48 protein-coding genes and 1 pseudogene (1 of these 49 running past the window's edge) are annotated in these 57,671 nt (G+C 63.8%); 25 read left to right on the plus strand and 24 right to left on the minus strand.

The genetic code is table 11. The annotated features are described in order from the left end of the window. The coding region (locus B7Z66_02855; GenBank protein ID OYV77671.1) for a hypothetical protein at nucleotides 1-974 on the minus strand (974 nt) is incomplete at its 3' end. Between the two features lie 598 nt (nucleotides 975-1,572). Between B7Z66_02855 and B7Z66_02860 the strand changes: the two genes are divergently transcribed. Beyond that, nucleotides 1,573-2,433: a LysR family transcriptional regulator gene (locus tag B7Z66_02860; GenBank protein ID OYV77672.1), complete on the plus strand. Its 861-nt coding sequence runs from the start codon at nucleotides 1,573-1,575 to the stop codon at nucleotides 2,431-2,433. A gap of 382 nt (nucleotides 2,434-2,815) precedes the next feature. Beyond that, nucleotides 2,816-3,748, plus strand: a complete 933-nt coding sequence (locus tag B7Z66_02865) for a hypothetical protein (GenBank protein ID OYV77673.1) — start codon at nucleotides 2,816-2,818, stop codon at nucleotides 3,746-3,748. Nucleotides 3,749-3,825: 77 nt separating this feature from the next. On the opposite strand, the gene B7Z66_02870 is transcribed toward B7Z66_02865, so the two are convergent. Next, the gene (locus B7Z66_02870) at nucleotides 3,826-6,192 is read right to left on the minus strand and encodes a hypothetical protein (protein OYV77674.1); all 2,367 of its coding nucleotides are present in this window, start codon (nucleotides 6,190-6,192) and stop codon (nucleotides 3,826-3,828) included. Nucleotides 6,193-6,281: 89 nt separating this feature from the next. Continuing rightward, nucleotides 6,282-6,836, minus strand: a complete 555-nt coding sequence (locus tag B7Z66_02875) for a hypothetical protein (GenBank protein OYV77675.1) — start codon at nucleotides 6,834-6,836, stop codon at nucleotides 6,282-6,284. Nucleotides 6,837-7,055: 219 nt separating this feature from the next. Between B7Z66_02875 and B7Z66_02880 the strand changes: the two genes are divergently transcribed. From B7Z66_02880 to B7Z66_02890, 3 genes are all read left to right on the plus strand, one after another. Beyond that, entirely contained in the window at nucleotides 7,056-7,775 is a 720-nt protein-coding gene (locus B7Z66_02880; GenBank protein OYV77676.1) for a hypothetical protein, read from the plus strand. A 574-nt stretch (nucleotides 7,776-8,349) separates the two neighbouring features. Continuing rightward, nucleotides 8,350-8,718, plus strand: a complete 369-nt coding sequence (locus B7Z66_02885; protein OYV77677.1) for a hypothetical protein — start codon at nucleotides 8,350-8,352, stop codon at nucleotides 8,716-8,718. A gap of 179 nt (nucleotides 8,719-8,897) precedes the next feature. After that, the gene (locus B7Z66_02890; GenBank protein ID OYV77678.1) at nucleotides 8,898-9,680 is read left to right on the plus strand and encodes a hypothetical protein; all 783 of its coding nucleotides are present in this window, start codon (nucleotides 8,898-8,900) and stop codon (nucleotides 9,678-9,680) included. 20 nt (nucleotides 9,681-9,700) lie between these two features. Here the strand turns inward: B7Z66_02890 and B7Z66_02895 are convergent, their stop codons facing one another. The 3 genes from B7Z66_02895 to B7Z66_02905 all read right to left on the minus strand — a co-directional run bounded on the left by B7Z66_02895 (nucleotide 9,701) and on the right by B7Z66_02905 (nucleotide 13,127). Beyond that, complete coding sequence (locus B7Z66_02895) at nucleotides 9,701-9,904, minus strand: hypothetical protein (GenBank protein OYV77679.1); 204 nt, start codon at nucleotides 9,902-9,904, stop codon at nucleotides 9,701-9,703. 220 nt (nucleotides 9,905-10,124) lie between these two features. Further along, the gene (locus B7Z66_02900; protein ID OYV77680.1) at nucleotides 10,125-11,951 is read right to left on the minus strand and encodes a chloride channel protein; all 1,827 of its coding nucleotides are present in this window, start codon (nucleotides 11,949-11,951) and stop codon (nucleotides 10,125-10,127) included. A gap of 264 nt (nucleotides 11,952-12,215) precedes the next feature. Beyond that, a complete protein-coding gene (locus B7Z66_02905; protein OYV77681.1) occupies nucleotides 12,216-13,127 on the minus strand; it encodes a hypothetical protein in 912 nt (303 codons plus the stop codon). Nucleotides 13,128-13,430: 303 nt separating this feature from the next. Here B7Z66_02905 and B7Z66_02910 point away from each other — a divergent pair, with 303 nt between their 5' ends. Then, nucleotides 13,431-14,318 carry a hypothetical protein gene (locus B7Z66_02910; protein OYV77682.1) on the plus strand — a complete coding sequence of 296 codons (888 nt, stop codon included), beginning with the start codon at nucleotides 13,431-13,433 and terminating at the stop codon, nucleotides 14,316-14,318. Between the two features lie 62 nt (nucleotides 14,319-14,380). Here B7Z66_02910 and B7Z66_02915 read toward each other — a convergent pair whose 3' ends face one another. From B7Z66_02915 to B7Z66_02935, 5 genes are all read right to left on the minus strand, one after another. Continuing rightward, a complete protein-coding gene (locus B7Z66_02915; GenBank protein OYV77683.1) occupies nucleotides 14,381-15,100 on the minus strand; it encodes a hypothetical protein in 720 nt (239 codons plus the stop codon). A gap of 111 nt (nucleotides 15,101-15,211) precedes the next feature. After that, the gene (locus B7Z66_02920) at nucleotides 15,212-16,705 is read right to left on the minus strand and encodes a hypothetical protein (GenBank protein ID OYV77684.1); all 1,494 of its coding nucleotides are present in this window, start codon (nucleotides 16,703-16,705) and stop codon (nucleotides 15,212-15,214) included. A 167-nt stretch (nucleotides 16,706-16,872) separates the two neighbouring features. Further along, nucleotides 16,873-17,502 carry a hypothetical protein gene (locus B7Z66_02925; GenBank protein OYV77685.1) on the minus strand — a complete coding sequence of 210 codons (630 nt, stop codon included), beginning with the start codon at nucleotides 17,500-17,502 and terminating at the stop codon, nucleotides 16,873-16,875. Between the two features lie 84 nt (nucleotides 17,503-17,586). Then, entirely contained in the window at nucleotides 17,587-18,195 is a 609-nt protein-coding gene (locus tag B7Z66_02930; protein OYV77686.1) for a repressor LexA, read from the minus strand. Nucleotides 18,196-18,443: 248 nt separating this feature from the next. Further along, the gene (locus tag B7Z66_02935) at nucleotides 18,444-18,800 is read right to left on the minus strand and encodes a hypothetical protein (GenBank protein OYV77687.1); all 357 of its coding nucleotides are present in this window, start codon (nucleotides 18,798-18,800) and stop codon (nucleotides 18,444-18,446) included. 700 nt (nucleotides 18,801-19,500) lie between these two features. Between B7Z66_02935 and B7Z66_02940 the strand changes: the two genes are divergently transcribed. From B7Z66_02940 to B7Z66_02970, 7 genes are all read left to right on the plus strand, one after another. Beyond that, a complete protein-coding gene (locus tag B7Z66_02940; protein ID OYV77688.1) occupies nucleotides 19,501-21,273 on the plus strand; it encodes a hypothetical protein in 1,773 nt (590 codons plus the stop codon). Further along, a complete protein-coding gene (locus B7Z66_02945; GenBank protein ID OYV77689.1) occupies nucleotides 21,266-22,660 on the plus strand; it encodes a sigma-54-dependent Fis family transcriptional regulator in 1,395 nt (464 codons plus the stop codon). Before B7Z66_02940 ends, B7Z66_02945 begins: the two co-directional genes overlap by 8 nt. A gap of 386 nt (nucleotides 22,661-23,046) precedes the next feature. Next, nucleotides 23,047-24,474, plus strand: coding sequence for a hypothetical protein (locus B7Z66_02950; protein ID OYV77690.1), 1,428 nt, complete (start codon nucleotides 23,047-23,049; stop codon nucleotides 24,472-24,474). A gap of 219 nt (nucleotides 24,475-24,693) precedes the next feature. Next, the gene (locus tag B7Z66_02955) at nucleotides 24,694-25,836 is read left to right on the plus strand and encodes a transaldolase (GenBank protein ID OYV77691.1); all 1,143 of its coding nucleotides are present in this window, start codon (nucleotides 24,694-24,696) and stop codon (nucleotides 25,834-25,836) included. A gap of 60 nt (nucleotides 25,837-25,896) precedes the next feature. Further along, nucleotides 25,897-27,420 carry a glucose-6-phosphate dehydrogenase gene (locus B7Z66_02960; protein OYV77692.1) on the plus strand — a complete coding sequence of 508 codons (1,524 nt, stop codon included), beginning with the start codon at nucleotides 25,897-25,899 and terminating at the stop codon, nucleotides 27,418-27,420. A gap of 24 nt (nucleotides 27,421-27,444) precedes the next feature. Continuing rightward, nucleotides 27,445-28,080, plus strand: a complete 636-nt coding sequence (locus B7Z66_02965; protein ID OYV77693.1) for a hypothetical protein — start codon at nucleotides 27,445-27,447, stop codon at nucleotides 28,078-28,080. Beyond that, nucleotides 28,077-30,476 (plus strand): glycosyl hydrolase, encoded by a 2,400-nt coding sequence (locus B7Z66_02970; protein OYV77694.1) that lies wholly within the window; start codon nucleotides 28,077-28,079, stop codon nucleotides 30,474-30,476. The genes B7Z66_02965 and B7Z66_02970 overlap by 4 nt, the downstream gene beginning before the upstream one ends. 236 nt (nucleotides 30,477-30,712) lie before the next feature. Here the strand turns inward: B7Z66_02970 and B7Z66_02975 are convergent, their stop codons facing one another. Then, on the minus strand, nucleotides 30,713-31,351 hold the full coding sequence (locus B7Z66_02975; protein ID OYV77695.1) for a hypothetical protein: 639 nt from the start codon (nucleotides 31,349-31,351) through the stop codon (nucleotides 30,713-30,715). Between the two features lie 259 nt (nucleotides 31,352-31,610). On the opposite strand from B7Z66_02975, the gene B7Z66_02980 reads away from it, so the two are divergent. Continuing rightward, a complete protein-coding gene (locus tag B7Z66_02980; protein OYV77696.1) occupies nucleotides 31,611-32,717 on the plus strand; it encodes a hypothetical protein in 1,107 nt (368 codons plus the stop codon). A gap of 154 nt (nucleotides 32,718-32,871) precedes the next feature. Further along, nucleotides 32,872-33,648, plus strand: a complete 777-nt coding sequence (locus B7Z66_02985) for a hypothetical protein (GenBank protein ID OYV77697.1) — start codon at nucleotides 32,872-32,874, stop codon at nucleotides 33,646-33,648. Between the two features lie 75 nt (nucleotides 33,649-33,723). Here the strand turns inward: B7Z66_02985 and B7Z66_02990 are convergent, their stop codons facing one another. The 6 genes from B7Z66_02990 to B7Z66_03015 all read right to left on the minus strand — a co-directional run bounded on the left by B7Z66_02990 (nucleotide 33,724) and on the right by B7Z66_03015 (nucleotide 40,784). After that, nucleotides 33,724-35,139, minus strand: a complete 1,416-nt coding sequence (locus tag B7Z66_02990; GenBank protein ID OYV77783.1) for a hypothetical protein — start codon at nucleotides 35,137-35,139, stop codon at nucleotides 33,724-33,726. Between the two features lie 140 nt (nucleotides 35,140-35,279). Next, nucleotides 35,280-36,644, minus strand: coding sequence for a ribonuclease BN (locus tag B7Z66_02995; GenBank protein OYV77698.1), 1,365 nt, complete (start codon nucleotides 36,642-36,644; stop codon nucleotides 35,280-35,282). A 308-nt stretch (nucleotides 36,645-36,952) separates the two neighbouring features. After that, nucleotides 36,953-37,702, minus strand: coding sequence for a hypothetical protein (locus B7Z66_03000; GenBank protein ID OYV77784.1), 750 nt, complete (start codon nucleotides 37,700-37,702; stop codon nucleotides 36,953-36,955). Between the two features lie 8 nt (nucleotides 37,703-37,710). After that, nucleotides 37,711-39,105 carry a cytochrome b gene (locus B7Z66_03005; GenBank protein ID OYV77699.1) on the minus strand — a complete coding sequence of 465 codons (1,395 nt, stop codon included), beginning with the start codon at nucleotides 39,103-39,105 and terminating at the stop codon, nucleotides 37,711-37,713. Between the two features lie 26 nt (nucleotides 39,106-39,131). After that, complete coding sequence (locus B7Z66_03010; GenBank protein ID OYV77700.1) at nucleotides 39,132-39,770, minus strand: ubiquinol-cytochrome c reductase iron-sulfur subunit; 639 nt, start codon at nucleotides 39,768-39,770, stop codon at nucleotides 39,132-39,134. A gap of 375 nt (nucleotides 39,771-40,145) precedes the next feature. Further along, nucleotides 40,146-40,784, minus strand: coding sequence for an SAM-dependent methyltransferase (locus tag B7Z66_03015; GenBank protein ID OYV77785.1), 639 nt, complete (start codon nucleotides 40,782-40,784; stop codon nucleotides 40,146-40,148). A 477-nt stretch (nucleotides 40,785-41,261) separates the two neighbouring features. On the opposite strand from B7Z66_03015, the gene B7Z66_03020 reads away from it, so the two are divergent. Beyond that, nucleotides 41,262-41,777 (plus strand): 3-hydroxyacyl-[acyl-carrier-protein] dehydratase FabA, encoded by a 516-nt coding sequence (locus B7Z66_03020; GenBank protein ID OYV77786.1) that lies wholly within the window; start codon nucleotides 41,262-41,264, stop codon nucleotides 41,775-41,777. Nucleotides 41,778-41,787: 10 nt separating this feature from the next. Beyond that, nucleotides 41,788-43,005 (plus strand): beta-ketoacyl-[acyl-carrier-protein] synthase I, encoded by a 1,218-nt coding sequence (locus B7Z66_03025; protein OYV77701.1) that lies wholly within the window; start codon nucleotides 41,788-41,790, stop codon nucleotides 43,003-43,005. Nucleotides 43,006-43,036: 31 nt separating this feature from the next. Here B7Z66_03025 and B7Z66_03030 read toward each other — a convergent pair whose 3' ends face one another. After that, complete coding sequence (locus tag B7Z66_03030) at nucleotides 43,037-44,626, minus strand: peptide chain release factor 3 (GenBank protein ID OYV77702.1); 1,590 nt, start codon at nucleotides 44,624-44,626, stop codon at nucleotides 43,037-43,039. Nucleotides 44,627-44,795: 169 nt separating this feature from the next. Continuing rightward, complete coding sequence (locus B7Z66_03035) at nucleotides 44,796-45,002, minus strand: cold-shock protein (protein OYV77703.1); 207 nt, start codon at nucleotides 45,000-45,002, stop codon at nucleotides 44,796-44,798. A gap of 372 nt (nucleotides 45,003-45,374) precedes the next feature. Here B7Z66_03035 and B7Z66_03040 point away from each other — a divergent pair, with 372 nt between their 5' ends. The 4 genes from B7Z66_03040 (at nucleotide 45,375) to B7Z66_03055 (ending at nucleotide 50,185) form a co-directional block, all read left to right on the plus strand. Further along, complete coding sequence (locus tag B7Z66_03040; protein OYV77704.1) at nucleotides 45,375-46,280, plus strand: EamA family transporter; 906 nt, start codon at nucleotides 45,375-45,377, stop codon at nucleotides 46,278-46,280. A 148-nt stretch (nucleotides 46,281-46,428) separates the two neighbouring features. After that, nucleotides 46,429-47,979, plus strand: a complete 1,551-nt coding sequence (locus B7Z66_03045; GenBank protein OYV77705.1) for a dehydrogenase — start codon at nucleotides 46,429-46,431, stop codon at nucleotides 47,977-47,979. A gap of 268 nt (nucleotides 47,980-48,247) precedes the next feature. Beyond that, on the plus strand, nucleotides 48,248-49,420 hold the full coding sequence (locus B7Z66_03050; protein ID OYV77706.1) for a hypothetical protein: 1,173 nt from the start codon (nucleotides 48,248-48,250) through the stop codon (nucleotides 49,418-49,420). 57 nt (nucleotides 49,421-49,477) lie between these two features. Further along, nucleotides 49,478-50,185 carry a hypothetical protein gene (locus B7Z66_03055; GenBank protein ID OYV77707.1) on the plus strand — a complete coding sequence of 236 codons (708 nt, stop codon included), beginning with the start codon at nucleotides 49,478-49,480 and terminating at the stop codon, nucleotides 50,183-50,185. A 52-nt stretch (nucleotides 50,186-50,237) separates the two neighbouring features. On the opposite strand, the gene B7Z66_03060 is transcribed toward B7Z66_03055, so the two are convergent. Further along, complete coding sequence (locus tag B7Z66_03060; protein ID OYV77708.1) at nucleotides 50,238-50,582, minus strand: hypothetical protein; 345 nt, start codon at nucleotides 50,580-50,582, stop codon at nucleotides 50,238-50,240. A gap of 112 nt (nucleotides 50,583-50,694) precedes the next feature. Then, nucleotides 50,695-52,446 (minus strand): ABC transporter ATP-binding protein, encoded by a 1,752-nt coding sequence (locus B7Z66_03065; protein OYV77709.1) that lies wholly within the window; start codon nucleotides 52,444-52,446, stop codon nucleotides 50,695-50,697. A 267-nt stretch (nucleotides 52,447-52,713) separates the two neighbouring features. Here B7Z66_03065 and B7Z66_03070 point away from each other — a divergent pair, with 267 nt between their 5' ends. The 3 genes from B7Z66_03070 to B7Z66_03080 all read left to right on the plus strand — a co-directional run bounded on the left by B7Z66_03070 (nucleotide 52,714) and on the right by B7Z66_03080 (nucleotide 55,859). Further along, entirely contained in the window at nucleotides 52,714-53,166 is a 453-nt protein-coding gene (locus B7Z66_03070; GenBank protein ID OYV77710.1) for a hypothetical protein, read from the plus strand. Nucleotides 53,167-53,267: 101 nt separating this feature from the next. Further along, a complete protein-coding gene (locus B7Z66_03075) occupies nucleotides 53,268-53,846 on the plus strand; it encodes a hypothetical protein (protein OYV77711.1) in 579 nt (192 codons plus the stop codon). 195 nt (nucleotides 53,847-54,041) lie between these two features. Beyond that, nucleotides 54,042-55,859: a GTP-binding protein TypA gene (locus B7Z66_03080; GenBank protein OYV77787.1), complete on the plus strand. Its 1,818-nt coding sequence runs from the start codon at nucleotides 54,042-54,044 to the stop codon at nucleotides 55,857-55,859. A 113-nt stretch (nucleotides 55,860-55,972) separates the two neighbouring features. Here the strand turns inward: B7Z66_03080 and B7Z66_03085 are convergent. Both B7Z66_03085 and B7Z66_03090 read right to left on the minus strand, forming a co-directional pair. After that, a pseudogene (locus B7Z66_03085) lies at nucleotides 55,973-56,237 on the minus strand (IS3 family transposase). Nucleotides 56,238-56,367: 130 nt separating this feature from the next. Next, on the minus strand, nucleotides 56,368-57,093 hold the full coding sequence (locus tag B7Z66_03090; GenBank protein ID OYV77712.1) for an MBL fold metallo-hydrolase: 726 nt from the start codon (nucleotides 57,091-57,093) through the stop codon (nucleotides 56,368-56,370). 165 nt (nucleotides 57,094-57,258) lie between these two features. Here B7Z66_03090 and B7Z66_03095 point away from each other — a divergent pair, with 165 nt between their 5' ends. Continuing rightward, nucleotides 57,259-57,671, plus strand: partial view of a rod shape-determining protein MreD gene (locus tag B7Z66_03095; GenBank protein ID OYV77713.1) — the 5' portion only. The gene runs 268 nt beyond the window's last position; 413 of the gene's 681 nt are visible here — the first part of the coding sequence; it begins with the start codon at nucleotides 57,259-57,261; its stop codon lies beyond the right edge, outside the window.

Consider the following 57,671-nt stretch of genomic DNA (forward strand, 5'->3'; position numbering starts at 1 on the left):
AGAAATACCAGACCCGCATGCCACGGGGTGAATCCTTCGACCAGTTCCAGGCGCAGGACGTATTCCACTATTGAGCCCTGAAAGCACAAAAAAGCGAGACAAAGGATCAGCGTGCCAAATGCATAATTGGGATATTTAAAGAGGGACAAATCCACAAGCGGCGCCTTCGCTGCATTGTTCAGAACCCAGAACAACCATGCGAACCCCGAAAATGCCGCGAAAATCCACCAGTGGGTTGACCAGCGGTTACTGATATCACTTATTATCCCAATATTGAAAAACTGCTGGAATGTTAGGGCGGCAGCGCAGAACACAATAAAAAGCCATAAATGCCCCGAGACCGAATACGGCCTGTCCGGGACATCTTGCCGGTCTGCGAGTAGCGCCCAAAGAACGCCGGTGACAAAATACGATACTAACGTCGAGACGACGAACAGCAGGCGCCAGTCGTCTTCAATGTAGGCGAAAAAGCCGCCGACAATGGGGCCGACGGAGAAGGGAATAAATAGCGCCAAACTCCATAGCGTGATAGCTATTTGCTGTTTGCTTTCCTGGAAACTTTCACGCAATAAAATGAAAGAGGCAATAATACTCGTCCCTGCCGCGAACCCCTGCGCCATTCTCGCGATGGTGACGAGCTGGTAATAAGGTAGTGCGAGCAAAACGGCTGCGCTGGCGGTCCCAAAAGTAAAATAAGCAAAAAGCGCTATGTTTTTTACACCCCACTTCCTTATGAGCGGCCGTGTAATCAGCATGGCCGCCCCCATCATGACGAAATAGTTACTTTGGCCCCAAACCGCGTACGGAACACCCTCGCCTAGGGTGCCCGCAATATTGGGGAGCATCGGGAGATAGGCACCTGCGTTCAATAACACCAGGAAGTGGCCAACACCCAAGGCGAGGTTAAGCAATATAAACTGCGCGGAAGGCAGCGAGCGTGAATAGTCGGTCCAGTCAATCACGGAGATTTTCATTTCAGATAATTGGAAGTTCACGAGCCAACAAGGCCGGTCATTCTTTGTGAATGGCATTCTCGTAATGCGGCGAAAATACGAAGATCGCTAACGCTGCGGATTCTATTTTGTCCCGATTCGCGATTTTCCTTAGCGTGTTTTGGATTTCTAGACATACATTTCTATGCGGTTGGCGCCCACTCGGACCGAGGCGCGCAGCGCGCCAAGAAACGCTGGCATATGCCCGGACATCGGGCGGCCAGCGTCCGTTGCGTGCGTTATGTATATTGACGATCGAGTGGGCTGCCCATCGCCTAGTGGAGGCAGCAGATGGCCTTACGCTGTTTCGGCGCCAAATACAGTTTGTCTGTAGTGGCGAGGACCACGATCAGGCCGGCAGGGCGGTCGCAGGCGTTGATCACGGATGGTGTTCCGTCCCAATCGAGATTGATGGAAAGCGTATCTTCCCGGAGGGCGGCAAAAGTCGGCTGCGTGCATCAGAGCTTCCTGTTTTTCGGACTTGGTGCATCTTATTAGGGCAAGCTAATATGCTACAAACGATATTTATTGGGTGTTATTATCGAAACTGTAAATATAACGATATAGCTTGCGGCACTCAGTGGACATAGACCAAGCTCGCACCTTTCTCGCCATCGCCGCCCACGGCAGCTTCCTGGAGGCGGCGACGCGGTTGCACGTCACTCAATCCACAGTGAGCGCCCGGGTCCAGCGCTTGGAGACCGATCTAGGGGTCAGGCTTTTCGTGCGCAGCCGCGCCGGGGCCACGCTGACACCGGCCGGGCGCCGTTTCATACAACACGCCAAGACCCTCGTATTGACGGTTGAACAGGCCCGTCATGACGTTGGCTTGCCCGATCGCTACCGAACCAGCATCCGTATAGGTGGGCGCATCGCCCTGTGGGAAGGATTTTTGCCCAGCTGGGTCGGTTGGATGCGCAAAGCCGCTGCCGATGTATCCATCCGCAGTGAGATCGGCTTCGAAGATGATCTGATGCGGCGTTTGGTCGAGGGCACCCTGGATATCGGCCTGATGTATACCCCCAGCCACTCACCCGGCCTAGTGGTCGAACATCTGTTTGACGAGACACTGGTTCTAGTCAGTTCACGCCGCGACACTAAATGGCCCGGTGAGAACTACATCTATGTCGAATGGGGTCCTGGGTTCTATGCAAAGCACCGTGAGACGTTTCCAGACCTGGAGCGACCATCCCAGGTAGTCACCATCGGGTGGCTTGGGGTACAGCTGGTCCTGGCCAATGGTGGTTGCTGTTTCCTCCCGATACGCATGGCTCAGCCCTTTATCGACGACGGCCGGTTGTTCAAGGTCAACGACGGGCCCGAGTTCATCCATCCAGCCTACATGGTATTCCCGCGCGCGGCCGAGAGCGAAGGCATGATCCTAGCCCTGCACGGTCTGCGCGAGCTGGCAGGAGAGATCCACGAACCGGCTGCGACCTGAACGGAGGCCTAGCGCAACTCCGACCAGGCCCCAAGATCTGCAACAATAGGCACATTGATCACTACGGACAGGACATAAAGACCATCCAACGGCAAGCAGTGGTCCCCCGCCTGAGGAAAGGTCTCAGCTTCGAATTCTGGCCGGGGCGCCATAATACGATTGCACAACCGTCGACATCGCTATACAGGCACTACTTGATACCCGATTTGCATTTTCTTTGTTCTTCAGCGGGCTGGCACGCAAGCGCCGTTGCCACGCTGCCCGAGCGTCCCGCCCACCAAAGGGCGGCAACATCTAGCCAGACTATGGTTCCCTATGGCACCCGCGCATTCCCAATGCCGGTAGACGGAATACGCATCGTGGCACAACGGAGGTATCAACCATGGAACACCGCCATACCCCTGCGCCGCCAGATATGCTCCCATGGCCCGTAGAGGCAGCACGCACCGACGAAAATGAATTCCGTTGGAACGACGGCGGCTTCAACCGTGTGTTTGATTTTCACGGCGATCCCACAACGGCCGGGCTTACGCTGTTTTCGGACGGGAACCATCACATGGCGCTGGAGCAAGTGCTACGCGCCTTCGTTGCACAATACCCGGCCGTCGGCGACGTGTTTTATGTAACGCTACCCCCGAACGTGATCGCGTCAATGCTCACAAGCGGCGAAATTCGTTTAGGAAATCTGCGATTAACGCTCGCACCCCAGGTGTTCATCTCGCCACTGGACGTGCTGGAACCCTTGTCCCGGCACGGGCCGATACACCGAATCCAGCCCTTCGCCCGCAGCCGCGGCTGCGCGCTTATGGTCGTTCGCGGCAATCCGCGCGGCGTGCGCGGAATGCGTGACCTGTATCGCGACGACATACGCCTGTTTCTGTCCAACCCGGAACGGGAACGGGCAAGTTTTCGCACCTATAGCGAAACGCTATGCGCGCTTGCACGCGCGGCCGGCCTGGACGCCGGCGCCTTGGCCGATAGGCTAGAGCACAGCAACCCAGCTTGCATGCACGGCCGTCTCGTTCACCACCGTGAGGCGCCTGCTGCACTGGCATCTGGACAGGCGGATGTAGCGGTGTTGTATCACCATCTGGCACTGCGCTACCTGCGCGTTTTCCCGGATCACTTCGAAATGGTCGCGCTGCCCGGCAACGCCGACGCCGGCCCTTTCGCCCATCATGTGGTCACGACTTACGGTGTCGGGCTAATAGGCGACGGTGGGCCATGGGGCCCGCAGTTCCATGAGTTCCTGCGCCAGGACGCCGCCGCGCAGACCTATCGGACACACGGCCTGGACGCGCCCCTAATCGCGTAAAGAATATCCTGAAAGGCGGCGGTGCCAAAGGCCACGCGAGACCGGCATCGGACCCACGCACGCCGGACGCGCGCCAATCACTTAAAGCTTATGAACAGTGCCGATGTCCAAGCCATAGATTGATCCAGCTGACGCCCGGCTATATAGACGGGTCTAAAACCATGCGGTCCGTTGCGCGGGTCGATATCGATGGCACCCGGCATATCCCGCGGGAGCCCGGCCTCTGTTAGCCGCTCCATCGCCAGGAACATATCCTGACCGCCTAGTTCCTTGATCAGCGCACCGTTCCCGGCCATCAGTTCCTCACCGGTAAGCTCCCAGCAGAACTCTGGACAGTGTATGAATGGATTTCCATCCAGCGGATTCCCAACCTTGACGTATCCGTCTATGGTGCCCTCTACGCGGATGCGGCACCGGCCCAAATTGCTAACGTCCAGTTCGATGCCGTCCGCGTCACCGTAGGTATCGGAGCGGAAGCTGACTTTTTGTTCGCCGTGGGACGCCTTGCTGAGCGGACCTCGCCAGGCGCTTTCTTCGCGGTGCTCAAAGCCCACGCCGCGGAAATTATTGATAACGCCGTTAATGATAGTGATCGTGCCTTTCCATGTCGCCCAGCGGTAACGATCTTTGATGCGGGCGCCACCCCAGCGCAGACGAATGCGGCGATCCGAGTAGCCGCATTCTTCATGCAGGTTGCGTCGCCAGATCAAACCGGTGTGGTCATAGGCCGCAATCTCCTCCCAACCGACGTCGCCGAGAAAACGGTAGCCGACCTCGGCGCCTCCCTGGTGTTCAAATTCATCGCCCTGAATATGTTTGCCGCACCAGGAAAGTCCAACCGTACGCTCACCAGTGGTTGCCCATGTGTGACGGGCGCGCAACGCCTTGCCGACGGTCTTTCGATCGAGCTTCTCGGCGATGATACCGGTAACACCGCCCTTGACGCCGAACACGGCAGTGCCGGGCACTCCGCCGCCGCAGCGCCCGCGATGTTCATCGCCGTTGGCAGATGCGCCGAGCTTGTAACCGCGCGCCATGGTCTCGCGGTATAACCAGGGGAACTGGCCCCAGGCCGATCCAATTTCAACCAGACGTTCCAGCACTGGATGGTGCCAGTCAAGGATACAGCGCCGCCCGCCCACGTGGGGCATCAGCAGGTGCCCTTCAGGATCGTGGGCATAGGTAGCCCAGAGTTCCTCCAGCGGCCACGCGCCCGGCTCGATGGTGTCGGAAGCCATGTCTTCGTTCCATTCGAATGAACGACAAACGTTTCCGTCCTTGTCAAACGGAAATTCGGGCTTCTTTCCGTGCAGAAATACGACATTATGGTCGCCACCCGCACAAGAATTGCCACACCACTCGGTGCCCGGATAACATACGAACTCTCCGTTCTTATTCAAGCCGTCAATGGTTTCTACCGCTGCATCCCAGCGCGCCTTGGTAACCTGAAAATCGTTGGCGGTATAACCAAGTACGTCAAGCCCGGAAACGTCGCGGCCGTAGGTCAGATTGTAGACCGTGTTGTTAGTACCAACGGTGTCGTCTGAATGGACATGCAGGTCGCCATAGTACAGCCGTGGTACCGACAGGTCGTCGGAGATGGTGACATAAAATATATGCTCGGGAACCCCCGGGCGGTCAAGCATGCGGGCGGTCAGGATCAGTTCGCCCGCATGCTTCGTAGGAAGGTCGTCGAGCAACGCTACTGCCCAGCCCGTGCCGGCCAGTCCGACCGTCCTTTCATAGACCTTCTCTCCGTTCAGCGTCGCCTCAATGGCCACTTTTCCATCGAGGTCCCGGCAGGTGTTACCCCATTCGTCCTCGGCGCGCACCCGGATCGGGAGTTTCTGATCAATGCGTAACATGCGTGAGCCGACTAGCTGTAGCTGCGCGGGCGTGCCGGGGACCACGTCAATGACGATGTCGCCGGGAATCGCGGCGAAGCGCGATGTTCCTAGCGGATCGACATAACAGCGGAAGCGGAAACCTTCCTCGACGAAGGTCTGTACACGTGTTCCCGGCCCGCCGGCGCGCTTGTCCCCCAAGCGAATGATGATGTGGTCGCCGGGCTTCAAGTATCCATCTACGGTGTCGACGATCACGGCCTTCTGGAACGGGCGTTCGTGGCCCTTCTGGTCGAATCTGACCTTGAGAGACTGGACCGTGGCCGGACTCTGACCGGACGCTAGGGGCCCGGCCTGGTACTCCGCCGAAACGTAATTGGCGCCGGTTGGATCGTCCGTCTGAAACAACGCCCAGTCCGAATAAAATTTAAACGTCGCCTTGACCCACGCGCCGTCGGCAATGCCGGAGGCGCCCACTTCATAATCAAGGACGATCTCATCCCAGCTCCCTGCGACCAGTCGATCGGTGTGACAGCTCACCTTGCCAAGAAAGGCCATGTTCTTGGTTTTTTTGTAAAGATCCTTCGGGGCAATGTACATCCCCAAGGTCCTTTTTAATTCCACATCGGACAGCTTCTTCACGATGGTTCTCCCATTGTTGGGTCACGAAACGACTGGCCAGGACCATGTCATTGTCCAATCAAAGTGGCCATGGCGCTGTCGGGCCCCAGACAGGTAGCCCAAGTAAAAGTATGCCAAGACGCCATAATCAGCGCCCCGCAGACCATGGCGATCGAAACGCAGAGCCATCCGCGCGTGGCGCGGTCGGCAACGCAAAACGTATCGGAGCCGTAGGCGATCACCACGGCAATGATCTGTGTCGGGAGCAGATAGGCATAGTTATCCGTGTCGGACACGCGCATGGCAGACGCGGCGGGGCGCAGATGGACTTGCGGGTCCATGCGATACAGGCTGGGCGCCAGCATGACGATCGCTGCGACGTTGAACAGCCACCAACCCCGACCACAACGACCCGAACCGTCATAGCGTCGGTTGACCAGCCCCCAATGCGGGGCAAAACCTGGAAAATTAATGCGCACATCGTCCAAGCGCTGAACAAGCCGATGGATGTATGGGTAGGGTTTCGACCACTTTTTCAGATTTTGTTGGCGAAGTATTCCCAGGACTTTCCCGCTCGTCGTAGCGACCAGACGGTCAGAGTGATCTTCAACGGCAGCGCCCACAATTCCGCCCTCCTGGTGTTTTCGCGGTCAGTGGAAGACCCATGCTATCCACCTTGCACTCCGGCGGGCGGCTGGTACTATAAATTGAGCCTGTCCATCAATAGATACGGATTAAATATCGATTCCGGGGAAGCGGGTCGGCTGTCGTCTAGCCGACATTCAGTCGTATATAAGAAAACCGACATATAGTGATGGGTTGCAGGTAACCAGGGAGGACGCATGGTTGAGCACGGCTTGAGCCATCCACCTTCAGACTTCCTCGGGAATTTACCGAAGGTTGAACGTGAGGCCCTACTTGCCTTGGGATGTCGCCGTGCGTTTCGGAAAGGGGATCACGTATTCCAGTCGGGCGCACCCGGTCAAAACGTGTATGTCCTGCAGGAGGGCCGCGCCAAAATCTACAAGCTCGCCGATTCCGGCAAGGAAGTGATTTTGTGGTTCTGTTTTCCCGGCGAGATATTCGGGCTCGCCGAGGTTTGGCGTGGCGGGCAACGCGGCGTGTTTGCTCAAGTCTGCTCTGACGCGCAGGTATTGTGCCTGCGCCGCGACGATTTCACCCAGTTCTTGGAGCACTACCCCACTACCGCTATGCAGGTCATCGATCTACTGTCATGCCGCATGCGTGTCCTAAGCGACATGCTACTGAACCTCGCCACCGACGACGTGCCAGCGCGAGTGATCAAGCTAATCCTGCGTTTATGCGCGCGTTACGGAAAACGCACTGACCTTGGCATCGATCTAGATATTCCACTTACACATCAAGAGATTGCCGACATGGTGGGCACCACGCGCCAGACCGTAACTTCGGTACTCGGCGAACTCAAGCGCTTGGGGGTCGTGAACATGGAGCATAGGCGCATGCGTATCGAAAGTGAGGAACTGCTGGAACACATGATCGCCGTCGCAGGAACCCCGCCGCTGGTAGCCGGAGTGGTGTAGCACCGACGCTCTGGTGGCCGAAAATGGAGACCTGTATATGCGCGCCGCGTGCGCCACCCTATGGGCATCGATGTCTAGGCCCTCATCTACTGCCGCTTACTGGTGGGGCTTTATTAGAACCGATCTCAAAATGCATCTCGGTCGCCCATGCGGCGTTGCAGGCCCTGCTGCGGTGCTCATTTACGGGGTGTAAACTGCGCTCCTCGCAGGGCCCGCGCCTTGCCTGAACGCCCGATCTGCGATTTTGAGATAGGTTCTAGCAGCAAGCGATGCGAGACGCCCTTCAGTGCTCCATTCAGCTCCACCCTAGCGCGTTCGGCCCGAATCCCGGCAGGCGCTGCGCATCCACCCGGAATCCCACTGTAGTGGGGGCGCCGTAAGCGCCTCTTGCTGATCCCAACCCAAACTGGCCAACCACGCCCCATGCCAGGATAAGCCCTGGACAGGATGCAGTGCCGGGGGTACCCTTGGGCGCGGGGTAGACCCAATATCTTGTGTAACGCGGGCAGGAAGGAGGCACGTAGCGGGTACTGGGCCTATATCTTGTGTCGGAAACCACCAAGAGGGTGAGCCGATGAAGATTTATTGGAACAAATGTTCAGGGGATACCTGGTGTGAGTTGTACACGGTCGACCTCAATGACCAGCATTTTTCCAATATGGACGGGGTCTACGTCATCTGGCACGGCGGCGGCGCGCCGAACTGTGTCTGCGTGGGGCAAGGCATCATTCGGGAGCGGCTCGCGGAGCACCGCACCGACCCGGCAGTCCAGCAGTACGCGGGCCAGGAGTTGTTCGTGACTTGGTCGCGGGTTGCACCCGCCGACCGCAGCGGGGTCGAACGCTATCTGGCCGAGGAATTGTCGCCCAAGGTCGGATACCGCTTTCCAGATGTCGGCCCCATAGCGGTGAATCTGCCCGGGTTGGAGCTGGCCATCGCCTGACCGGCCCCCCCGCCGGATCCTCGCGGGTCCGTGGGGAGACACCTGCAATTTCCGGCCAATCCGGCTGGAACGCGTTAGTTTTCCGCCTTACGTGGCCCAAGCGCCCGCGCCGCCATCAACCCGGAACTTAGCCGCGCGCGGACGCATCTAACCGGACGCAGCCCGGAGGCCCATGCCCCATGAATCCGTCACCCGTTGGAAATACTCCACCCGAAATTCCGCGTACCGTGCACCGCGGCCTCTGGGTCCTGGTAATCGGCGTTGCCCTCGCCGCGTCCGCGGCGATCGGCTGGTGGACCGGCCACGCCGGAACGGCGCACACCGCGGCGGCGGAACTGCCGAGCTACGGTCCGGCGCCCCAGTACCAGTTCGTGGATCAACTGGGCCACACGGTGCATTCCGGCCAGTTTCGGGGCAAGGTCCAGATCGTGACCTTCCTCTTCCCCTACTGCACCACCTACTGCCCCCTGATCGCCGCGCACTTGGCGGGGTTCGAGAACACCCTGCGCGCCGCCGGGCTCCGGGATCAGGTCGAGCTGATAGCCTTCAACGTCGCACCGCGGACCACCGGACCACGGCAGATGCGTGCCTTCCTACGTGAATACGGCTGGGATCCACAAGACCTCCACTGGCAGTTTCTCACCGGCCCCGCGAAGCAGGTCCGCCGCGTCGTTACTGGCGGTTTCCACATCGCCTACCAGCGCGTGAGTCTCGCGGAGGAGGCCCGCAACGCGAAGTCGGAACGCGCTCACGGCGCATGGTTCCCGCAGCCGGTCGTCGAAAACCCGCTGGCGGAACGGGCAAAACCTGACTACGACGTGAGCCACAACGACGCCCTGGAAATCGTCGGCCCCGACGGCAACATCCGCAAGGTCTTTACCCAGGCCGACCGCGTCTCCGACCCGCAGCTGCTGCGCATCGTTCAGTCGCTGCTGCACGGCGGCGCCGCACCTGCTACGTGAGCAAGGCCGAAGCGCAGGGCTCAAGCCTCAAGACCGCGGAAATAGAACCCCAGCACAATGAGCACGCCCACCACCGCCAGCGAGTTGAGCACTGCGCTCGTATAGCCGCCCAGGGCCATGGGCACGGCGATTCCCCACGCCAGAGCGCTCACCACAGGACGTGGGTTGCGGTCCACCAGAAGGTTGCCCATCAATGCGAAAGCGGAATCGCCGCGATGGACCAATAGACGCCTGCCATATGGCCCATGCACTGCGCATTAGTATCCGTAGCCTTGCCCATGCCTACGCCCCCCGGGAGCCGGCCCGACTCGTCGTGCGGCGGATCCCGCGATGTCCGCCCGGCCCGGGCCCGCGATCTTTACCGCCCGACCAAGCCCCGGGGAGACTCCGGGAACGATCCCGGAACCGGCCTCGATGTATCCATCACCGCACGCCGTAATCCGTTCAGCCTTCCACCCGGTACATCTGCTCCGAACGATGGTGATACGCCGCCATGATATCACTGCGCGTCAACATGGCCAGCACGTGATCAGGATCGGCCCGACACACTACCGGCACACGCCCGATGTTCTCCTGCGCCATCCATTCCGCGGCATCCCCAACCGCGTCTTCTTCGTAGACGACGCGCGGTGGACGCTTGATCAGTGCGTGCAATCGTGTTCCTGGCGCCATACCCGGGGCAAACAGATCCTTACGGGTTACGATTCCGCACAATTTTCCGGCATCATCCACTAGCGGAAACCCCTGATGCCCAGTTCCGGACCCACCGGAATCCAACCACGCGCGCACTTCCGCCAGCGTGGAACCGGCCTTTAGGGTAACCGCCGGGTAGGACGCATAGTCCCGGACCAGAACCTGGAACAGAAAGTCAGCGGTGTACTCGACGGGCACGCGCACCCCACGGCGTGCGATCTTCTCCGTCATGATCGTGTTCTGCATAAGAACACTCGAAACCAGATACGCCGCCGTACAACCTATAACCAGCGGCAACAGGGCCGCAGCCTGCCAAGTCGTCTCGATTACGAAAACGATAGACATGAACAGGGCGCGTGATGCGCCGGCGAAGATCGCGGCCATCCCAACGAGGGCGGCCATGCCAGGATCGACTCCCAGGTGTGGCAAAACAAGCGCAAGCATTTTCCCAAGCAAGGCCCCTAAACCGGCGCCGACGGTCATGAGCGGAGCAAGCGTACCTCCGGAGGTGCCGCTGCCCAACGCGATGACCCAGGAAATCAGTTTAAAAATACATAGGAGGATCAGCGCCTTTCCAACCAGTGCGCCGGACAGCACATCAATGATGTTTTCGTAACCCACCCCGAGCGTGCGGGGAACCCAGTATCCGATGACACCGACGGCGATGGCACCGATAGCGGGCCACCACATCCAGTGGATCGGGAGACGGGAGAACCCATCCTCCACCGCGTATACAGCACGGGTAATGTACACCGCGGCGATACCGATCACCGCGCCCAATGCGATGTACGCACCGAGCGCCGGCAGGGTCGGCCAAGCCAAGGAAGGCATTGCAAACATCGGTGACGTGCCCATGAACGCCACGCGCACGATCGCCGCCGTACCGCTGGCGATCGCCACCGGGACCACGGAACGCGTGCTGAACTCGAACAACAGGAGTTCTATGGCGAGCAGAATCGCGGACAGCGGACTTCCGAACGTCGCCGCCATGCCCGCCGCTGCACCGGCAGCGAGTAAGGTCCTACGCTCGTTCGCGGTTACTCTCACCCACTGGCCGAATAGCGATCCGAGCGCGCCACCGGTCGCAATGATCGGACCTTCAGCGCCGAACGGGCCGCCGGTCCCGATCGAGATCGCCGCCGACAGCGGCTTGAGAATGGTCACGCGGGCGGGTATGCGGCTCCGGTTGAGCAGTATCTGCTCCATCGCCTCCGGGATGCCGTGCCCACGGATCGCCTGGGAGCCATAGCGCGCCATAAAGCCAATGACGATGGCCCCCACTACTGGCACCAGAACGACGATGAGCCCCAAGTGATTGGCGGCGGGCGAAACGAATGCACTGTCCAGACGGCCGTAAAACGCAAGGTTGGTGATCAACCCGATAAGGCGCATCAAACCCTGGGCCACCAGCGCAGCGATGATGCCCACCAAAAAAGCCAATGCGCTGATTTTTATAACGCGGCGGTCAACCAGCGTGGAATGCCGGGGGATGCGCGCCGATTCCAAGGCGACACCCAGGGACGGCGCGAGCGGCAATCCATCGGTGGTTGATGCGTCGTTAAGGTCGTGGTCCGCCATCGCGGGCGGATTCTACCAGATGCGCCGTCGCCCCGGCATCCGGGCGTGATGAACATGGACTAAAAGTATCGAGCTGCTAGAACCTATCTCGAAATGCGTCCCAGTCGCCCATGCGGCGTTGCGGACCCTGCTGCGGTGCTCATTTACTGGGTATAAACTGCGCTCCTCGCAGGGCCCGCGCCTTGCGTGAACGCCCGATCTGCGATTTTGAGACAGACTCTAGTAAGGGACAAGCCCCATGCCGCCCGCAACCGCAGCGGGCGCTCACCAATTCTTGATGGCGACGCCTACTCCAACTGCGGTGGTACGGTGGTTATATTCCAGCAGGCTTTGGCCATATCCGGAGAAAACCTGCACGTAACCATTGAGCTTTTGAACCAGCGGGAAGCTCCAGCTCAATTTCCAGGCGCCGCGGGAAAACCCGCTGGTCAAGTTGTTGCGCGACATCAGGGAGAAGCTCTGCCGGCCCCGGTGATAGGTCACCCGCCACTTTCCGTAACCCAGATACCGGCTGATGTCGGGATTGTGTTGGAGCAGACCGGCGCCCCGGATCGCGTGCCACGCCTGTAGATACACCGTCCAGCGCTGGCGCACCAAGGTACCCGACAGGTAGACCCGGTTCCAGGACCGCTCCAGGGTCCCGCCCTGTCCGTTGGATTGGTGCACGAAGCCGAGATCGGCCAGTTGCCACTGCCAACCGCCCGGCAACGGACGCTGCCACGAATATTCCAAAAATACCTCGGGTTCGTAGTCCGATTCACGGAAAAACGCGGAACGGTTGTAGGCCTGCCAGAAGGACGTCTGGGTATAGGCGCCGTATAGGCTCACCCGGGTTTTCGCGATGTCCGCCAGCACCGGGACCTTCAGGCTGATCTGGAATTGCACCTCACTGTGAGAGATCTGTTCCCCGTCCGGGCTGTGGCCCGCGTAGACCGCCCGGTCGGGGGAGGTCATATAGGAATACGGGATCAGGTAATTGGGTTTGTACAGGGAGATATTGAAGGGATTCGGCGGTGCTGGCTGGGCCAACTCGGTGGGCGCGCGCGTGGCCTGCGCGCCCGTCACAGCGGCGGTCGGGACATCAGATGCGTATAGCATGGACACAGGCATAAGGTTGCTACGCAGGGTAACAGAGTCCGGGCGCGCCCGGTAGGCGTCTGCGGCGTCCGATTTCAATGAGTCCGGGCATAATTCGGAGATCAGCCTTTTCCGGCGACACGCACGATGTTCGATCGTCGCCGGTCACCGACAACGGCGCCACGGGGTACGCAGGCGCGAATGGATCTCGGTGCCATCACCCCTGCCACCACGCTATTCCAAGCCGGCGGCTTCCATGATTGGGGGCAACGCGTATGGCCGTGAACTGGCCCCGCAGGAAATCGCGCAAAGGGCTGAAAGCGTGCCTGATCGGGGATTGGGGATACTCGCGCGGCCCGAGGATGCTGGCATGCTCCCGCTGGCCCGCCGCACGTCTATGCCATGTCGGCCTCGAAGACGGTGAGGCACCGACGCCACGGCGCTCGCCTGAGCCCAAAAGCGTATAGTGAACCGGTTGGTGCCTCGATCCCGGTGCCACGCGGCTTTCGAGCTGCCACAGACCCACGGAGGCGCATCCTGATGAAGGGAAAGCTGTTGATGGGCGCACTGCTGGCGAGCGCTACGACCCTGGTCCCGATATCCGGCACCGGCGCTGGTCTCGGAGATTGGCTGAATGTACTCCGCGGGCCGACCGCGGGGGCCAAGTCGGACAGCGCGCTTACCGAACAGGACATGGCCGGCGGCCTGCGCGCGGCCCTGGAGGCCGGTGTACAGCACGCAGTTCAGGAACTCGGGCGCCCGGGAGGCTACCTGGATGATGCCAAGGTCCGCATCCCGTTGCCCGCGCAGCTCACCACGGTGGGAAACACACTGCGCCGGCTGGGCCAGGGGCGGATCACGGACCAGTTTGTGGCCAGTATGAATCAAGCCGCGGAGCGCGCGGCACCAGAAGCGGCCGGCGTTTTCATGCAGGCCATCCGCCAGATGAGCGTGCAGGACGCGCGCGCGATCCTGCAGGGACCACAGGACGCCGCAACGCAATACTTTCGGCGCCGCAGCGGACCCGAACTGGTGAGCCGCATGCTGCCGATAGTATCTCAGGCTACCGACCGCGTAGGCGTCACTGCCCGCTACAAGGAACTGCTGGACCGCACCGGCGGTATCGGCCACCTGCTCGGATCGAACCAGCTCAACCTGGACCAATACGTCACTGACCGGGCGGTGGACGGCTTGTTCGTGATGATCGCCCAGGAAGAGAAGCAGATCCGCGAGAACCCGGCGGCCAGGACTACCCAACTGCTGCGCAAGGTGTTCGGCGCGGCGCGCTGATCACCGGCAGCCCGATCCAGGAGACTGCGTACCGCCGTCCCGCGCCCGGACCGGGCCTCGACCTACTGACAAACCGAGGGTGCGGCGCGCGCCAGGTCCTGCGCCGAACTGACAGCATCTGGTTCCAGCCAGTCCATCATCTCCGTCCACTGCATGAGATCCCGCCGGGTCTGTCCGGCCTTGAGTTCATGGATCCCACTGCCCCGCTCGGCGGCATGGACGTAGTTCTGGGTATCGCGCAACCGGGTGATGACGGGGATCTTCAGAGTGGCGAGAAACCGCTCCAAGGACCGGAACGCCAGGGTATTTTCCCGCACCCGGTTGGCAACGATGCCGAGCCGGGTCTGAGGCAGGCGTACCTTGCCCACCAGCAGCAGATCACGAATGAAATCCGCCGTGGACTGAATATCGATCAGCGAAGGCAAGACCGGAATCAGGATGACATCGACGCCGCGCAACTGCTCCACGAGTTCCGGACCTTTGAGGCCGGCGGGGGTATCGATCACCACCCGCTGGACCTCCGGAGGAACCCGCAGTTGCCAGGTGCGGGTGACGTTGGCGAGCCTCGTCTCGTAAGCAGCGACGCCATGTAGACAGGCATACGCGCCGGGACGCCGGCGCAACCAGCGCGTGCTGGACGCCTGGGGGTCGTAGTCAAACAACGCGGTGGGAAAATCCCGGGATGCATACTGGCTCGCCAGATTGGTGGCAATAGTAGTTTTGCCACAGCCCCCCTTCGCGTTCATTACGATGATGCGGCGCATCCGGCTCGGTGTCGGCATGGGTTCCAGGGGGTGTCTCCCCGACTATACAAGGGTAGCGGCGGACCCTCGCAGGGGTTGACGCGCCGCGTCCGAGTCCGAAAACCCCCGGTAGCCATGGGCTTGCGGTGCCTACTCGAAAATCCCATGCAGAAACCAGCGATCCGGGATGCCGGGCGCGCGGAAGATCCACAGGCGTTCGCCCCGAACCGTGCGGGCCACGAAATAATCGCGCACCACGTCAGCGCCGTCCCACCAGCCGCTCTCGATCCGTTCCCGCTCGGGTCCCAGGGACAACGTCCCGTCCCGGCAGGGACGGCCGTTGCGCACCGCCAGGGGCGCGGGCCGCGGTAACAACCATAGGGGCCGTGGCGGAAGGCCACTGGTACCACACGGATCCCTGGCATGCGTCATCACAGGTAATACCGTATCCCCGCGATCTCCCGCCGTCACGTCGCAGGCGTCCCACGCCCGCTCCGGACGATGCTCCGCCACCCGGCGCAAGCCGTGTACCGCCGGTTCCCCGAGCCGCGCCCGCAACCGCTCGACCAGCGCGGCGGCATCACCCGCGTCCACCGCGTCCACGGCACCCCCGGGAAACAACGACCCATCCCGTCTGGGGAGTGTCACGGGATTCGCACGCAGGACGATCTCCTGCACCGGAGCGGGCAACGCCACCCGTTCCAGGCGCACGCGCATCAAGCCCAGCAGGTGCCCGGGATCCCGACTCGGCGCTGTGAGCCTCAGCGCTACCTCCGTGCCCGACCGCACTCCATGCATCATGTGAAACCGCAGCTCCCGCACGCCGGCGTCCCGCGCCGCCAGAAACCCACTGAGTTCCAGGATCAACCGGTGTACCGCAAACAGCAGGGCCCCGGTCTCCTCCACCGCGGCGGGCAAGGGTAGGCGACCCACGAATCGCGGCGGCGGCACATAGGGTTCGCGCGGATCCGGTGCATCCCCCAGGGCCCGATCCAGGGCCTTCAGCAGGTCCGGACCAGCGCGGCGCACAAGCCCGTCCCGGGGCAAACGCAGGCAGTCTCCCAAGGAACGCATGCCCAGCCCGTGCAGCGCTGCGCGCACCGGCGGCGACAGGTTCAGCGTCCCCAGGGGCAGGCGAGCCAGCATCCCGCGCAACTGGGACCGCGCGATCACCTGCACTTCCCGTCCCCCCCGTGCCAGCAGCGTAGCCCCCAGGGGCGTGGGGGCCAGGGCCCACACGACTTGGTGACCCAGCCCGGTCACTCCCCTGTACACCGCATCCACCAACCGGTCACGCCCGCCAAACAGTCCGCAGCTCCCTTCCACCTCCAGCACGAGCTCGTGTGGCGGCGCCAGACTCACCATGGGACTGAACTGGCCCGCCCAACCGGCCAGTTGCTGCAGAACTCGGCGCTCCGCCTCCCGCGCCCGTGGCCACACTACGAGATCCGGCGCCAAGGCGTGGGCGGTCCCCACCGTCATCCCTGGCCGCACGCCCCGGACCGCGGCCGCCGGGTTGCAGTCCAGCACGCGCGGGCGGCGGTTGTGGGCGTCGCTTACCACCCGGGAAACCGGATCGAGACACGCCCCCCGGGTAAAGATCTCCAGGGACAAATGGGGCAGGTGCAGACAGAGCCAGAGCATGGGCCTTCAGGTGTTGGGATCACCCGCCGGTGCGGGTTGCCGCGATCCGCCGGGATAGGGGCCGTGCTTGCGCCGACCCCTGCCGAAACGCCCAGTGGAATCCGCGCGGTGTTTGCGGCAGGGTCCGGGTTACCGGGATCCCGCCTGCCACCGTGCAGGACCGGGGCTTACCCATCGGGAGGATCATGGCCCAACCACACTGGACCGCTGGCCCCGGCACCACGGCGCTTGAGAATATGCACCGACATGCCCTGCGCTGCCGCCTGCACCCGCAACCGCAGTACGGCAGGTGAGGGCTCGGCGGCCATCCGCTCGGGACGGAACAGCACGCCCCAGGTATCGCCGGTCCCCGCCGCGAGCTGCAGCCGGCGCAGCGCGCGGGTACCACCGGCGGCGGGCCAAGCCAACACCGCGCTGCAGGTGCCGGCACGCAGGATCTGCTCTACCGCCCACAAACCGTCGTGGGTGGCGCGGGGATGCACCAGCAATACCCGGGACAAGTCCACCCCCGCGTCCGCCAGCGCCGGCGCATACGGCAGGTAAGGTGGCGCCACCCAGGCAATCCAGCGCCGCTGCTGACTCAAACGCGCCAGCGCCGGCAGGACCAATGCCATGCCCCCGATCCCATCCCGTGGGGTCAACACCTCGGTGAGCGCCCCCAGGGGCCAGCCACCTCCCGGAAATCGGGCATCCAGTGCAGGAAACCCAGTGGACAGGCAGTCCCTGCCAACACCAGCGGGAAAAGGGTCACCACCACGCCACAGATCAGCGCGCCGCAACAAGGTTTCCAGACTCATGAGGAAAGAACCCTCGAATGACGGCACCGCGGAACCCTGGGCCGAGGTGCGCCGCCCACCGGGCGCGTCCTCCGCCTGGCTCCGCTACACTCCGAAGGAAGAACCGTTGCGGATCAGTCCGACCGCCAGACCCTCGATGGTCAGGGGATCCCGGCGCAGGTTCACCTCGATGGGATCGAAGTCGGGATTCTCCGGCAACAAGCGCACCCGGTTGCCGCGCCGGTGAAACCGCTTCACGGTGACCTCGTCTCCCAGACGGGCCACCACGATCTGCCCGTTGCGGGCCTCGCGGGTGGCATGCACCGCCAGCAGGTCCCCATCCAGGATGCCGGCCTCACGCATGCTCATACCGCGCACCCGCAGCAGATAGTCGGCGCGGGGCCGGAACAGCCTGGGACCCAGGACCTGATAGCCCTCGATATGCCGCTCCGCGAGGATCGGGCTGCCCGCCGCTACCCGGCCCACCACCGGCAACCCGTCTTCCTCCCGCAACCGGATCCCCCGGGAGGCGCCGGGGAGAAGTTCGATCGCCCCCTTGCGGGCCAGTGCCCGCAGGTGCTCCTCAGCGGCATTGGGAGAACGGAAGCCCAGGGAGTGGGCGATCTCGGCCCGGGTCGGCGGCATTCCGGTATCCGTCATAAATTCCCGGATCATTTCCAAAACCCGGGCTTGGCCGGGACTGAGCGGTTCCATGGGATGCGGTCCTGTCGGGGGATACCGGATACCTGTTATTATATACAGGTGCAGGCGGGACTCAAGCCCCCGATGACCCGGCCATCATGGCGGCTCCCCGCCTATCGTATTGGGAACCATCGGCTACGTGACGCCCGGGAAACCCTAGCGGAATTGAAAACGGCGGCGCGCACGTCTGGCGCCGGCGCCATCGCGGCAATGGCTATCAACATCGGCCCCCATGCAGTCCGCGCCCCTGGACACCTCCTTCAGTTTCCCGCGCCCAACCGCAGCGATGCCGTGCCATACACCAGTTCCTCGATGGAACGGAACGTCTGCTGGTCAAAGGCCAGGAACATCACACCGAGCCCGTCCTCGGCGTGGTGTATCACTAAAGCGGGCAGACAGCGCCGCGCCAACTCACCATCCCGGGGCACCAGGAATTCCACATCCAGGCGCGTGCCGGTCCGGAATCGCGGCTGACGAGTGCATAAAAAGGCACCCTCCAGCCCGATATCCCGGGTGCGGCAACGCTCCAACGGGGAATCCTGAGGTAACAGCACGGCATCCAGCGCCACGTGAAGGCGGTCACTCCATCTGCGTTCCATGTCGGTCTCCAGCTCCATGCCACCTGACCCGATCGGGGGACGCCCGCCGGCGGTGCATCGCCACGGGCCCCACCGCGCCGTTTCCTTCCGGCGCCGGTACCTGCTAGCGCGGCCATCGCAACGGCGTTCCCCTGCCCACCTCTCGGGATTACTCCCTTATCGATACATTTGTGGACTAGGCGAGACCCGAAACATTCCTCGCGACAAGCCGCCTCGCCCGGCACGGGCCGCATCCATCCTCCAACCCGCGCTTATCCATAAGAATAGTCCACGCCGCTACCGGCGCTCCGCACGCGCTGCGGTGCAGGGCGTTGGAACGCCGGCATGATCCTGCACATTCGTTACAATACAGAACTTAATATTGACATTTTCGCATCAATTCATCGCAAATTCCGAATCTCGGGCAGATCATCGCCAAGCAGAGCCAACGCGGCGTCGACGTTACGCTTCGCTCAAGCCGCGGTCAGGCGGCGCGGGTCTTCAAGCTCCCGGTAGTGGGCGAGGACTACGTGATGATCAAAGACAACGAGCGCCCGGGGCGCGCCAACCACGCGCCTCAGCCTCGCCCACCACGCATGGCCACCAGCCCGCCATGACCCGCTTTCACGCCAGCTTGGCTGGGGCATATCCACCGGTGCTGGTGGTTATTGCCCATCCTTGCGCGTGTCACATCGCCATCACTGTCATATAACTAATTATTAAAATTAGAGTTATTGGAATGGCACGGGGTTTGCTGGCCCACCCGGCATCGGGCGCCGGCCGCTGCGAGCCGGTCACGTACCCGGCCATGGAAGGGAAGACGCTCGGTGAACCACCCTGCATGCGCAGGGCCGCGGGCCGCACGGCAACGGTACTGGCGGACTTCGGCCCGGGGAACCCCCGGTGCTTGCAACGCGCCCGGTCAGCCAGACCGGCGCCGCGGATCAGCCGCCGCACCGCTCCCGGGGCGGGCCATCGGGCCCGGGATCACGGGCACCCCGGACGGCCCGTTGCAACGTCCGCGCAACGTCGGTCTAATGCCATGAGCGGCCCTCAGATCGATCCCCAATCCATGAAAGACCTGCTGTTCCGTTCGGTGTGGTTGCCGGCGTTGGTGACCGCTGCATTACTGGCGGTCGCCCTGGGTCTGTTGGTGAGCCTGTCGTGGCGCAGCCTGCAACGATTGGAGCCGGTCCATGACCACCTGTTGCTGATGGACCACGTGCAGGAAGCGGCCTTGGATCTGCAACAGCTCCTAGTAAATCGGCTCACCAGTGCACGACCGACGGATCCCGGCCTAGTGCGGAAATTGCGTGCCGAGGTAGATGCGATTCTGGCCCGGAACAATCAACTCTCCCCCCGGACTCCCAGCCGACTACGCCGGATCCGCGGCTTGCTGGCCAATCTCGACGCGCAACCGCCGTCCACATCGCTGGCCGCCCTCGGCCTGATGCGTGCCATCCTGTCTGCGGAGAGCCGTGCCCACAATGCGTTGTTGACCCGAGTACACCGGGACGCCGCCATCGAATTCGAAGTGGTCAGCGCCGTCGCGGTGGCGTTCCCGGCGCTGATTCTGCTCGCGCTGTATTTCCTGCGCCGACGTATCCTGCTCCCGCTCAATGATCTGCAGTTCCTGATGACGATGCTGGCCCAGCAGGATTACAGCTCGGCACCCACCACCCACGTGGCGCCCATGTTGCGTCCGCTGTTCGACAACTACAACCAGATGGTCACCCGGCTGGCGGAACTGGAGCAGGCCCATAAAACACGCCAGCTGGGTCTGGAAAACGAGGTGCGCGCCGCGGCCCGCACCCTCCTGGAACAGCAGCGCAATCTGGCCGGTACCGAGCGGCTCGCGGCGGTCGGCGAACTCGCCGCGGGTCTGGCCCACGAGCTGCGCAATCCCCTGGCAGGGATCCAGATGGCGCTCGGCAACCTGCGCCGGGACGTAGCGGACCCGGAGAACGCCGAACGGATCGATCTGGTCATCGCCGAGCTGAAACGCCTCACGCGGCTGCTCAACGATCTGCTGAGCCAGGCGCGGCAGGCCCCGGAACCCGCCCGGGACCTGCAGCTGGCGCCGGTGGTGGACGAACTGCTCGCCCTCGCCCGCTACCAGATCCCGGTGCAGATCCGGCTGGAGTCCACGGTGGCGGCGCCGTTGCGCTGCTCGCTGCCGGAGGCCGGACTGCGCCAAGCCGTCCTGAACCTGGTCCTGAACGCCGCCGACGCCCTGGGCGAACGATCTGGCATGATCCGCGTGAGCGCGCTGCGCAACGGCGCAGAGGTGCAGCTCACCGTCGTCGACGATGGGCCGGGTTTTCCGAAGGAACTGCTGGACAACGGGATACGTCCGTTTGCTACCGGACGCGAGCACGGAACCGGCCTCGGCCTCGCCATGGTGCGGCGCTTCGCCGCCGACCTGGGCGGGCGGCTGGAATTGGCAGACCGGGAACCCCATGGGGCCTGTGTAACCCTGTGGCTACCCTGCAAGGAGTCCCATCATGGCTGATACGTTGCTGGTGATCGAGGACGAAACGCTGCTGGCGACCGAGCTGAGCCGCCATTACCGGCGTCAGGGTTGGGACGTATTCACCGCCAACTCCCTGTCCAAGGCGGAGCACGCGTTCCTGGACAACGGACTGGACGTGCTGGTGGTCCTGTCCGACATGAGTCTTCCGGACGGCAATACCCTCGACCTCCTTGAGAAGCTGCGCGGGCGTGGTATCGGCGGCGAATGGATCTTCCTGACCGGTTACGGCAGCGTCCCGGATTCGGTACGTGCCCTGCGTCTCGGGGCCTTCGACTTTCTGGAGAAACCCTGCGAACAGGAACGCCTGGACATGGTCATCGCGGGCGCAGCCCGCAGCGCCCGCGCCCAACGCCGGCTGCGCGACGAGGCCGCGGTGCGCATCCGCCAGTTCACGCCCGACACCTTCATCGGTAGCAGCCCAGCCGCCCAGACGGTGCGGGACATGCTCGCCAAGTTGACACAGGTTCCGTTCAGCGCCCTGATCATCACCGGAGAGACCGGTACCGGGAAGGGACTTGCCGCACGCATCCTGCACCACAGTGGCACACGGGCGGAAGGCCCCCTGATCGAGCTCAACTGCGCCGCACTCCCGCGCGAGCTCCTGGAATCCGAATTGTTCGGCCATGAGGCCGGCGCCTTTACCGGCGCCCGGGCGCGCCGTCGCGGCCTGCTGGAACAGGCCCATGGCGGTACCCTATTCCTCGACGAGATCGGCGAGATGGATCTGGATCTGCAGGCCAAGTTGCTCAAGGCCATCGAAGATCGCCGCTTCCGGCGCCTCGGGGCAGAGCGGGAGATCCAGGTAGAGGTCCAGATCATTGCGGCCAGCAATCGGGACCTGGAATCCCGGATAGAGGAAGGGACGTTCCGCAGCGACCTCTACCATCGCCTCAGCGTCTTCCGGCTCCACTTGCCGCCGCTGCGGGAACGCAAGCAGGATCTGGACGACTTGGCACCGCTGTTCGTTGCCGAATACAATGCCAAGGCCGGGAAGGCGGTGAAGGTCATCCCCGACGTGGTATGGGGACCGCTGCGCACCCACGACTGGCCCGGCAACGTGCGTGAGTTGCGCAACGTGGTGGAACGGGGTGTATTGTTCTCGGAGGGGGAGCTGTTCCCGGTACAATGGCTGCAACTGGCACACGGTCCCGGCGCCGGTCATAGTGCGCCCGGGGTGGAGGGAGACCGCCTGTGCCTGCCGCTGGACGGGAGCATGGCCTTGGATGACATGGACCGCTACATCATCCAGACCGCGCTGGAACGCAGCCGTTTCAACGTGACGGCCGCGGCGCGGGCCCTGGGCACGACCCGCGAGACGCTACGTTACCGTATCCAGAAATACGGCCTGCGGCCCTCCGCCGGGTGAGCGCGCCGGATCCGGGGCAGCGCGGGAAACAACCCCCCCGGTTATGGACCACTGGAACCACCACGCGTCTAATGGGTCAAAACAACCCGACGGGGCACTACACCCGGGTTGGAAACCCCACCGAACCCTTGTCCCGCCCCAGGACGGGACGGGAAATAACATGGATATCAAATTGATCCAGGCCTGGCATGGTTCATGCTGACACTCATGCTGACACATAGATATCCAGGGCCATGCCAGCGGGAAGGGTGGACAATGAGACGCTATCCGCGTTCCATGATCCACGGAAACCCTCGCCAAACCGGCGCCGGCGACCGGCGCTGCGGCTCATCCATTCTGCGCCCGGCAGGCTGCCGGCCTGCAATTCAATTCAAACGAGGTGATCGATGACGAACGGAGCATTGAAAAGCTGGGTAAGCACGAGCGTGATGCTTCTGCTGCTGTTCACGGGGCTCAACAGCGCGCAGGCGGGCACTCTGCCCAACTTCATCAAACTGGTAAAAGAAAACCAGGCCGCGGTAGTGAACATCAGCAATACGATGAAACCGGCGAAGGAGAGTTCGTCGGACGATCAGCAATTCGTCCCGCAGTTCCCGGACAACAGCCCGTTCAACGAATTCTTCAAACGGTTCTTCGGCGATATGCCGAACCAGCCACGCGAATTCCAGGAGAAATCCCTGGGTTCCGGGTTCATTATCTCCCCCAACGGATACATCTTGACCGCGGCGCACGTAGTGGCGAACGCCGCGAGCATAGTCGTGAGCCTCGCAAACCACCGCGAGTTGCCCGCCAAGGTTATCGGAGCCGACAAGCTCTCCGACGTTGCCGTGCTGAAGATCGACGCCCATGACCTTCCCACCGTAAAGATCGGCGATTCCAGCAAGCTGCAGGTAGGACAATGGGTGCTGGCAATCGGCTCACCCTTCGGTCTGCAGTATACCGCCACCCACGGGATCGTCAGCGCGCTGGGCCGCAATCTTCCCAGCGACATCTATGTGCCGTTCATCCAGACCGATGTGCCAGTCAACCCGGGCAACTCCGGCGGACCGTTGATCGACATGGATGGCGACGTGGTGGGGATCAATTCCCAGATCTACACCAATACCGGTGGTTACATGGGGCTGTCCTTCGCGATTCCGATCGACGTCGCGATGAACGTCGCGAAGCAGCTCGAGACCAAGGGCTTCGTGAGCCGCGGCTGGCTTGGCGTCATGATCCAGCCGGTCACCGAACAGTTAGCCGAGTCCTTTGGACTGAATCGCCCGATCGGCGCGCTGGTCACCGAGGTCATGCCGCATAGCCCGGCCAAGGCGGCGGGACTCAAGCCCGGAGACATCATCCTGTCCTACAACGGGACCCAGGTGGTGGACTCCGCGCACCTGCCCCCGTTGGTGGGCGTCACACCGATCGACAAGACGGTAGCGGTAAAAATCCTGCGCGACCGCCATGACATGATCGTGCATGTGAAAATCGCCCAACTCCCGAAGAACGCGAAGCTCGCAAGCCTCGCCGCGCCGAGCACGCCCCTGCATCAGGGCCGACTCAAGATCGTGGTCAGCGACCTGAACAAGGCGCAGCGCAAGAAGATCGGCGTCGGTGACCAGGGGGTGCTGGTCAAGGAAGTGGCCGAAGGGCCCGCTGCCCACGCCGGTGTGCATCCGGGTGATGTGATCCTGATGATCGATCACCATGAGATACACAACGCCGCCCAACTTACCCATATCGTGGACAAGCTCCCCAAGGGCAAGCCGGTACCCATGTTGGTCTGGCGAAACGGCAACACGCTGTTCCTGGCGCTGACGATGCCCCACTGACCGGGGTTGTATCCTCCCGGCGGGCGGCCCCCGGGCCACCCGCCGCTTTCGACACCCGAGTGGGCCCGGCGTCCGGGTCCACTCGGCTATAGTGGGGGAGTATCCCCGCTGCGTCGGCTTCCACCGTACACTATTCGACGGTGGGTACCCAGTGGCTGACCGCCGCCCGGGGCATCCACCTTGCAGACGAGGGAAACATTCCAACGAAAGGAGGCCATCATGACCACCGAGAACCCCTTGATCAGGCTCAAAGGCCACGGTCAGAGCATCTGGCTGGATTACATCGAGCGCCGCATTCTAAAGGATGGGACCCTAAAACGGTGGATTCAGGAAGACGGTGTCGCCGGCATGACCTCCAACCCGGCGATCTTCGAGAAGGCGATCGCCCACACCGACCACTACCGCCCGGCCATCGACAAGATGGCGCGTGAAAACGTCCCCACCGAGATGATTTATGAACATCTCGCGCTCGAGGATGTACGGGATGCCGCGGATCTGTTCCGGCCGGTCTTCGATGCGACCGCTGGCGCCGACGGTTACGTAAGCTTGGAAGTCTCACCCCTGTTGGCCCACGACACCGCGGCCACAATCCGGGAGGCGCACCATCTGTGGGGCGAATTGGACCGTCCCAACGTCATGATCAAGGTACCGGCCACGCCCGAAGGGCTGCCGGCAATCCGCGAACTCATCCATGCCGGCCTCAACGTGAACGTGACCCTTCTGTTCTCGGTGGGCCGCTACGTAGAGGTGGTGGGCGCCTATATGGCGGGCCTCGAGGCCCGGGTAAAGGACGGAAACCCGGTGGATCACGTCGCGTCGGTGGCGAGCTTTTTCCTCAGCCGGATTGATGTGAAGGTGGATCCGCTGCTGGATAAGATCAAGGACGGCCCGGACCCGGAGCGCGCGCGCACGGCACGGGAACTGCGTGGCGGCACTGCGCTCGCATCCGCCGGGATGGCCTATCACCGGTTTCAGGAACTCTTCGATACACCACGCTGGCATGCGCTGGAAAAGCAGGGCGCAGTACCCCAGCGCCTGCTGTGGGCCAGCACCAGCGCCAAGGACCCGAGTTACCATGACACCATGTACGTGGAGGGCCTGATCGGGGCACAGACGGTCAACACGGTGCCTGTGGAAACCCTGGACGCTTACCGCGACCACGGGGACCCGGCCGCGCGGCTCACACACACCGCGGCGCAGGCCCCGGGGAACCTGAAGCGCCTCAGCGAATTGGGCATCCACCTCCATCAGATCGACCAGGAATTGGAGGACGAGGGGGTCGACAAGTTCGTGGGTCCGTTCCAGCAACTGCTGAAGACCCTGGACGGGTTGCGCCACGCGGCGCGCGCCCAGCGGGCCTGAGGGCACGGATCGTTCCGCGCAACAGCCATTGGAATACGGACGCGACCCCAGGAGCATGCGGTGGAAACCGACGTACACAAACGCAACACCCGGTTCGTGCTATTCGGCGCGAGCGGTGACTTGGCCCGGCGCCTAATCGTCCCGGCATTGTTCAATCTGTTTTTGGACCGCCACCTGCCGGAGCGCTTCGTCCTCCTGGGAGTGGACCGGGGGGACTCCGATGACGGCGCGCTCGCGGAGGCCTACCGCCAGGGGGTAGCGGCTTATTCCCGGCGTGGGAACCCGCCGGAGGAGTCCTGGCGGGCATTCGCGGCCGGCATCCGGTATTTTCAGGCCGATGCCACCGACGCGGCGGGCTATGCAAAGTTGCGGGAAGTGCTGGAGGAACAGGGGCGGCAATGGGACGGCGCCGCGGAAACGGTGTTCTACATGGCGACCCCGCCCGCGTTGTTCGGGCCCATCTCCCGTGGACTGGCCGCAGCGGACTTGTCCCGGGACCGGGACCGGTCGCGGATCGTGGTGGAGAAACCCCTGGGCCATGACCTGGACTCGTTCTGCGAGATCAATCATGCATTGAGCGATGGGTTCGACGAGCGCCAGATCTTCCGCATCGACCATTACCTCGGCAAAGAAACGGTGCAGAATATCCTGGCACTACGCTTCGCCAACTCGATCTTCGAGCCGATCTGGGACCGCCGCTACATTGACCACGTGGCCATCACCGTGGCGGAGACCCTGGGCGTGGAACACCGCGGTGGCTACTACGAACATGCCGGCGCCTTGCGCGATATGGTCCAGAATCACCTGCTTCAGCTCCTGTGCCTGGTGGCGATGGAACCCCCGGTGGCCTACGACGCCGACGACATCCGCGGCAAGAAGATGGACGTGTTGCGCGCCCTGCGCCCGATCCCGCAGGATGCGGTATCGACGTTCGCGGTCCGCGGCCAGTACGGGCGCGGTTGGATCGGCGGCCAGGAGGTGCCGGCCTACCGTGAGGAACCCGGGGTGGATCCGGAATCCAATACCGAGACCTTTGCCGCCCTCAAACTGTACGTGGACAACTGGCGGTGGCAAGACGTTCCGTTCTATCTGCGCACCGGCAAGCGCATGACGGCCCAGGTCTCAGAGATCTCCATCCGTTTCCGGGATGTGCCGCACCGGGCCTTTCCAGCGTCCGCGGGGCTTAACGCTCAGCCGGCGCGGCTGGTGATCCAGATCCAGCCGGAGGAAGGCGTGGTGCTGAAATTCATGGCCAAGGAGCCCGGCTCCCTGCTGCGCCTGCGGCCGGTGGACATGCGCTTCAGCTACCGCGAGTCCTTCCGGACCGAGTCGCCTCATGCCTACGAGACCCTGCTCCGGGACGTGATGATCAGCGACGCCACGCTGTTCATGCGCGCCGACCAGGTACAGGCCGCGTGGCGACTGCTGATGCCGGTGCTGGCGGCTTGGCGGGAGAACCCGACGGCGGACTTTCCCAATTACGCCTCCGGTTCCTGGGGCCCGGCCGCGGCCGAGGCTCTGGTGGCCCGGGACGGTATCAGTTGGCTGACCCCCACCCTTGGAGGGCGTCGCAGCGAGGCCTGAATCCGGCCCGCGGCCGCGGTCCACATGACCAGCAGTTCGCTCATCCACGGTTACCTGGCCCTGGCGCAACCCTATCTCAGCCAGTACGGCTACGGGGCGGTGTTCGCAGGGATCCTGCTGGAGGACTTCGGAATTCCTTCCCCCGGGGAGCCGTTGCTGATCGCCGGCGCGCTGCTGGCCTCCCAGGGTCAAATGAACATCGCCGTGCTGCTGCCCACCGCCTGGGGCGCGGCGGTACTCGGGGATAACATCGGCTACGCCATCGGCCGATTCGGCGGGCGGCGACTGGTGCTGCACCATGGGCGGCGTGTGGGTATCCGCGAACACCACGTCGAGCGGGTGGAGCACTTCTTCCAGCGTCATGGCGGCGGCCTCGTGGTAGTGGCACGTTTCTTCGAGGTGCTCCGGCAACTGAACGGGATCATCGCCGGGATCGGCGGCATGCCCTGGTGGCGGTTTTTCTTCTACAATGCCCTGGGTGCAGCCCTGTGGGTGGGCGCCTGGGGATTCGGCGTCTACCGCCTGGGCCAAAATATGGAAACGTCGCTGCTATGGCTCAAGCTGGTCGAACCCTACGCGATCGCGGCCGGTCTGGTCGCGGTAACTGGACTGGTGTTCTACCTGTTCCAGCGTCGCAAGACAGGAGTGGCTAAACTATGAGTGCAGTTGTGAACGGCTCTTCCTCCACGGACGCGCCCGGCGCGCCCGGTCTGTCACCTACTTGGTGCAGCAGCGCCAAGGAGGCGGTGGGGTGTGCCCTGGGAGACGCCCGCCTGTGGTTCAGCGTCGGTGGCGGGATTCTCAATGAGGTCTATTATCCGCGCGTCGACATCCCACAGATCCGCGATCTCGGCTTCGTCGTCGGTGACGGCCACGGCTTCTGGGTGGAGGTCAAACGCCTCGGAACGCACACGATCGAGCTTCCCGGTCCGGGGATTCCAGCGTTGCGGATCGTACATCGCCACGAACGGTTCGAGCTGATCCTGCGCATCGCCCCCGACCCGCGCCGCGACGTACTGCTGATCGAAGTAACGCTGGAAGGGGATGAGAACCTGCGGCCCTACGCGTTGCTCGCGCCGCATTTGGGCGGCACCGGGCACGACAACATGGCGGCGGTGGCACAGTACCGCGGGCGCCGCATGCTATGGGCTGAACACGGACCCTTCGGCCTCGCCCTGGCGGCGGCGGATCCGCACCAGCGCGACGCATGGGGCCGCGCCGGCGCCGGCTACGTGGGCGTGAGCGACGGCTGGCAGGACTTTTCCGCCAACGGAACCATGCGCTGGGAATACGCCGCCGCGGGCCCCGGCAACGTGGCGCTCACTGGCGAACTGCCGCGCCACGCGGTACTCGCCCTGGCCCTGGGCAGCAGCAAGCAATCTGCCGCGACCCTCGCCATCTCCGCGCTGCTACAGACCTTCGACAGCGTTTGGAACGATCACGTCGCACGCTGGGAGGCCTGGCACGCCCATTGCGGGATCTGCTGTGCAATCCCCGAGGACTTGGCGGAGCACTTGCGCGCCGAGTTTCTGGCCTCAGCCATGGTCCTGCGCACTCATCAGGATCGCATCTACCCAGGGGCCATGGTGGCCAGCCTCAGCGTCCCCTGGGGCAATACCCGGGACGAGGTCGGTGGCTATCATTTAGTCTGGCCCCGCGACTTGGTGGAATCCGCAGAGGCCTTGGTGGCGCTGGGCGCCGAACGCGAAGCACGCGACGTGCTGCGCTACCTGATCGCGACCCAGTGCGACGACGGCCACTGGTACCAGAACCAGTGGCTGGGCGGAAAACCGTACTGGCAAGGTGTGCAGCTCGACGAGGCCGCGTTTCCGGTACTGCTGGCCGCGAACCTCGCCGAACGCGGGCTGCTGGAAGGCATCGAGGCGGAAGACATGGTGCGGCGCGCCCTGAGCTTCCTCGCCCGCACCGGTCCCGCCAGCGACCAGGACCGCTGGGAGGAAGACGCCGGAGTCAACGCCTTCACCCTCGCGGCGTGCATCGCGGCGCTGGTGGCGGGCGCCCGGTTCCTGGAGCCGGCCGCCCGCGCATTCGCCCTCGCGCTGGCCGACTACTGGAACACGCAGATCGAGGCGTGGACAGCGGCCTACGATACGCCGCTGGCACGGCGCTTCGGGGTGCATGGCTACTATATACGGGAAGCCCCTATACAGACGCTGGCCGACAAGGACGCGCTGCACCATGTCCTGCCCATCAAGAACCGCATACACGATCCCGGTCTCGCCGCGGAGGAACAGGTCGGCGTCGATTTTCTCCAATTGGTGCGTTTCGGTCTGCGGCAGGCGGACGATACGTTGGTTCGGGACACCTTGACCGTGGTGGACGGGATACTCAAGGTCGACACCCCGGTGGGCCCGGTGTGGCACCGTTACACTGGCGACGGCTACGGCGAACATGTGGATGGATCCGCCTTCAACGGCACCGGCCGCGGACGCGGCTGGCCCCTGCTCACCGGCGAACGGGGGCATTATGCACTCGCGGCGGGACGCGACCCGCGTCCCTACCTGGAGGCCATGGCCGCGATGGCGGGGACCGGTGGCATGATCCCGGAGCAGGTCTGGGATACCCTACCCCTCGCGGCCCACAACCTGGAACTCGGGCGCCCCAGCGGCTCGGCGATGCCCTTGGTCTGGGCCCATGCCGAGTTCATCAAACTGGTCCGCTCGCGCGAACTCGGATACCCCATCGACCGCCCCGCCGACGTGTGGGAGCGTTATCAGGGCCGGCGACCGGCGGTGGAATTCGCCATCTGGCTTCCCCAGGCACCGATCCGCACCCTGCCCGCCGGGACGCGGCTGTGGGTCTGCGCGGCGAACCCGGTATCCGTGCATTGGGGTGTCGACGGTTGGGGGGACATACAGGACACCCTCGCGCGGGACACCGGGCTGGGGCTGTACACCGCGGAGCTCGACACCCGCGCCCTGCAGCCAGGTCAGCGGGTCCAGTTCACCCTGCGCGATGTCCGTGGCGGCCAGTGGGCCGATCACGACTATGAAGTGGATGTCACCGACGGCAGCGGCACCACGCCACCGCGCTGATCGTGTTACCAAGGCGGAACGAATAAACCTGACAGCGGTTTCTTTGTTCCGCCTTGGCGTACGACGCAGGTGTTACCAGCCGCGCGCGACCCCGCTTCCTTCAAAAGCAGCCGGACCCCCGGACCGGAATGCCGGCTTGCTACGTTATTCGATCAGTAACAGGCCTAGGCGGCCGAGAAGAAATGCGCCGCCGCGGGACCAGGGTCAGGGTGTTAGCCGCCTCGGCACGTCCGGGCTCAACCGTGCCAGCGGCGCGGCCGGCCCACGTCGATGTGAATAAAATCAGAGGCGGGATAATATCCAACGCCCCCTGCGTGCAAGGCCAGGGCGGCGCGATGCAGATGATCCAAACCGCAGCCCGCAAGCCGGAGGTCGATCGCTTTACCTTCCATGTGCAGACTGTGTTTCGCCACCCCAGCGCTGTAACGACGCAACATCGCATTGGTAGCCGGCGATCGGTAAGCGGATACCACCTGGAAGGGACCTCGCGCGCCGACCTTGTGCTGCAATAGATGCAGCACGTCCAGCAGGCGCGGATGGATGGCGATGGTCTGCGCAGTACGGAAGTCCCGCAGGATCCAATCAATCTCTTTCATCGCACCGGGCCGGTAGGCACCGTCCCCCCAGTAGACCGCGCGCAGCTTCTCTCCGGTGTGCAGGTTGTCGAAGACGAGTGTCCGTTCCCCGATCTCCGATACGCGTCCAAACGCGGGCGCTCCCGCCAGCAGCGCAGTACCCATCGCTGCGGCACCCGCACAAAGCCGCAGGAAGCGCCGCCGGGAGACGCTCTGTGCCGGGTCTGTGTCCGCTCCCTGGTCATGCAGGTCGCGTAGCCCTGGATCATCCATTTCGGGTACCCCCATCAGATTCACCATCGAGCCGCGCGCACGTCGTTACCAACGCCACAACGACCGCGAGTGATAACGGCGCCGTTGTTGCGCCTCGGCCACTACGGTTGATTGCATCTCCCCGACCTTGGCACACCGCCCAAAGGTGACGGAACCGCCGACCGGAAGGCAGGTGTCCCGAGGTACCCGTTAGTATACGCGCGGCCGCACCCCCCGGACGACGCATCCAGGGCGCGGCGCAGGATCGGCACCGAAGCGACTCCCAATCCGCACTACACCCGCAAGTATGCCGCCCGGCACCCGCCGTACCACGCCAGGACGTTGGCCCGTGGCCGGCCGTCCGGTTAGAGTAGGCGGATCCACGCACCGCCGGGTCTGTTCCATCATGCCCTCTGACCGCCGCACCTGTCCGCTCCCGCTCGCAGCACCGGCGCGCTATTCCCCCTGGGACAGCGGGCGCTACGAGGTCAAGGTGGGCTACGTCCGGTTCGGCACCGAACTCGGCAACGGCGCGGCCGACCGGTTTCTGTGTCAACTGGACCGGGAGTTTCCGCGTTATCGGAGCGCAAAACTCGCAGCGCGCTCGGAAGCATTGGGCAAGTATTACGGGGTATCGGGACTCCGGGAGCCAGTGGCCCGCGCGGTCGCCGAACTGCTGCGTCAACGGCTGTGCGCGGACTACCCCGAGTGGTTTCATCGGCAAGGCCCGGCGGGACCCGGACAGACGCTGGTCTGCGCCCTGACCGGTGAGACCCTGGGGTTCCGGGAGGACGGGGCGCTGGAACGCTCTGCGGAGAAACCCGTCACCCCGGGTTATGCCGACGCGCTGGATGCCTTGGCCTGCCAGGTCCAGGAGGACCTGGCGGTGGTCCAGTGCGAAGCCGGAGGGGCGGATCGCGTAGCGGCGCTGCATGCCTGCTTTCCCAACCATTGGTCACCCCGGGAAAAGCTAGGCAAGTCATTTCCGATGGTGCACCAGCCGGTACCCGGCATGGAACGTATCCACCGGAGTGTCCCTGCCCTGGTGCGCGACATGGTGGAGCGCGGTCCGTATGTGCGCTTCGCCTGGGGCCTCGCTGCGGACCGACGCCTCAACCATCACCCGGATCCGCCGCCGGGCCGCGATCCGTTGCGTTGGCGCGGACGACGATTCCGGCCTGCGGCCCGCCCCTGGTACCTGCGGGTGGAACGCCAAGTGGTGTGGGGCCTACCCCAGGTCGAAGCCACCCTGTTCACGATTCGGACCTACTTCGTCCCCTGCGCCGATCTGCGCGACGACCCGGCCCAGCGCCGGCGGCTGGCCGCCGCCATCACCTCCATGGCGCCGGCGGCCCTCGCCTACAAAGGCCTCGCTGAGGCCCGCGAGGACTTGCTGCATTGGCTCCGCGGCTGATCCGCTCTCGGCTGTCGAGGTACGGATGGACTAGACTTGTAGTAGGGCGACACCGGACCGGGCGTGCCGCGGCATACACCGGGATGACGGGTCCGGGGCCAGAATAACGACCGTGGTTACGCGGAACCACGGGCAACGACGAGGGAGGCATGCAATGGCCCATGCTGCGTATTCGAGCGGACTAGAGATCCCCCGCATCCGCCTGCGTCCACTGGATCGACCGCGGGCGTGGCTGGCCGCCGGCTGGCGGGATCTGCGCAGTGCACCCCAGGTCAGCCTGACCTACGGGTTGATCTTCGCGCTGATGGGTGCGGTCCTCACCCTCGGGCTCGCGTCCACCCATCTCTTACCCTGGCTGGTCCCGGTGGCCTTCAGCTTCGTGCTGCTCGGCCCGATACTCGCGGTCGGGCTCTACGACGTCAGCCGCCGCCTGCGCCTCGGACGGCACCCCACCCTGGGTTCCGCCCTCGGCGCATGGTCGGTCAATCGCAGCCAGATCAGCTTCATGGGGATAACCCTGCTGGTTTTTCTGCTGACTTGGCTGCTCGTGGCGAACCTTATCTTCGCCCTGTTCTACCGTCACGCCATCAGCAATTGGCAAGGCTTCTACAGCGAGGTATTTCTGTCGGGAGGCAACCTGCTGTTCCTGGCGATAGGCGGCACGGTAGGTGCGGTATTTGCGGCGTTGGTATTCTCCTTCACCGCCATCTCCATCCCCATGTTGCTCGATCGGGAAACCGACGTGGTCACCGCCATCGTAACCAGCGTGCGCGCGGTGCAACAGAACCCGGGCTTGATGGCAATCTGGGCGGGACTCATCCTGGGGTTGACCACTATCGGACTGCTGACCGCCTATCTCGGCTTGGTGATCACCCTGCCCCTGATCGGCCACGCCAGTTGGCATGCCTATCAGGATCTGGTGGAACATTAGCCCTCGCACCCACGAACGTCTACCCGGCACGGCGTGGTTCACCCGGACCTGATCGGTCCCGCGGGCGGACTGGCTCTACGGCGGCGTACCGAGCACCCTCCCCCGCACACGGCGGCCATACAGGCAATCATGCCGATGGTAGGCCTTCCTGGTCGCCTGCACGCTCCCCTTGAAACGCGGGTCCTGGGGACGTTCATGGCTATTGACGAAGGCCGCCACGTCCCACGCCTGCTGCAGGGTCAGGCGCTCCGGCTCACTCAGCGGCATGTTGGCCTTGATGAACGCCGCAGCCGTATCGATCCGGTGCATGCCGGCACCCCAGTTGTAGGATTCCGAACCCCATAGCGGGGGAAAAATATATTTGCCGTCGAACCGATATCCCTGACCACTGGCGCCGTGGCAGATGGCGCAGTGGACCTCAAATACCTTGGCCCCGCGCGTGACGTCCGGGGATCGCACGGGTTTCGTCAGTTTCGGATAACCGCGGCCCTGCAGCTGCGCGCCCACCGGCGCCCCCTTGGCCATCCAGAAGAAATAGGTCTCCAGGGCCTTGATGACGCCTCCGTCGGCCGCCGGCGCCGTCCCGTTCTCGCTGTAACGGAAACAACCCTGGATCCGCTCCGCCAGGGTGCTGACCGTACCGGTCTTGCGACGGAACGCGGGGTAGTGCACATAGGCCGCCCACATCGGCGCGGCCCCCGCCCTGCGGCCACGGTCGAGATGGCAATTGACGCAGCTCAGCCCATTGCCCACGTACTTGCCACGCAATTGCTGGGTATCAACAAACAGGCTCTCGCCGCGCCGCACCATCCGCCCGAATGCGTTGTCCGGGATTTGTGCGTCGGCCGGCGGACGGAACCGGGTCCCGTCGGCCGGTGCCGCTTGCCACGCGGGTAGCGCGCCGTCCGGGTGGTGGTGGACTACACGGATATCCGGGTCCTCCAGATAGGCTGCAACGGCCCTGACCTGTCCCGCGGACAAACGCGCGGCTATACCCCGCATCAGGCCATCCGGGTCATTCCGCCGGCTACCTTTCTTCCACGCCTGGATCTGCGCCTCTACGTAAGCCGCGTGCTGCCCGGCGAGTGCGGGGAAATGCGGCGGAACCCCGCGCGCGCCGGGGCCGTGGCATTGGACACAGGCCGGGATGTTTCGGCTCCAGTCTCCCAATGTGGCAAGCTTCCTGCCTTGGGCCAGCAACTTCGACTCGGAACGCCGCGGACCGGATGGGAGCGCACGCGCCGCGAAATAGGCCGCCGTTGCCCGCCGCTGGTCCGGAGTCAAGGCGCGTGCGATCGCTTGCATTACCGGATTCTCGCGCTGGCCGCTCGCAAAATCATCAAGTTGCTTGGTCAAATAGGCGGCGTCGATACCCGCCAGCCGAGGGAAACCCGCAGCGGCGTTGCCGGCGCCGTTGGCACCATGGCACCTCGCGCAGGCGCTGGCACCGGTACCATTCCCGTGCAGGACTATCGATCTGCCGTCCGCCATACCGGCGGGCCCGGCAACACTACTCATCGGCACGATGAACAGCAGCGCCACGCCCACGCGTTTGCGCACGGCCGCGGTTCCGATCCCGTGCCGGCGCGCGCCCTTCCCTAGCAGTTGCCACCGGGCCGTGGACACAGGAGTTAGCTCCGCGGCACCGCGGCGCGGACGGTGTCCGCAACCACCAGCTGTTTCACGGTGCTTTCGCCCAGCGCCGACTGGACCGCCTGATCCATCCGCGCCAGGATCGCCTCCACCCCCGGTTCCGAGCGCAACGGCGCACCGGCACCCAGATCCGCGCCTGCCGACTCCTCCGCGGTCCGCACCACGTCCAGCACGGCCTTGCTCCGAATCGTCTCCAGATCGCGCCCCGGAAGGTAGGTTGGCGGATCGTCAGCAGTCAGGATCAGCAGCCCGTTTCTCACCAGCGGTTCGAGCACCGAGTCCACCGCCTCCATGGGTATCCGCAGGCGTCGCAGCAGGTCGTCCTCCGTCCAGGCGGGGCGGCCCTCATAGTAGTGCCGCCCAACCAGCACCATCACCAACAAGGCCAGATGTTCGCGCAAGCGAGCGCTGATGCGGGGCCGGCGCCGATGCGCCGCGAGATGCTCTGGATGTTGCACGTAGAACGCGATCGTCGCGCCCACCAATAGGATCAGCCAACTCATGTATAGCCAGATCATGAACATGACCAGGATCGCGAAACTTGAGTAGATCGCGGTATACCGTGTCGAGCTTACGACAAAGGAGGCAAACGCCCAACCGGCGCTCTCCCATAGCACGCCGGCCACTACCGCGCCGGTCATGGCCGCCCGGAACTGCACCCGGGTGTTGGGAATGAAAGTATAGATAAACGCGAACGCACCGATGATCAGGAAATACGGGATCAGCTTGCCAAGCAGAAAGATCGCCGTCCCAAACGGCTCGATGGCCGTCAACTGCTGCACGATCGAGTTGTTCAGGACGGAAGCGGTTATCCCGATCGCGGAGAATATCAGGACCGGGCCGATCAGGATCACGCTCAGATAATCGCTGAAACGCTGCGCCATACGCCGCAGACGAGTGACATGCCAGATATAGTTGAAGGAATGTTCGATTTTCTGGATCAGCGATACGACTGTGTAAATCAACATCGCCAGCCCGATGGCACCCAACACTCCAACTTTCAGGTTATCGACGAATTCGATGATCCGGTTGGCGATCTCTACGCCACGCTCGCCCAACGGCGCGAGGACATGGAACAGGAACGGCTCGATCTGATTGTGGACACCGAAAGCCTTGAGAACCGAAAAACTCAAGGCCAGGAGCGGCACCAGGGACAGCAACGTGGTGTAGACCAGGCTCATGGCACGCAGGGTGAGTTGCCCCTCGGCTAGCTCCCGGAACACGGCCCACGTCAAACGCAGCGGGTAGACGACGCGCCGGCGCGCCGGGCTCTGGTCAGGGCCCTCCTCGGCCCACACCAGCCGCTCCACGCCCTTCTTCAGCTCTCCCCATCCGAGATTCATGCTCGTCGCAGTCCCCGTTGCGCCCCGGTCGGCCTGCGCGGGCAGTCCGTCCCTGCGCGCGGAAAGCGCAGGACCACCGCAGGCGCCGCTCGCCATGCGCCTGCAAAGTGGGGCATCCGCCGCTGGCGCGACCGGAACAAAAACCCACCTAGGTTTGTGATTATGACAGCGACGAGGGGTCAAAGATAGGTGGCGGGAATCGCGAGCGTCCGGCGCCGGCGCCGCGCTCGGGCTACCGGGTGTGGGCAACACCGAGGGTGCCCACACCCAGTACTGTCAGGATCAGCTCCCGCGCTTGCAGCCTCCCGCTACGCGGCTGGGTGATGTACGTCTTCCCAGTAGGCCTTCTTGAGCAGATAGGCAAGGATCGTGAACAACACGAGCAATAGCGTGATCCATACACCCAGGTGGTCACTTTCCAGTTTATGCGGGTAGCTGGTATAGACCAGGAAGGTCACCACGTCCTGGACCCAACTGTGGAACTGGGCCGGCGTCATCGTCCCCGGCTGCACTTGCTGCAGGCCGGTGATGACCTTCTCCAGCGTACCGTCGGCATTTCGCACTTGACTGTACACAGGAGCCTGCCACCCCTGCATCTGCCATACGACATCCGGCATCGCGACCTTCGGGAAAGCGATGTTGTCCACTCCGCTCGGACGCGAGCTGTCCAGATAAAAACCCGTTAGGTAACGGTATAGCCAGTCAGCGCCGCGCACCCGGGCAACGTCAGTCAAGTCGGGTGGCGCAATTCCGAACCATTTGGCCGCACGCGCCTCTGGCATCGCCACCGTGACCTGATCCCCGATCTTCTTGCCGGTAAAGATAAAGTTGGTTTCGACCTCCTTGGCGGTAAGGCCTAGATCGGTCTGTAGCTGACTGTAGCGCACGTACTGCAGGGAGTGGCACCCGCTGCACGAATTGAAGAAATCGCGCGCGCCGCGTTGCAGCGCCATCGTATCAGACAGGTTGATCGAGATCCCTGGCGACAGGGCCGGCCCGGACTCCGAAGCAACCGCGGCACCGGCCGGCAGGCATAGGGCGAGCAGAACGGAAACGATCACGGCTCTCATTTGAATGTCACCCGTTCCGGAACAGGAAGCGGCTCCGCGAGCCGCGTGAAGATTGGTAGCAGGAGGAACGCGGCCCAATAGAGCCCCGGGATCCACCAACTGCGCAACATGAAATGTACCGGGATGTCCCCCACCCGCAACCAGTCGAGCACGAAGATCGCGACTGCCGCGAAGACCAGACTTCCCACATAGTAGCCGGTACTGCGCTGCTTGCTGTAGACGGCGCACAGGATGAAGAACGAGAAATAGAGCTCGGTAATCCGGAACCCGAGGTCCGCATGGTAGGGCGTCGGAGGCTGCGAACCCAGGTAACCCAGGATCGCGAAGGTCACCGCGAAACCAATCAGCGCGATCCGGTACAGGGCCCCACGGTAACGATGGGACTTTACGTGATGGCGGTCGATCCACGGCATCACGAACAGGATGACGATGGAGACGCCCATTCCAACCACACCCATGAGCTTGTTGGGAATGGATCGCAGGATGGCGTAGAACGGGAGGAAATACCACAACGGCCGGATCTCCGGCGGCGTCTGCAGGGGATTGGCGCGCACGAAATTGTCGTGTTCCAGGAACCACCCCCAGAAGTCAGGCCCGAAGAACACGATGGCGCAGAACAGCACCAGGAAGACGCCGACCCCGAACAGATCCTTAACCGTGTAGTACGGGTGGAAAGGAATGCCGTCCAGAGGCACGCCGTTGGCGTCCTTGTGCTTCTTGATCTCCACACCGTCCGGGTTGTTGGATCCCACCTGGTGCAGCGCCATGATGTGCAGCAGGATCAGCACCAGCAGCAACAGCGGTATCAGCACCACGTGCCACGCGAAGAACCGGTGCAGGGTAGCCCCGGAGATCGCGAAGTCCCCCCGCAACCACACCTCCAGCGGACCCCCGATATATGGGATAGCGCCGATCAGCGACGTAATAACCGTGGCGCCCCAAAATGACATCTGCCCCCACGGCAGCAAATAACCCATGAACGCCTCGGCCATCAGCAGGATATAGATGGCGACGCCGATGATCCAAATCAGCTCCCGCGGCTTTTTATAGGAGCCGTACATGAGGCCGCGGAACATATGCAGATAAATGATGATAAAGAACGCGGAGGCGCCCACCGCGTGCATGTAGCGGATCAGCCATCCCCAATGCACGTCGCGCATGATGTACTCGACGGAGGCAAACGCGCCCTGCGGGGTCGGCGTGTAATTCATCGCCAGGAAGATCCCGGTGACGATCTGGTTCACCAGCACCAGCAGGGCCAGGGAACCGAAGAAATACCAGAAATTGAAGTTTTTAGGCGCATAGTATTTCGCCAGGTGCTCGTTCCATAATTCAGTCAGTGGGAACCGGTCGTCGATCCACTGGCGCAGCGCTGAAGGCTTGTTAACCATCGTTTGTTGTCCTCAAAGACACCCGATCACCAGATCGCCGGCTGCCAGTTCTGATCCTTGCCGCCCTTCAGCGAGCCTACCCGGAGCAGGGTATCGCCCAGGTAGTGGTAAGGGGGGATGGGAATATTGAGAGGCGCCGGCGAGCCGTCGATGACGCGGGCGGCCAGGTCGTAGCGCGATCCATGGCAAGGGCAGAAGAAACCGCCGACCCAAGTGGGCCCGAGGTCGGCAGGCGCGATTTCCGGCCGGTAGGTGGGGATGCAGCCCAGATGGGTGCAGATGGCCACCGCCACGAACAATTCCGGCTTCAGCGATCGGTGCCAGTTCTCCACCGGGGCACCGAACTGCTGCGGCTGCTTGGAATCCGGGTCCTTGAGCCGCGCGACCAGCTGCGGATCCTGCAAAGTCTTGAGCTGCGCCGCGCCGCGGTGCAGGATCCAGACCGGGCGGGAACGCCACATCACGGTCAGCAACTGGCCGGGCTCCAGTTTGCTGACATCCACATCGATGGGAATCGCCGCCGCTTCAGCGGCAAGGCTGGGTTCCATGGATTTGATGAAGGGCGTGGCCGCCAGACCGACGATCACGCCTCCCACCACCGTGGTGGCGGCCGTGAGAAACCGCCGCCGCTGCCGGTTGATATCCTCCGGGGTATCGGCTGCCATACTACTCCTCAAGAACTTCGCTCAGGCCTACCCGGACCCCCGGGTGGGCACGTTGAGAAGGGGTTCAAACCTTCAATGACCGAACCGGGGTCGGGACCACTGGCCGCTAAGCATGAGTCATGCCATCTCGCGGCGCGCCGCACGAGTGTCTCCGCGAGCCCTTGGCGAGTCTCGCCAAGACCACGCTAATCCGTTGAGACAGGGGCGGATTCACACCATATCTCCAGACTCGGGCAAGCGGTGATCGCGTGCGTGCAATCAGTCATCCGTCAGAAACGTCACCCGTCATGGTGGAAAACACCCGGCTTACGGTGCATATGCCCCAGGTACGGCATTCGTCGGCGGATGTGCGGGGGCAAGCATACGTCACTCCGGTCAGGCCACCAAGGGTTCCTTCAGGGTACTGCGGCAACGCAGCACCTTCCAATAACCGAACAGGTTGGCCCGGCACGCCTCTACCACATCCAACTGCGTGGCTTCGAGGAAGTCGTCCAGATCCATATCGGGGCGGAAACCCGCAATGTTCGACAGCGGGGAGATGAACTCCTCCGAGGCACCCAGCAGCGGATGCCGGGAACGAAAATGATTCACGATAAAGATCTCCCCCCCCGGCTTGCATACGCGGCGCATCTCGTCCACCAGGCGCGCCGGATCCGGGACCACCGACACCACGTACATCGCCACCACTTTATCAAAGGTGTTGTCCGCAAACCGCATGTCCTCGGCGTCCATCTCCAGTACCGCCTCCACCTGGGATAAACGGCCGCGTTCCACGCGCTGGCGGGCCTTGTCCAGCATCTCCTTGGAAATATCGATCCCCACCACCCGGGCATCGGCGGGATACAGCGGCAAAGACAATCCAGTCCCTACCCCTACTTCCAACACCCGCTCCCCAGGCCGGGTATCCAGGGCCTCAACGATGAGTTTGCGTGCCGGATGAAAGATAGGACCGAACAGGGCATCGTACACACGAGCGTAACGTCGGTACGCGCTTTTGATTGAATTGATGTTCACCAAGATCCCCCCTGCCACGGTATTACCAATGCATCCCGAACGCCGTCCGGCGCAGGCACGTCTGGGTGTGCAATATATTGGGTCAGCCGATTCTAGCGAATTTTTAAGAGAATGAAAGGCCTCGTCACCAACACCTGGAATCCACCCGAATCGCGGATCTGCAGTTAATTCACATTAGAAATATATAGTTACCCGGCTCTCCCGATACCAGAACCGATCCACATCGCGGCGCGCGCGGGACCGGCATGGGCGTAGGTGGTTGTGGTAACCTATCCCGCGCGCGAGCGGTTGCCCCGTTCCCGGCAGGACTTCCACCGGCCTCCCAGATCCCGGCAGCTGGTCGGCGAGCGCGTCGCAGCGCCGGAGCGCGCGGGCTTCCATACGCGCACCGCACGCCATACCCCGCTCGGCCCGCGCACCCTACGCGCGGGGTCGAACGGGCGGGCCTCGATCACCACCCGGATGGGACGACAATCAGTGCTTAAGCGAAACGAGTATTCCCGGGACGAACTTCTCCAATGCGCGCGCGGCGAACTGTTCGGGGCCGGAAACGCGCAGCTTCCGCTCCCACCGATGCTGATGTTCGACCGCATCACCCGCATTGCCGACGACGGTGGCGCTCATGGGAAAGGGCAGATCATCGCAGAGTTGGACATCAACCCCGGGCTGTGGTTTTTTGACTGCCACTTCGTGGGGGACCCGGTAATGCCCGGCTGCCTAGGGCTGGACGCCATGTGGCAGTTGCTTGGGTTCTTCCTGGGATGGAAGGGAGGGCCGGGACGCGGGCGCGCGCTGGGTGTCGGAGAGGTAAAATTCTCCGGACAGATCACCCCGAAGAACTCGCGCGTGACCTACCGGATCGAGTTGAAACGTATCATCATGCGCCGGTTGTACATGGGGATCGCTGACGGATACATGGAGGTGGATGGCCGAGAAATCTACACGGCCTCCAGCCTGCGGGTCGGCCTTTTCACCACTACTGACACTTTTTAGGGGGTCGAGCGTGAGGCGCGTGGTCATCACTGGCCTGGGGATAGTCTCCAGCATCGGGAACGACCGTCAGGAAGTGCTCGATTCGTTGCGGGAAGGGCGCTCCGGCATCGAGTTCTGCCCGGAATACGCGGAGCTGGGTTTTCGCAGCCATCTGCATGGGCCGATCCGGCTCGACATCACCGAGCGCATCGACCGCCGCCTGCGCAGGATGATGGGAGACGCCGCCGCGTTCAGCTATCTGGCGATGGTCGACGCCATCGCGGACGCGGGCCTCGATGAGTCCGCCGTATCCCACCCGCGCACCGGGCTCATCACCGGGTCCGGCGGGGCATCCACCGCCAACAATCTGGCCGCCACCGACCTGTTGCGCACTAAGGGGGCCCGGAAGGTGGGTCCGTTCATGGTTCCACGCACCATGGGCAGCACCACCTCCGCGAATCTGTCCACCGCGTTCCGGATCAAGGGCGTGAACTACTCCATCAGTTCCGCCTGCGCCACCAGCGCGCACTGCATCGGAAACGGCTACGAGATCATCCAGCTCGGCAAGCAAGATCTGGTCTTCGCCGGCGGCGGCGAAGAAGTACATTGGACCATGACCCTGTTGTTCGACGCCATGGGCGCATTGTCCTCCAAATTCAACGACACCCCGAAAACCGCCTCGCGGCCCTACGACGCGGCGCGCGACGGTTTCGTAATCTCCGGCGGCGGCGGGATCGTGGTACTGGAAGAATTGGAGCACGCACGGGCACGCGGCGCGAAGATCTACGCCGAACTGGTGGGCTACGGTGCCACATCGGACGGCCACGACATGGTGGCGCCCTCCGGAGAGGGCGCGGTACGCTGTATGCGCCAAGCCATGGCGACCGTGCAAGGCACACCTGACTACATCAATGCCCACGGCACTAGCACACCGGTGGGTGATGCCCGGGAACTGGAGGCGATCCGCGCGACCTTCGGGGAGCAGATTCCGCTCATCGCCTCTACCAAATCCCTCACCGGCCACGCCCTTGGCGCCGCCGGCGTCAACGAAGCCATCTACTCCCTGTTGATGATGGAAGCGGGTTTCGTATCCGCGTCGGCGAACATCATCGAATTGGACCCAGCCGCGCAAGGCATGCCGGTGGTGCGCGAACGCTGCGACAACGTACGGCTCAACACGGTCATGTCCAACAGCTTTGGCTTCGGCGGCACCAACGCCTGCTTGGTATTCCAGCGCTTCCAGGAGTAGCCGCGGACGCGAACCCAGGCGCCTGGCCCGGTCAGTGTTCGCGGGTGGCGCGGAAATGCACCTCGGGCCAACGTTCCAAGGTAAGTTCCAAGTTGACGCGACTGGGGGCTAGGTAGGTCAGGCTACCCGCTCCGTCCATGGCCAGATGCAGCTCCACCTTGCGGCGGAATTCCTCCAGCCGCCGGGGATCTTCGCATTCCACCCAACGGGCGGCGTTCACGTTCACCGCTTCGTACGTACAATCGACGCCGTACTCGTGCTGGAGTCGGTAGGCAACCACGTCGAACTGCAGCGCGCCCACCGCGCCCAGGATCAGGTCGTTTCCGATCAGCGGCCGGAACACCTGGGTGGCGCCCTCTTCGCTCAACTGATCCAGCCCCTTCTGCACCGCCTTCATGCGCATCGGATCGCGCAACACCACACGCCGGAACAGCTCCGGGGCAAAGTTTGGTATGCCGGTGAATTTCAGGTCTTCCCCCGCGGTGAAGGTATCGCCGATCTGAATCGTGCCGTGATTGTAGAGGCCGATGATATCGCCGGGATACGCCTTATCCACGTGCTCGCGCTCGCGCGCCATGAAGGTCATGGCGTTGGCGATCAGCACATCGCGCCGGATCCGGACCTGGCGCATCTTCATGCCCTTGGCATAGACCCCCGAGGTAATCCGCAGAAAGGCGATCCGGTCCCGGTGCTGGGGGTCCATGTTCGCCTGGATCTTGAACACGAAGCCGCTGAATGCGTCCTCCCCGGGCTCGACCGCGCGGGTGACCGCCGCGCGGGCTTGTGGCACGGGTGCGTAGGCGACGAAGCTGTCCAGCAATTCCTTTACGCCAAACGCACTGAGGGCAGAGCCGAAGAACACCGGCGTGAGTGCGCCCTTGGCGTACTCTTGCGCGTGGAATGCATGACTCGCGCCCCGAACCAGCTCCACCTCCGCACGCAACTCTGCGGCCTGATCCCCAATCATTGTATCGAGCAGCGGGTTGTCGAGCCCGTGGACGGTCCTGCCCTCCGGCAGCCGGCCGCCACGCCCGGACTGCGCTGCGTCGAAAAAGCGCACGCTGTCGTCCACCAAATGATACACGCCGCGAAACCGGCGTCCGCTGCCGATCGGCCAGGTAACCGGCGCGCAGCGGATCCCCAGCACCGATTCGATCTCATCCATGAGCTCAACGGGATCACGGCCTTCGCGGTCCAACTTGTTGATGAAGGTCATGATCGGCATGTCACGCAGACGACACACTTCCATCAGCTTGATGGTGCGGGCCTCCACGCCCTTGGCGCCGTCGATCACCATGAGCGCGGAGTCCACCGCGGTGAGCGTCCGGTAGGTATCCTCAGAGAAATCCTCGTGGCCCGGGGTATCCAGCAGGTTAATGATCCGCCCCTCGTAGGGAAACTGCATGACCGATGAGGTCACCGAAATTCCACGCTGTTTCTCCAGCTCCATCCAGTCGGAAGTGGCGTGACGTGATGCCTTGCGGCCCTTGACGGCACCGGCGAGCTGGATCGCGCCACCGAACAGCAGCAGCTTCTCGGTGAGCGTGGTCTTACCGGCATCCGGGTGCGAGATAATGGCGAAGGTACGGCGCCGGGCGACTTCGTCGGTGAGTTCAGTCATGACGGACGGAGGACGCGGCCGGGATAGGGACGCGGGATTATACACAATCGGATTCCAGCCGGATATTCAGGCATCGGCGGACAGCCCGGACCGATGCCCATATGAAAGAACGCCGGCAATAGAAACCCCGCCTTGCGGCGGGGTCGGGGAAATGCGCTGCGCTCGATGCTCAGCTGACGGCGCTGACCTCAGTCGCCTGCAGGCCCTTGGGGCCGCGCTCAACCTCAAAAGTAACGCTCTGACCCTCCGCTAGAGTCCGGAAACCGGAACCCTTGACGGCGGAGTAGTGCACGAACACGTCTTCCCCGCCGTCCTGCGGCGAGATGAAACCGAAACCCTTGGCTTCGTTGAACCACTTGACAGTACCGGTGCGCATAACAAGACCTCAAGCAATTACGGATAGGACGATGTGCAGCGACGTGGGCGGACTTTGCGGGAGACACCCAAAGGGACTACCGAGACAGCCGGACTCACGACACCTGCGACGGCCGAAGTATAGCGGATGGTGCGGGCAAATTCCATAAGCCCCGCGGCCGGAAACCGGCCTGCGTCGGGTGCAATTGGAGTACGGTAGAATACGCTAGCCCGCGTTGTTCATGTAGCGGAACATGGCGGGCGCTATGTGACGAACAGGATCGGAGCGTTGGGCCGATCATCGAGCGTAGCGGTAGTACCATGACGAATCGGACCGGCTCCTGGTCGACGCGCAGTCCGCAGTGCCCGCCGACCGTCACCCTGGAGGTTGCCCATGCCCCGCAAGCCCGCCGCGCCAGCGGCCCTGGCCCTCGCTGCCCTGGCCCTCATCTGGGGCTACAACTGGGTGGTGATGAAGCAGGTGCTGCGGTTCTCCGGGCCGTTTACTTTCGCAGCCCTGCGGGCCGTGCTCGGCGCGCTGGCGCTGTTCGCGGTCCTGTGGGCCACCCGCCGCCCACTGCGTCCGCAGCACCTGTCCGGAACCCTGATCCTCGGCCTGTTGCAAACCACGGGCTTCCTGGGATTCGTGATCATGGCCCTGGTGCACGGCGGCGCCGGCAAGACCGCGGTGCTCGCCTACACCATGCCCCTGTGGCTACTGGTCCTGGCGTGGCCACTGCTGGGCGAGCGCATCCGCGGTGTCCAGTGGCTCGCCATACCCCTTGCCTTTGCCGGACTGGTCATGATCCTGCAGCCATGGCGGTTCCACGCCCACACCGCGAGCGCCGTGCTGGCGATCCTGGGGGGAGTATCCTGGGCCCTGTCGGCGATCTGGGCCAAGCATCTGCGCCGCCGCGCGCAGTTGGATCTGCTCTCCCTCACCGCATGGCAGATGCTGCTGGGCGCGGTTCCGTTGGTCCTGATGGCGTGGTGGCGCGAACCCCAGGCGCTGGTGTGGTCGGCCTATTTCGCCGGTGCCCTGGCCTACAACGCGATCTTCGCCACCGCGCTGGCGTGGCTGTTGTGGCTCTATGCCCTGGACCGGCTGCCCGCGGGCATCGCCGGCATGGGGACCCTGGCGGTACCCATGGTGGGCATCTCCAGCGCATGGCTCCAGCTCGGTGAGCGCCCCGCGCCCGCTGAGGCGGCCGGCATGGCCCTGATCTTCGTCGGACTCGCCGTCCTGGCTTGGGGACAACTACGCACCCGGCATCCCCTGGAACTTCCGCCGCAGGAATAGGCGCGGGGTCGCGGCGCTAGCCGCCGGAGGGATCCCAACCCACCGGTGCATGGCTAACGGCGGCGGCGCTGCCGGAACGGCACGGAATAGGTGCGGTCTCATGTAGGATGGGCCGGGATCCAGACCACGTTCAAGGAGGGGCCACCGAGTGGATGCGGACATCATCATCATCGGCACCGGCGCCGGCGGCGGTACCTTGGCACGCGCCTTGGCACCGTCCGGCCTCAAGCTGCTGCTGTTGGAACGTGGAGATTTTCTGCCACGCGGCAAAGGGAACTGGGACCCGGAAGCAGTGTTCCATCACCACCGTTATCACACCGACGAGCAATGGCTCGATGGGCAGGGACGACCCTTCCATCCCGTGACTGGCTACCACGTCGGTGGAAATACCAAGCTGTACGGTGCCGCGCTGCTGCGGCGACGCGAGGCGGACTTCGGGGCGCGGCGTCACCACGGCGGCGAGACGTCACCATGGCCGATCCAGTACCGCGACCTCGCACCCTATTACGATCAGGCCGAGCAGTGGTATTACGCGCACGGCCAGCGCGGCGAGGACCCCACCGAGCCGCCCGCCACGGGCCCCTTTCCTTATCCCGCGGTCCGCCACGAACCGGTCATGGCGCAACTGGTCGCGCGGCTGGGCACGCTCGGCCTGCGCCCGTTCCACCTGCCCCTCGCAGTGCACCTGGACGAGACCCGGCCCGAGGCGAGCCCTTGCGTACGCTGCGACACCTGCGACGGTTTTCCCTGCCTGGTACAGGCCAAGGGCGATGCGGAAATGAGTGCCGTGCGCCCGGCGCTTGCTCACCCCAACGTCACCTTGCGCACTGGAAGCCGGGTCACACGCTTACATACCTCCGCGGACGGACGCCGCGTAACCGGCGTGGAATTGCACGGGCCGAACGGCACCGAACAGCTCACGGCACGGGTGGTAATCGTCGCCGCCGGCGCGGTCAACTCCGCGGCCCTGTTACTCGCCTCTGCCAGCGCGGCCCACCCCCGCGGGCTCGCCAACGGATCCGGGCTGGTGGGCCGCAATTACATGTGCCACCTCAACTCCGTGATGCTGGGGCTGGCACCCTGGCGTTCCAACCCCACGGTGTTTCAGAAGACCATCGGACTGAACGACTTCTACGATGACTCGGGGGATGCGGATTTTCCCTTTCCCCTGGGACACGTGCAGACCCTCGGCAAGGTCACCGGGGCAGTACTCCGGGCCCAGCGCCCCCGCCTGCCACGTCGTTTCACGGACTGGTTCGGGCAGCACTCCGTGGACTGGTGGCTGACCACCGAAGACCTGCCGCGTCCCGACAACCGCGTCACCCTGACCGACACCGGCCGCATCCAGCTCCACTACACCCCGAACAACCGCACGGCGCACCAGCGCCTGCTGCGCAAGTGGCGCGGTCTCCTGCGCCGTCTCGGCTTCCCATTGATCTTTTCCCAGACCCTGGGAATCGACGGGGTCGCCCACCAAGTGGGCACCCTGCGGTTCGGAACGGACCCCGCCGCCAGCGTCCTGGATCCCTACGGCCGCGCCCACGATCTGGACAACCTGTTCGTGGTAGACGGCAGCTTCATGCCCTCCATCGCCGCGGTAAATCCGTCCCTGACCATCATGGCCCAGGCATTGCGGGTCGCCGAACACCTGGGTGCCCGCTTTGCGCAGGGTGACTGGCATGGCCCGAATGGCGCATAGTTTGGGGCCGTATCATAAAAACGGCCACGGAACCTACGGACAAACACGCCACTGTTCCGAAATGGTTTCCGTGGTTGAACGCAACGCGGTATGTACCGGCTTGAACGCCTGGAACTCGCATAAACACCATTCACACTAAACCGCGTGTCTCGCCAACGTCGATCGCACGGGCGCGGGCAGGCGAACCGCGGGGTATACGCCCGGTCCTGTTCGGCGCCGTGACAACCACCGCAGGAGACTGGTGAACATGCGAGCTAGACCCCCCTCCATGGTGCTACAGGTGTACACCGCGGGCATGCTCCAGGGCTGCGCCTTCGTCCTGATCCCGGCGTTGGGAAATCTGCTGGAGGCGCCGCCGTTTGGCCTGTCGGCCGCCGCCTATGGTGCCCTGTTCCTGCCCATGACCGGCGGCGCGATCCTGAGTGCCCTGGCGGCAGGCCCTTTGCAGACGCGGTTCGGGGCCCTGGGCGTGTTCCGCCTCGGACTGGCGTGCAACCTGACGGCGCTCGTGCTGCTGGCGAGCAGCGCCGGGGCCGCCGGCCACTGGCCCGCCTACCTCCTACTGATGGCGGAAACCGCGTTCCTGGGCTTGGGCTTCGGACTCACGCTGGCGGCGATCAATCACTTCGCTGCCGCGCTGTTCCCGGACCGCGCCACGGCCGCGGTCACGGTGCTGAACGCGGGGATCGGCGGCAGCACCGCACTCTCGCCCCTGGCGCTGCACCTGGCCGTAAACCTCCTCCACTGGTGGCTGTGGCCGGCGCTGCTGGCCGCGGGTTTCGCATTGCTGTTGGCCACTTCCTCCGGCATGCACATCCAGGGGATGCCGGGCTCGGAGGTGGTGACGGTTGGCGGTGGGGAAACGCCGTCGCGACGTCCATTGATCCTGTTCGGCGCGGCGGTGCTGATCTACGCGATCTGCGAAGGAACGTTTGGGAGTTGGGCCAAGATCTACCTCAGCGTCACCCATCCGTTCCCGGCGCGCTACGGCGCCTGGGCATTGTCCGCGTTTTGGGGTTCCATGACCCTATTCCGGGTGGGGCTCGGCGTCCTGCCGCAACGCTGGCTCTCCCCCGCCGCCCAGTACCAGGCAGCGCCGGTGACCATCGGCTTGTGCTTCCTCGCGGTATCCCAACTCACCAGCCCGTGGGCATTGGTGGCGGCCTACGCCGCTGCCGGCGCCGCATGCAGCATCTATTACCCCTACGCCATGTCCTTCGCGCTGCGCTGTTTCCCCGGCGCGCAGACCCAGGTGGCCGGGGTGCTGGTGGCGGCCCTGATGGCTGGCGAGGGAATCGGGTCCTACGCCCTGGGCCCGCTGCAAAGCTACGTCGGCCTGGGTGCGTTGTACGGCCTGTCCGCGTTGTGGACAGTCCCGCTGCTGGCGCTGGCGGTTTACCTGACGCGCTACACGGCCCGCATGGTGAAGTCCGCGCCCTGACCCACCCGGCACCGGGATAAACCGCGCGTGGCGCCGGATTTTAGGAGATCCACCAAAATGTCTGAAGACGTGATCGCAGGCACCGCCCGAACCCTGCTGCGCAGCCGTCTCAACGGCGTGCTCTCCACCCTGTCGGTGGAAATGGGGGGCTGGCCATTCGGCTCCCTCGCCCCGTACGTGCTCGACCACCAGGGCACGCCCCATGTGCTGATCTCCCAGCTCGCGGAACACACCCGCAATCTACTGGCCGATCCCCGAGTCAGCCTGCTGGCCCGCGCTGTGAGCCACGGCGGTGACGCCCAGGCGGTGGGACGGGTCACGGTGCTGGCGCGCGCCGAACCCGCCGCGGTGGGCGAGACATTCCGCCGGCGCTTCATACGCTACCTGCCGGAGGCCCAACAATACCTGGGCATGGGAGATTTTTCCTTCTACCGGCTGAATGTGGAACGGGTACGCTACATCGGTGGCTTCGGCGCCATCCACTGGATCGGGAAAGACGCGTTCATGCTGGATATGGACACGGCGCGGCTGGAAGACGCGGAGACTGGCGCCGTGGCCCACATGAACGCGGACCATGGCGAGGCCATGAGACAATACTGCCGTTCGATGCACTCACTGGAGTGCGCGTCTCCCCGCATGCTCGGCATCGACCCGGAGGGCTTCGATCTGGATACCGAGCACGGCCGGCTGCGCTTCCAGTTTCCCCGACGGGTCGCGGAGCCCGGAGAACTACGCCGCGTGCTGGTGGACATGGCGCGCACCTGACCCCGCGTGCCACACGCCGGAGGGCGGCGCCGCTCGCGTCCCGGCTACCGGCCTATTTCGATGGCGTCACCGGTGGCGGACCGGACCGCGGTTCCCAACTTACCCCATACTTCTGCGCCAGGTCCTCGTCGATACGCCCGTAGACATAGAGCCGCGCGACCTCTGTCTCGGATATGCCGGCGGCGCTGGCCCCGGGGAGCCGGTGGACCCATTTGCCACAGCTCACCAACTGGCACACGGTGGCGAGAAAATCATGGGTGCGGAAATCATAGTCGCGGGCCAAGCGCTGGAAATCCTCCAGGTCCAGGGGCCGCCCGAGCATCTCACATTCTTCGCGGATCAGCGCCTCCAGCGCCACGTCCCACTCGGGAACCTCCGCATCGTCCAGGTGATCCATGTTCTCCAGCCTCCCATATCGTCGGCCCGGCGCGCCGCAAGTCCCAGGCCCAGCGCCGGCGTCCGGTTCTCGGCAGCTCCGCGGCGCCCCTTGAGACGCCCCAGGTCCCGAATCAGGACGGCCACACCACCGAGGCCACGGAATCCGCGGCCCCGCCCTGCCGCCATGCCCCATCCCGGGACAACATCAAGCGTCGTTGATGATACGCCAATAGGGTCGAACGGTGTCCCACACTGATCACCGCACTCTCTGGCAACTCGGTGCGCAGTTTCCGATACAGGGCCTGCTCCGCCGCCTCATCCAGGGCTGATGTGGCCTCATCCATATAAAGCCACCGCGGGCATTGCAGAAACACCCGCGCGAAGGCGATCCGCTGCTGCTCGCCGAGGGACAACACCTGCGCCCAATGGCGGGACTCCGCGAGTAACCCACTCAGTTCGCCCAAACCGCACTCCTCCAACACGCCCTGCAGCCGGACCGGGTCGGTATCCGGGTCTCCATAAGGATAGAGCAACGCGTCACGCAGGGTGCCGATGGGCAAATAGGGCCGCTGGGGCAGGAACAAGGACTGAGTACGGGGCGGAAGCTGCACTTCGCCGCTGCCAAAGGGCCACAGTCCGGCAATGGCGCGGATCAGGGTGCTCTTCCCGGAGCCGGACGCACCCATGATCAGGAGCGTCTCCCCCGCCGCCACGTCCAGGGAAAGGCCGCTCAGCAACGGCGTGCCGTCGGGCAAGCGGAGGTCGAGTCCAGTCACCTTCAACGCCTCCGCCTGCTCGACATGGATACTCCCGTGCCGCTCCCGCAGGTCGCGGATGTCCCCCATGTTGCGTTCGAAGGTACGCAGCCGATCCACCACCGCGTGCCAGTTGGCCAGATCCGCATAGCTGTTGACGATATAGGACAGCGCCCCCTGTACCTGTCCGAACGCGGAGGCGATCTGCATCAGCCCGCCCAGCTCTATCTGCTTGGCGAAGAACCGCGGCGCCGCCACCAGAATCGGGAAAATCACCGCCATCTGTCCGTACCCGGAGGTGAACCAGGTAAGGCGCTTCTGTTGAATCATGATCCGCCAGTAGTTGCCGAATACATGGCCGAACCGCCCCATGAAGTGATCGCGCTCCCGAGGTTCCCCTCCGTAGAGGGCCACGCCTTCACTGTTCTCGCGCAGCCGCACCAGGCTGAAGCGGAAGTCCGCCTCGTAGCGCTGTTGATCGAAGTTCAGGCGCACCAGCGGATTGCCGATCCGGTTGGTAAGCCAGGTCCCCACTACCGCATAGACCAGCGCCGCCCACACCATATAGCCCGGGATCACTACCAAGCGTCCCTGGACGTGGAAGCTCAGACTCCCGGAAATGGTCCACAGGATGCCTATGAACGAGGCCAGGGTCACCACCGAACTCAGCAGGCCCAGGGACAGCGTCAAGGTCTGCCGGACAAACATGGAGAGGTCATCACTGATACGCTGGTCCGGGTTGTCGGTGCCGTCGCTGAATACCTGCATGTGGTAATAGGTGCGGTCCTTGAGCCACTCCCCTAGGTAGTGATCCGTGAGCCAGCGCCGCCAGCGGATCTGTAGCATCTGATTGAGATAGAGTTGGTAGACGGCGGCGATGATGAACAGTACCGCCAGCCAGGTAAAGCGGAACAGCGCGTGGGCGAAGGCGGTCTTGTTGAGTTGCTGCAGGGCGTCGTAGAACTCTTTGTACCAAGTGTTGAACAGCACGTTCAGATAGACCATGCCGAGGGTCAGCCCCACAATGACCAACAGCAAGCCCCACGCCGACCAGCGTTCCTCGGAACGCCAGTAGGGGCGGCTCAGCCGCCAGACGTCCCGGAAGAACGCACGATCGAATTGCCGCATGGTGTCTCTGATCACGTTACGGATTCCAACCGGCAGCCGCCCACGTCGGCGACCGAACCGCTGGATTCCGGTTGTAAAGACCCGTATGCCGCCGCGGAGTTCCCGCCGCGACCGGGGTGCGCACGGCGCGGGTGAACCTCCGTTCCAAGCCCCGGTCCAATTCCACCATTCACGGCACAGCCGGCGTCCATGGACCGACATCCCCCCGGCACCGGCCGGTCCGAACCACCACGGCGCGAACGGCGCCCACCATCAGAGGTGATCCCAATGAAAGGTCTGCCCCCCCGCATCCGCCCGCTGGTCTGCGTCGCGGCCCTCGCCGCCACCCTGACGCTGCCCGTATCCGGCGCCGCCGCCACCCGGCCGGACGCCGCCCGGGAAATCCAGACTGCCACGGAACACGCAGGTTTCGCGGTCCAAGCCGACAATCTCAACCTGGTTCACCTGCACTTGCAACATGCCATCAACTGCCTCACCGGACCCAAGGGACCAGGCTTCGATTCCCCCGCGGGCGACCCTTGCCAGGGGCAAGGCAACGGGGCGTTAACCGACTTCACCGGGAATGCGCGCGAAAAGCGGATCCTGAAACAGGCGTTCCGCCTGGCCCGCACCGGCGTCCACGTGGACCAGTATGTCCCCGCCCACGATGTGGCGGAAGCGGTACAGAGCCTGCTGCGCGAGGCGCAACCGGCACCCGCTCCCGCCGCATCGCGGAAATAAACAGGAACCACACGGCCTCCCGGCGGCATCCGCCCATAGGGTGACGCCGCCGGGGCGACGGCTTGGTGACGCACCGCTCCCCGGTGTATGGTTACGACACCATGGACCACGTCACCGCTTGGCTCGCCACCCACCTACCCCACCCGCTGGCCGCGTTGCTGCCCAGCCTGGGGGTACTGGTAGTGGGCGCACTGCTGATCTCCCTGGTCCAGCGCAGCCTGGACCGTGCCCTGCGCCGTGCCCACCGCCACGTTCATATCTCCGAGGAGACCGTCCGCGTCCTGCGCAAGACCAGCGCCGTGGCATTGTGGATCGTGCTGGCGCTGATCCTGCTGCGGCTCTGGGGAATCAACGTGGACGGGATCTGGACCACCATCGCCAGTGTGCTAGCGGTGGTGGGCGTCGGACTGCTTGCGGTCTGGACCATGGCGAGCAACATCACCGCCACCCTGTTCATCTGGATCTGGCGGCCCTATAACCTCGGCCAACAGATCGAGATCCTGCCCGATGGCATCAAAGGCCGCGCCGTGGACCGCAGCCTGATGTTCACCACAATCCAGGAGGCGGATGGCAGTACCCTGATGATCCCCAACAACCTGTTCTTCCAACGCATCATCCGCCGGTCCCCCAACGGCGCCCCTACCGATTCCGTGCGCCCGGACCCCTCCGAACGGACCTGAAACAGTGCGCCCCGAAACCATTGGATAAATCTTATATATATGATTTATAAATATTTATTTGAGAACGCCGGACCTCCTCCCCAGCCACCAAGCCCCTATACCGCCGCCCCCGCAGGCCGCTAACCCCAACGGACGCTGCATCGCGCCCAGTTCAGGTCTATAATGGCGGGCTTTGTAGCCGCCACGGATACCCCGGTGATCCAGAAACTTCGCAACATCGCCATCATCGCCCATGTGGACCATGGCAAGACCACGCTGGTGGATCGTCTGCTCCAGCAAGCCGGCACCTTGGGCCCGCGCGCCGTAGTGCCGGAACGGGTCATGGACTCCAATGACCTGGAGCGCGAGCGCGGCATCACCATCCTCGCCAAGAATACCGCCATCGAGTGGAACGGCTACCGCATCAACATCGTCGACACGCCGGGCCACGCGGACTTCGGCGGCGAGGTGGAGCGGGTACTCTCCATGGTGGATTCGGTGCTGCTGCTGGTAGACGCGGTGGACGGCCCCATGCCCCAGACCCGCTTCGTGACCCAGAAGGCGCTGGCGCGCGGCATCCGCCCGATCGTGGTAATCAACAAGGTCGACCGGCCCGGCAGCCGTCCCCATTGGGTCCTGGATCAGACCTTCGATCTGTTCGACCGCCTGGGCGCGAGCGAGGCACAGCTCGACTTCCCGGTGGTCTACACCTCCGCCCTGCACGGCTACGCAAGCGCCGACCCCGCGGTGCGCGAAGGCGACATGACCCCCTTGTTCGAGACCATCGTGGAGCGGGTCAGCGCACCGGATGTGGACCCGGACGGGGCGTTTCAGATGCAGGTCAGCTCCCTGGCCTACAGCAGCTACGTGGGCGTGATCGGCATCGGGCGCATCACGCGCGGGCGTATTGGCACCAACACCCCGGTGGTGATCGTGGATCGCCACGGGGCCCGGCGCAACGGGCGCATGTTGCAGATCCTCGGCTTCATGGGGCTGGAACGGGTAGAGGTGCCGGAGGCACGCGCTGGAGACATCATCGCCTTCACCGGGGTCGACGGCCTCAACATCTCCGACACCCTGTGCGCACCCACCCAGGTCGAGGCTCTGGTGCCTCTCACGGTGGACGAACCCACCGTAAGCATGACCTTCCAGGTCAACAACTCGCCGTTCGCCGGACGTGACGGCAAATACGTCACCTCCCGTCAGATCCGCGAGCGCCTGACCCGGGAACTGCAGCACAACGTGGCCCTGCGGGTGGCGGATACCGTCGACCCGGACAAATTCAAGGTGTCGGGCCGCGGGGAATTGCACCTCTCGATCCTGATCGAGAACATGCGCCGCGAAGGCTACGAGCTGGGGGTGTCGCGCCCGGAGGTCATCGTGCGCGAAATCGACGGCGTCGAACAGGAGCCCTACGAACAGCTCACCGTGGACGTGGAGGATGACTTCCAGGGCGCGGTGATGGAAAAGCTCGGCGAGCGCGGCGGTGAGTTGCAGGACATGGTGCCCGACGGCAAGGGCCGGGTACGCCTGGATTATGTCATCCCGTCCCGGGGTCTGATCGGATTCCGCACCGAGTTCCTGACCGCCACCTCCGGCACCGGCCTGCTGTATCACGTGTTCGACCGCTACAATCCCATCAAATCCGGCGTATTCGGCCAGCGCAAGAACGGTGTGCTGATCGCCAACGGCGTCGGTAAGGTCCTGGGTTACGCGCTGTTCAACCTGCAGGATCGGGGCCGGTTGTTTGTCGCGCCGGGTGACGAAGTCTACAATGGCATGATCGTAGGCATGCATTCCCGGGACAATGATCTGGTCGTCAACCCCCTCAAGGCCAAGCAGCTCACCAACATCCGCGCCGCCGGTTGCGACGAGAACATCCTGCTCACGCCACCGGTGCGCATGAGCTTGGAGCAAGCCCTGGAATTCATCGACGACGACGAACTCGTCGAAGTCACTCCGCACTTCATCCGCCTGCGCAAGAAGTTGCTGCAGGAACACGAACGCAAACGGTCGAGCCGGGCCGCCGTCTGATCGCCCACGCCCCGGGGCAATGGGGCCGGACCGTTCCCGCGGCCGCCAGCCCTCTGGGCCTGGAACACCCAGGGCCGCCATTCGGCGCACCACCTCACGACGAGCAGGTGCGCTCACCACTTTTTTCGCCGAACCTCGCGGGTCACCTCCTGCTCAAGCAGCGCCCCGGCCAACCGCTCCTTCAGCCGACCGTTCTCCGCCTCCAGCGCCTTTAGCCGCTTGGCATCCGACCCGTTCATACCCCCCAACCTTGCCCCGTCACAGATGATAGCTCGCCTCCGACCTCTCGTGCCGGCGGCACAAGTCCTGCACTGACGTCCCCGCGTCCGCCTCGCGCAGAAAACCGATGATCCGCTCCTCAGAAAAGCGCTGCTTCATGTCCAATCTCCTCCGGACGTAGGATCGGATTCCGAATCAGCGCACTACTCAAATTCGGGAGGACGTCGATCGCCGTAGACCCCATCCAGAAACAGCACGTGAGCTGCCCCTTGCTCCTCCCGGCCGTATCTCAGCTCAGTGCCCCCGCAAGCCCCCGGAGCAGCGTCGCGCCATCGCCGCGCCATGCGCTTCCATGCATGCACGCCAGCGTAGTCGGTTCTTCCATCGCGAGCCGCTCGAGTATCGCTTGCGTCTGGGGTGCGTGAGCGAAGTAGTCCATCGATTTCCTGAACGCCTCGCTCGGTCCGAGAATATCGGACTCGGTGAGCGCGATGTCACCAGAGCCGCCTTGGGTGAACAGGTCACCACAGAAGAACGTTCGCGTACTCAATTCCATCATCAGCCCGCATTCCCATGCGTGAGGCATGTGCGGTGTGTCGAACCAACGTACCGTGTGATGACCGAGCGAAAGTTCCTCGCCGTCCGCGAGCGCGCGGGGTGGCCGGTCCGCATAGTCGCTCACGGACACCATTGCCGCGACCCTGCCGCAAACGGGTTCCGCCTCCGGCGCCACGGCGAGAAACGCATTGAGCGCACCACATTCATCGGCCTCGAAATGCGACAGTGCGACATGTCTGAGCGTTTCCGGGGGCATGATGCGCTTGACGGCCTCCAACACGAACGGAAACAGCCGCCGCGGGCCAGTGTGGAACAGCATCGGTTGGTCGTCGACGATCAGATATTGATTGAAGTTGAACCGCCCAGCCCCTCCGGGCAGCGTGATCGGCGTATTGATCCGATAGATCGCGTTGGCGATTTCGTGGACGTTCGTGCCGGACTGCGGATTGGTGATCATCTGGGGCACCCCCGGGTTATTTGAGTAAACAGTACCGTTTACAATTACGGATGCTACGCGAGCCTGCAGATAAGCCATGGCGGCTTCCCTCCATACTCGTTCGTCACCGGTTCCTGCAGCAGGAGACACGCCGCGCCATCGAGGGGGCGCTCGCACCGGTAGCGCGTGTGGCGACGGTGCGTCGTGATCCCGGCCGACCGTTCGCCGAAATCACGGCAATCCCTACCGCACATCTGGACCGCAGCCGCGAGGTGTTGCTGGTGTGGCCTCACAGGGGTATCTGCGGCGCCGCGCGGGCGCGTGGCAGCCGTGGTCCGGGGCGCCCACCGCGGCGGGTGGATCACCGTCCCGAATTCCCTCACTACGAGGCGGTTGCAAATCCTGCCGCTGCTGGCGGCAGTCGACCAGCCGTTCCAATCGCAGCGGACGACGATGGTGCTGCTCTACGGGTGTCTGGCCGCGCCGGAACGCGCCGGTGTGGGCAGCGCGGGGGTCGTCGGGCTGCTGATGGACGTGCTCAAGGGTGGGCTGCTGGGCAAATACGCCCTCGGGCCGACCCTGGTCGCGTTCGTGGCACT

This window comes from Chromatiales bacterium 21-64-14, from assembly GCA_002255365.1.
In the GTDB taxonomy this organism is placed as follows: Bacteria; Pseudomonadota; Gammaproteobacteria; order 21-64-14; family 21-64-14; genus 21-64-14.

Coding starts and splice junctions, on each gene's coding strand:
- B7Z66_03010 (OYV77700.1), bottom strand. CDS start 39,770: ATGGCAGCCGATACCCCGGAGGATATCAACCGGCAGCGGCGGCGGTTT.
- B7Z66_02955 (OYV77691.1), top strand. CDS start 24,694: ATGACCACCGAGAACCCCTTGATCAGGCTCAAAGGCCACGGTCAGAGC.
- B7Z66_02880 (OYV77676.1), top strand. CDS start 7,056: ATGGTTGAGCACGGCTTGAGCCATCCACCTTCAGACTTCCTCGGGAAT.
- B7Z66_02985 (OYV77697.1), top strand. CDS start 32,872: ATGGCCCATGCTGCGTATTCGAGCGGACTAGAGATCCCCCGCATCCGC.
- B7Z66_02900 (OYV77680.1), bottom strand. CDS start 11,951: ATGGCGGACCACGACCTTAACGACGCATCAACCACCGATGGATTGCCG.
- B7Z66_03060 (OYV77708.1), bottom strand. CDS start 50,582: ATGGATCACCTGGACGATGCGGAGGTTCCCGAGTGGGACGTGGCGCTG.
- B7Z66_03035 (OYV77703.1), bottom strand. CDS start 45,002: ATGCGCACCGGTACTGTCAAGTGGTTCAACGAAGCCAAGGGTTTCGGT.
- B7Z66_02910 (OYV77682.1), top strand. CDS start 13,431: ATGTCGGCCTCGAAGACGGTGAGGCACCGACGCCACGGCGCTCGCCTG.
- B7Z66_03065 (OYV77709.1), bottom strand. CDS start 52,446: ATGCGGCAATTCGATCGTGCGTTCTTCCGGGACGTCTGGCGGCTGAGC.
- B7Z66_02945 (OYV77689.1), top strand. CDS start 21,266: ATGGCTGATACGTTGCTGGTGATCGAGGACGAAACGCTGCTGGCGACC.
- B7Z66_02915 (OYV77683.1), bottom strand. CDS start 15,100: ATGCCGACACCGAGCCGGATGCGCCGCATCATCGTAATGAACGCGAAG.
- B7Z66_03090 (OYV77712.1), bottom strand. CDS start 57,093: ATGATCACCAATCCGCAGTCCGGCACGAACGTCCACGAAATCGCCAAC.
- B7Z66_02980 (OYV77696.1), top strand. CDS start 31,611: ATGCCGCCCGGCACCCGCCGTACCACGCCAGGACGTTGGCCCGTGGCC.
- B7Z66_02865 (OYV77673.1), top strand. CDS start 2,816: ATGGAACACCGCCATACCCCTGCGCCGCCAGATATGCTCCCATGGCCC.
- B7Z66_02890 (OYV77678.1), top strand. CDS start 8,898: ATGAATCCGTCACCCGTTGGAAATACTCCACCCGAAATTCCGCGTACC.
- B7Z66_03075 (OYV77711.1), top strand. CDS start 53,268: ATGGACCACGTCACCGCTTGGCTCGCCACCCACCTACCCCACCCGCTG.
- B7Z66_03030 (OYV77702.1), bottom strand. CDS start 44,626: ATGACTGAACTCACCGACGAAGTCGCCCGGCGCCGTACCTTCGCCATT.
- B7Z66_02940 (OYV77688.1), top strand. CDS start 19,501: ATGGCACGGGGTTTGCTGGCCCACCCGGCATCGGGCGCCGGCCGCTGC.
- B7Z66_02995 (OYV77698.1), bottom strand. CDS start 36,644: ATGAATCTCGGATGGGGAGAGCTGAAGAAGGGCGTGGAGCGGCTGGTG.
- B7Z66_02935 (OYV77687.1), bottom strand. CDS start 18,800: ATGGAGCTGGAGACCGACATGGAACGCAGATGGAGTGACCGCCTTCAC.
- B7Z66_03005 (OYV77699.1), bottom strand. CDS start 39,105: ATGGTTAACAAGCCTTCAGCGCTGCGCCAGTGGATCGACGACCGGTTC.
- B7Z66_03040 (OYV77704.1), top strand. CDS start 45,375: ATGCCCCGCAAGCCCGCCGCGCCAGCGGCCCTGGCCCTCGCTGCCCTG.
- B7Z66_02870 (OYV77674.1), bottom strand. CDS start 6,192: ATGTACATTGCCCCGAAGGATCTTTACAAAAAAACCAAGAACATGGCC.
- B7Z66_02965 (OYV77693.1), top strand. CDS start 27,445: ATGACCAGCAGTTCGCTCATCCACGGTTACCTGGCCCTGGCGCAACCC.
- B7Z66_02885 (OYV77677.1), top strand. CDS start 8,350: ATGAAGATTTATTGGAACAAATGTTCAGGGGATACCTGGTGTGAGTTG.
- B7Z66_02990 (OYV77783.1), bottom strand. CDS start 35,139: ATGGCGGACGGCAGATCGATAGTCCTGCACGGGAATGGTACCGGTGCC.
- B7Z66_02975 (OYV77695.1), bottom strand. CDS start 31,351: ATGGTGAATCTGATGGGGGTACCCGAAATGGATGATCCAGGGCTACGC.
- B7Z66_03070 (OYV77710.1), top strand. CDS start 52,714: ATGAAAGGTCTGCCCCCCCGCATCCGCCCGCTGGTCTGCGTCGCGGCC.
- B7Z66_02925 (OYV77685.1), bottom strand. CDS start 17,502: ATGAGTCTGGAAACCTTGTTGCGGCGCGCTGATCTGTGGCGTGGTGGT.
- B7Z66_03050 (OYV77706.1), top strand. CDS start 48,248: ATGGTGCTACAGGTGTACACCGCGGGCATGCTCCAGGGCTGCGCCTTC.
- B7Z66_02950 (OYV77690.1), top strand. CDS start 23,047: ATGACGAACGGAGCATTGAAAAGCTGGGTAAGCACGAGCGTGATGCTT.
- B7Z66_02920 (OYV77684.1), bottom strand. CDS start 16,705: ATGCTCTGGCTCTGTCTGCACCTGCCCCATTTGTCCCTGGAGATCTTT.
- B7Z66_02970 (OYV77694.1), top strand. CDS start 28,077: ATGAGTGCAGTTGTGAACGGCTCTTCCTCCACGGACGCGCCCGGCGCG.
- B7Z66_03055 (OYV77707.1), top strand. CDS start 49,478: ATGTCTGAAGACGTGATCGCAGGCACCGCCCGAACCCTGCTGCGCAGC.
- B7Z66_02930 (OYV77686.1), bottom strand. CDS start 18,195: ATGGAACCGCTCAGTCCCGGCCAAGCCCGGGTTTTGGAAATGATCCGG.